Origin of the sequence: Bacteroides sp. NSJ-48 (assembly GCF_014287405.1) — a bacterium.
Classification (GTDB): Bacteria; Bacteroidota; Bacteroidia; order Bacteroidales; family Bacteroidaceae; genus Bacteroides; species Bacteroides stercoris.
Genome location: NZ_JACOOD010000009.1, coordinates 1 through 57,671 on the forward strand (window position 1 = coordinate 1; position 57,671 = coordinate 57,671).

Annotated in this window: 57 protein-coding genes, 2 tRNA genes and 1 pseudogene (1 of these 60 running past the window's edge); 37 read left to right on the forward strand and 23 right to left on the reverse strand. The window is 45.3% G+C overall.

Annotation, left to right across the window (positions count from 1 at the left end):
- The first annotated feature begins 243 nt into the window (after positions 1–243).
- The 12 genes from mobV (at position 244) to H8S52_RS06045 (ending at position 11,115) form a co-directional block, all read left to right on the forward strand.
- A complete protein-coding gene (gene mobV / locus H8S52_RS05990) occupies positions 244–1,551 on the forward strand; it encodes a MobV family relaxase (protein ID WP_118305434.1) in 1,308 nt (435 codons plus the stop codon).
- A gap of 311 nt (positions 1,552–1,862) precedes the next feature.
- Positions 1,863–2,360: a hypothetical protein gene (locus tag H8S52_RS05995; protein ID WP_005941195.1), complete on the forward strand. Its 498-nt coding sequence runs from the start codon at positions 1,863–1,865 to the stop codon at positions 2,358–2,360.
- Between the two features lie 19 nt (positions 2,361–2,379).
- Positions 2,380–3,039 carry a hypothetical protein gene (locus H8S52_RS06000; RefSeq protein WP_118305411.1) on the forward strand — a complete coding sequence of 220 codons (660 nt, stop codon included), beginning with the start codon at positions 2,380–2,382 and terminating at the stop codon, positions 3,037–3,039.
- A gap of 67 nt (positions 3,040–3,106) precedes the next feature.
- Positions 3,107–5,722: a UvrD-helicase domain-containing protein gene (locus H8S52_RS06005; protein WP_118305410.1), complete on the forward strand. Its 2,616-nt coding sequence runs from the start codon at positions 3,107–3,109 to the stop codon at positions 5,720–5,722.
- A 409-nt stretch (positions 5,723–6,131) separates the two neighbouring features.
- A complete protein-coding gene (locus H8S52_RS06010) occupies positions 6,132–6,452 on the forward strand; it encodes a hypothetical protein (RefSeq protein ID WP_186909470.1) in 321 nt (106 codons plus the stop codon).
- Between the two features lie 240 nt (positions 6,453–6,692).
- Entirely contained in the window at positions 6,693–6,977 is a 285-nt protein-coding gene (locus H8S52_RS06015) for a helix-turn-helix domain-containing protein (RefSeq protein WP_186909471.1), read from the forward strand.
- 3 nt (positions 6,978–6,980) lie between these two features.
- Positions 6,981–7,298 carry a hypothetical protein gene (locus H8S52_RS06020; protein WP_186909472.1) on the forward strand — a complete coding sequence of 106 codons (318 nt, stop codon included), beginning with the start codon at positions 6,981–6,983 and terminating at the stop codon, positions 7,296–7,298.
- A gap of 2 nt (positions 7,299–7,300) precedes the next feature.
- Positions 7,301–8,329 (forward strand): AAA family ATPase, encoded by a 1,029-nt coding sequence (locus tag H8S52_RS06025; protein ID WP_186909473.1) that lies wholly within the window; start codon positions 7,301–7,303, stop codon positions 8,327–8,329.
- A gap of 137 nt (positions 8,330–8,466) precedes the next feature.
- The gene (locus H8S52_RS06030; RefSeq protein WP_186909474.1) at positions 8,467–9,453 is read left to right on the forward strand and encodes a DUF6371 domain-containing protein; all 987 of its coding nucleotides are present in this window, start codon (positions 8,467–8,469) and stop codon (positions 9,451–9,453) included.
- Between the two features lie 4 nt (positions 9,454–9,457).
- Positions 9,458–9,844 carry a RusA family crossover junction endodeoxyribonuclease gene (locus tag H8S52_RS06035; RefSeq protein WP_186909475.1) on the forward strand — a complete coding sequence of 129 codons (387 nt, stop codon included), beginning with the start codon at positions 9,458–9,460 and terminating at the stop codon, positions 9,842–9,844.
- A gap of 4 nt (positions 9,845–9,848) precedes the next feature.
- Positions 9,849–10,142, forward strand: a complete 294-nt coding sequence (locus H8S52_RS06040; protein WP_186909476.1) for a hypothetical protein — start codon at positions 9,849–9,851, stop codon at positions 10,140–10,142.
- Positions 10,143–10,707: 565 nt separating this feature from the next.
- Positions 10,708–11,115, forward strand: a complete 408-nt coding sequence (locus tag H8S52_RS06045; RefSeq protein ID WP_186909477.1) for a hypothetical protein — start codon at positions 10,708–10,710, stop codon at positions 11,113–11,115.
- A 935-nt stretch (positions 11,116–12,050) separates the two neighbouring features.
- Here H8S52_RS06045 and H8S52_RS06050 read toward each other — a convergent pair.
- From H8S52_RS06050 to prmC, 7 genes are all read right to left on the reverse strand, one after another.
- Positions 12,051–12,135 (reverse strand) — tRNA-Leu (locus tag H8S52_RS06050).
- Positions 12,136–12,151: 16 nt separating this feature from the next.
- Positions 12,152–12,224 (reverse strand) — tRNA-Gly (locus tag H8S52_RS06055).
- A 176-nt stretch (positions 12,225–12,400) separates the two neighbouring features.
- Positions 12,401–13,741 carry an argininosuccinate lyase gene (argH, locus tag H8S52_RS06060; protein ID WP_005652845.1) on the reverse strand — a complete coding sequence of 447 codons (1,341 nt, stop codon included), beginning with the start codon at positions 13,739–13,741 and terminating at the stop codon, positions 12,401–12,403.
- A gap of 12 nt (positions 13,742–13,753) precedes the next feature.
- On the reverse strand, positions 13,754–14,164 hold the full coding sequence (locus H8S52_RS06065; RefSeq protein WP_005652846.1) for an SRPBCC family protein: 411 nt from the start codon (positions 14,162–14,164) through the stop codon (positions 13,754–13,756).
- A gap of 94 nt (positions 14,165–14,258) precedes the next feature.
- Positions 14,259–14,897, reverse strand: coding sequence for an orotate phosphoribosyltransferase (gene pyrE / locus H8S52_RS06070; RefSeq protein WP_117907992.1), 639 nt, complete (start codon positions 14,895–14,897; stop codon positions 14,259–14,261).
- A gap of 78 nt (positions 14,898–14,975) precedes the next feature.
- Complete coding sequence (locus H8S52_RS06075) at positions 14,976–15,455, reverse strand: regulatory protein RecX (protein ID WP_117907994.1); 480 nt, start codon at positions 15,453–15,455, stop codon at positions 14,976–14,978.
- A complete protein-coding gene (gene prmC / locus H8S52_RS06080) occupies positions 15,452–16,288 on the reverse strand; it encodes a peptide chain release factor N(5)-glutamine methyltransferase (RefSeq protein WP_117908000.1) in 837 nt (278 codons plus the stop codon). Before prmC ends, H8S52_RS06075 begins: the two co-directional genes overlap by 4 nt.
- Positions 16,289–16,343: 55 nt before the next feature.
- Between prmC and ribD the strand changes: the two genes are divergently transcribed.
- The 15 genes and pseudogenes from ribD to H8S52_RS06150 all read left to right on the forward strand — a co-directional run bounded on the left by ribD (position 16,344) and on the right by H8S52_RS06150 (position 31,746).
- The gene (gene ribD / locus H8S52_RS06085; protein ID WP_016661170.1) at positions 16,344–17,387 is read left to right on the forward strand and encodes a bifunctional diaminohydroxyphosphoribosylaminopyrimidine deaminase/5-amino-6-(5-phosphoribosylamino)uracil reductase RibD; all 1,044 of its coding nucleotides are present in this window, start codon (positions 16,344–16,346) and stop codon (positions 17,385–17,387) included.
- A gap of 136 nt (positions 17,388–17,523) precedes the next feature.
- A complete protein-coding gene (locus tag H8S52_RS06090) occupies positions 17,524–18,888 on the forward strand; it encodes a DUF6242 domain-containing protein (RefSeq protein ID WP_186909478.1) in 1,365 nt (454 codons plus the stop codon).
- An 82-nt stretch (positions 18,889–18,970) separates the two neighbouring features.
- On the forward strand, positions 18,971–19,705 hold the full coding sequence (locus H8S52_RS06095; protein ID WP_117742651.1) for an isoprenyl transferase: 735 nt from the start codon (positions 18,971–18,973) through the stop codon (positions 19,703–19,705).
- Between the two features lie 52 nt (positions 19,706–19,757).
- Positions 19,758–22,397: an outer membrane protein assembly factor BamA gene (gene bamA / locus H8S52_RS06100; RefSeq protein WP_005652859.1), complete on the forward strand. Its 2,640-nt coding sequence runs from the start codon at positions 19,758–19,760 to the stop codon at positions 22,395–22,397.
- Between the two features lie 25 nt (positions 22,398–22,422).
- Positions 22,423–22,938 carry an OmpH family outer membrane protein gene (locus tag H8S52_RS06105; RefSeq protein ID WP_186909479.1) on the forward strand — a complete coding sequence of 172 codons (516 nt, stop codon included), beginning with the start codon at positions 22,423–22,425 and terminating at the stop codon, positions 22,936–22,938.
- A 57-nt stretch (positions 22,939–22,995) separates the two neighbouring features.
- Complete coding sequence (locus H8S52_RS06110; protein ID WP_005652863.1) at positions 22,996–23,502, forward strand: OmpH family outer membrane protein; 507 nt, start codon at positions 22,996–22,998, stop codon at positions 23,500–23,502.
- 108 nt (positions 23,503–23,610) lie between these two features.
- Positions 23,611–23,784, forward strand: a pseudogene (glpT, locus tag H8S52_RS19920) (glycerol-3-phosphate transporter); the annotation flags it as partial.
- A gap of 31 nt (positions 23,785–23,815) precedes the next feature.
- Positions 23,816–24,793 (forward strand): HAD family phosphatase, encoded by a 978-nt coding sequence (locus tag H8S52_RS06115; protein WP_016661167.1) that lies wholly within the window; start codon positions 23,816–23,818, stop codon positions 24,791–24,793.
- A 33-nt stretch (positions 24,794–24,826) separates the two neighbouring features.
- The gene (locus tag H8S52_RS06120; protein WP_005656382.1) at positions 24,827–26,002 is read left to right on the forward strand and encodes a porin; all 1,176 of its coding nucleotides are present in this window, start codon (positions 24,827–24,829) and stop codon (positions 26,000–26,002) included.
- Between the two features lie 21 nt (positions 26,003–26,023).
- Complete coding sequence (locus tag H8S52_RS06125; protein WP_005656379.1) at positions 26,024–26,992, forward strand: YncE family protein; 969 nt, start codon at positions 26,024–26,026, stop codon at positions 26,990–26,992.
- A 140-nt stretch (positions 26,993–27,132) separates the two neighbouring features.
- Positions 27,133–27,972, forward strand: coding sequence for a glutamate racemase (murI, locus tag H8S52_RS06130; protein WP_016661166.1), 840 nt, complete (start codon positions 27,133–27,135; stop codon positions 27,970–27,972).
- 80 nt (positions 27,973–28,052) lie between these two features.
- Complete coding sequence (locus tag H8S52_RS06135) at positions 28,053–28,292, forward strand: DUF2007-related protein (RefSeq protein WP_016661165.1); 240 nt, start codon at positions 28,053–28,055, stop codon at positions 28,290–28,292.
- 28 nt (positions 28,293–28,320) lie between these two features.
- Entirely contained in the window at positions 28,321–29,442 is a 1,122-nt protein-coding gene (gene proB, locus H8S52_RS06140; RefSeq protein WP_118940221.1) for a glutamate 5-kinase, read from the forward strand.
- A gap of 63 nt (positions 29,443–29,505) precedes the next feature.
- Entirely contained in the window at positions 29,506–30,753 is a 1,248-nt protein-coding gene (locus tag H8S52_RS06145; protein ID WP_016661163.1) for a glutamate-5-semialdehyde dehydrogenase, read from the forward strand.
- Positions 30,754–30,792: 39 nt separating this feature from the next.
- Entirely contained in the window at positions 30,793–31,746 is a 954-nt protein-coding gene (locus H8S52_RS06150; protein WP_005656370.1) for an N-acetylornithine carbamoyltransferase, read from the forward strand.
- Positions 31,747–32,103: 357 nt separating this feature from the next.
- On the opposite strand, the gene H8S52_RS06155 is transcribed toward H8S52_RS06150, so the two are convergent.
- From H8S52_RS06155 to glpA, 7 genes are all read right to left on the reverse strand, one after another.
- Positions 32,104–32,490: a rhodanese-like domain-containing protein gene (locus H8S52_RS06155; RefSeq protein WP_117740967.1), complete on the reverse strand. Its 387-nt coding sequence runs from the start codon at positions 32,488–32,490 to the stop codon at positions 32,104–32,106.
- Positions 32,491–32,688: 198 nt separating this feature from the next.
- Complete coding sequence (locus H8S52_RS06160; RefSeq protein ID WP_005656365.1) at positions 32,689–34,032, reverse strand: porin; 1,344 nt, start codon at positions 34,030–34,032, stop codon at positions 32,689–32,691.
- Between the two features lie 33 nt (positions 34,033–34,065).
- Positions 34,066–35,478, reverse strand: coding sequence for a glycerophosphodiester phosphodiesterase family protein (locus H8S52_RS06165; protein ID WP_117908098.1), 1,413 nt, complete (start codon positions 35,476–35,478; stop codon positions 34,066–34,068).
- A 57-nt stretch (positions 35,479–35,535) separates the two neighbouring features.
- Positions 35,536–36,933 (reverse strand): phosphoglycerate transporter protein PgtP, encoded by a 1,398-nt coding sequence (gene pgtP, locus H8S52_RS06170; protein WP_005656362.1) that lies wholly within the window; start codon positions 36,931–36,933, stop codon positions 35,536–35,538.
- A gap of 24 nt (positions 36,934–36,957) precedes the next feature.
- Positions 36,958–38,211 carry an anaerobic glycerol-3-phosphate dehydrogenase subunit GlpC gene (gene glpC / locus H8S52_RS06175; protein ID WP_117955532.1) on the reverse strand — a complete coding sequence of 418 codons (1,254 nt, stop codon included), beginning with the start codon at positions 38,209–38,211 and terminating at the stop codon, positions 36,958–36,960.
- A gap of 4 nt (positions 38,212–38,215) precedes the next feature.
- Positions 38,216–39,460: a glycerol-3-phosphate dehydrogenase subunit GlpB gene (gene glpB / locus H8S52_RS06180; RefSeq protein ID WP_117907778.1), complete on the reverse strand. Its 1,245-nt coding sequence runs from the start codon at positions 39,458–39,460 to the stop codon at positions 38,216–38,218.
- Positions 39,461–39,471: 11 nt separating this feature from the next.
- Positions 39,472–41,076 carry an anaerobic glycerol-3-phosphate dehydrogenase subunit A gene (glpA, locus tag H8S52_RS06185; protein ID WP_016661154.1) on the reverse strand — a complete coding sequence of 535 codons (1,605 nt, stop codon included), beginning with the start codon at positions 41,074–41,076 and terminating at the stop codon, positions 39,472–39,474.
- Between the two features lie 326 nt (positions 41,077–41,402).
- On the opposite strand from glpA, the gene H8S52_RS06190 reads away from it, so the two are divergent.
- On the forward strand, positions 41,403–42,188 hold the full coding sequence (locus tag H8S52_RS06190) for a DeoR/GlpR family DNA-binding transcription regulator (protein WP_005656353.1): 786 nt from the start codon (positions 41,403–41,405) through the stop codon (positions 42,186–42,188).
- An 86-nt stretch (positions 42,189–42,274) separates the two neighbouring features.
- Here the strand turns inward: H8S52_RS06190 and H8S52_RS06195 are convergent, their stop codons facing one another.
- From H8S52_RS06195 to rpmH, 6 genes are all read right to left on the reverse strand, one after another.
- Complete coding sequence (locus H8S52_RS06195) at positions 42,275–42,961, reverse strand: NigD-like C-terminal domain-containing protein (protein WP_186909480.1); 687 nt, start codon at positions 42,959–42,961, stop codon at positions 42,275–42,277.
- Positions 42,962–43,014: 53 nt separating this feature from the next.
- A complete protein-coding gene (locus H8S52_RS06200; RefSeq protein WP_186909481.1) occupies positions 43,015–44,154 on the reverse strand; it encodes a 1-acyl-sn-glycerol-3-phosphate acyltransferase in 1,140 nt (379 codons plus the stop codon).
- A gap of 92 nt (positions 44,155–44,246) precedes the next feature.
- Complete coding sequence (locus H8S52_RS06205; RefSeq protein WP_117985819.1) at positions 44,247–45,221, reverse strand: D-alanine--D-alanine ligase; 975 nt, start codon at positions 45,219–45,221, stop codon at positions 44,247–44,249.
- Complete coding sequence (locus H8S52_RS06210) at positions 45,218–46,288, reverse strand: RluA family pseudouridine synthase (protein WP_016661151.1); 1,071 nt, start codon at positions 46,286–46,288, stop codon at positions 45,218–45,220. Before H8S52_RS06210 ends, H8S52_RS06205 begins: the two co-directional genes overlap by 4 nt.
- 53 nt (positions 46,289–46,341) lie before the next feature.
- Positions 46,342–46,995, reverse strand: coding sequence for a PASTA domain-containing protein (locus tag H8S52_RS06215; protein WP_016661150.1), 654 nt, complete (start codon positions 46,993–46,995; stop codon positions 46,342–46,344).
- Between the two features lie 138 nt (positions 46,996–47,133).
- Positions 47,134–47,295 (reverse strand): 50S ribosomal protein L34, encoded by a 162-nt coding sequence (gene rpmH / locus H8S52_RS06220; RefSeq protein WP_004292199.1) that lies wholly within the window; start codon positions 47,293–47,295, stop codon positions 47,134–47,136.
- Between the two features lie 189 nt (positions 47,296–47,484).
- Between rpmH and efp the strand changes: the two genes are divergently transcribed.
- From efp to H8S52_RS06250, 6 genes are all read left to right on the forward strand, one after another.
- The gene (efp, locus tag H8S52_RS06225) at positions 47,485–48,051 is read left to right on the forward strand and encodes an elongation factor P (RefSeq protein ID WP_005656303.1); all 567 of its coding nucleotides are present in this window, start codon (positions 47,485–47,487) and stop codon (positions 48,049–48,051) included.
- A 532-nt stretch (positions 48,052–48,583) separates the two neighbouring features.
- Complete coding sequence (locus H8S52_RS06230) at positions 48,584–49,573, forward strand: glycosyltransferase family 2 protein (protein WP_117985818.1); 990 nt, start codon at positions 48,584–48,586, stop codon at positions 49,571–49,573.
- Positions 49,574–49,610: 37 nt separating this feature from the next.
- A complete protein-coding gene (gene radC, locus H8S52_RS06235) occupies positions 49,611–50,297 on the forward strand; it encodes a DNA repair protein RadC (protein ID WP_040316059.1) in 687 nt (228 codons plus the stop codon).
- 75 nt (positions 50,298–50,372) lie between these two features.
- Complete coding sequence (locus H8S52_RS06240; protein WP_005656290.1) at positions 50,373–50,684, forward strand: metal-sulfur cluster assembly factor; 312 nt, start codon at positions 50,373–50,375, stop codon at positions 50,682–50,684.
- A 22-nt stretch (positions 50,685–50,706) separates the two neighbouring features.
- The gene (locus H8S52_RS06245; RefSeq protein WP_005656288.1) at positions 50,707–51,471 is read left to right on the forward strand and encodes a UDP-2,3-diacylglucosamine diphosphatase; all 765 of its coding nucleotides are present in this window, start codon (positions 50,707–50,709) and stop codon (positions 51,469–51,471) included.
- A 123-nt stretch (positions 51,472–51,594) separates the two neighbouring features.
- On the forward strand, positions 51,595–51,804 hold the full coding sequence (locus H8S52_RS06250) for a hypothetical protein (RefSeq protein WP_186909482.1): 210 nt from the start codon (positions 51,595–51,597) through the stop codon (positions 51,802–51,804).
- A 90-nt stretch (positions 51,805–51,894) separates the two neighbouring features.
- On the opposite strand, the gene H8S52_RS06255 is transcribed toward H8S52_RS06250, so the two are convergent.
- The 3 genes from H8S52_RS06255 to pta form a co-directional block, all read right to left on the reverse strand.
- The gene (locus H8S52_RS06255; protein WP_186909483.1) at positions 51,895–53,292 is read right to left on the reverse strand and encodes an alkaline phosphatase; all 1,398 of its coding nucleotides are present in this window, start codon (positions 53,290–53,292) and stop codon (positions 51,895–51,897) included.
- A 166-nt stretch (positions 53,293–53,458) separates the two neighbouring features.
- Positions 53,459–54,655, reverse strand: a complete 1,197-nt coding sequence (locus H8S52_RS06260; RefSeq protein WP_186909484.1) for an acetate kinase — start codon at positions 54,653–54,655, stop codon at positions 53,459–53,461.
- A 108-nt stretch (positions 54,656–54,763) separates the two neighbouring features.
- Positions 54,764–55,780 (reverse strand): phosphate acetyltransferase, encoded by a 1,017-nt coding sequence (pta, locus tag H8S52_RS06265; RefSeq protein ID WP_005656261.1) that lies wholly within the window; start codon positions 55,778–55,780, stop codon positions 54,764–54,766.
- 232 nt (positions 55,781–56,012) lie between these two features.
- Here pta and H8S52_RS06270 point away from each other — a divergent pair, with 232 nt between their 5' ends.
- The 3 genes in view from H8S52_RS06270 to H8S52_RS06280 are tightly spaced (at most 52 nt apart) and all read left to right on the forward strand, a layout consistent with a single transcriptional unit that may run on beyond the window.
- A complete protein-coding gene (locus tag H8S52_RS06270; protein ID WP_005656259.1) occupies positions 56,013–56,351 on the forward strand; it encodes a CidA/LrgA family protein in 339 nt (112 codons plus the stop codon).
- Complete coding sequence (locus tag H8S52_RS06275) at positions 56,348–57,043, forward strand: LrgB family protein (RefSeq protein ID WP_005656258.1); 696 nt, start codon at positions 56,348–56,350, stop codon at positions 57,041–57,043. The genes H8S52_RS06270 and H8S52_RS06275 overlap by 4 nt, the downstream gene beginning before the upstream one ends.
- A 52-nt stretch (positions 57,044–57,095) precedes the next feature.
- Positions 57,096–57,671: the 5' portion of a DUF2156 domain-containing protein gene (locus H8S52_RS06280; protein ID WP_186909485.1), read on the forward strand. It continues 339 nt past the right edge of the window; the window shows 576 of its 915 coding nt (coding positions 1–576); it begins with the start codon at positions 57,096–57,098; the stop codon falls past the right edge of the window.

Genomic DNA, 57,671 nt, shown 5'->3' on the forward strand with positions numbered 1-57,671 from the left:
GGTATTTAGACAGAAATACCATAGCTCAATAGGGCGTTTTCTTCACGCATTACTCCGTAACGCTAAAAACACCCTATCGAGCCAAAGGGAAATCCCTTTGGAAACCCTGTGCAAACGAGAGCAGAAGCCAAACTCGTTTGGATTATGCCGAGTGCTGCAATGGTTCATTTGCATAATAAGCCCTGTGAGCCAGCCATAGGCAGAGAGAAGAAGCATAACGATAACCGTAAAAATAGGAATAATATGGGATATTTTTCATTAGACATAAAGAAAGCAAAGGGTACATCGGACACCACGCAGTCCGACCATATAGAGAGAAAGATAATACCTAAAAACGCAGACCCGACAAGAACACATCTGAACAGGGTGCTTGTCAAGTACCCCGATGGCGTTCACGGCAGGGATGAAGCGATTGCCCACAGGCTGAACACGGCAGGCATCAGACGGAAAATCACGCACGACCAAGTCCGTGTTGTCCGGGTGGTCTTGTCGGGTACGCACGAGGACATGATGAACATACAGGAAAAAGGAAAGCTCGATGAATGGTGCAACGACAGCATCCAATGGCTGCAAGCCACATTCGGCAAAGACAATGTGGTTGCCGCCCATCTGCACATGGACGAGAAGACTCCGCACATCCACGCAGCCGTTGTTCCTATCGTGACGGGTGAAAGGCGCAAAGCCAAGAAAGAACAGACGGACGGCAAGCGCAAGTACCGCAAGAAAACAAATTCCGTCCGTTTGTGTGCCGATGACCTGTTCAACCGCCAGACCCTGATTGCCTACCACGACAATTACGCAAGGGTGATGACGAAATACGGATTGCAGCGTGGGGTACGGGGTTCGGAAGCACGGCACACCACCACCATGCAGTATTATAGGGACTTGAAAAAGAAGAATGAAGTCCTCGAAACTGAAACCAGACTGTTGCAAGAGAAGAAGACCGAAGCGCAGGAGGAACTAAAGCAGGTGAAAGCGGAAATCCGTACCGACAAGCTCAAAAGCGCAGCCGCCGATACGGCAACCGCCCTTGCAAGCAGTGTGGGTTCTCTTTTCGGAAGTGGAAAGATGAAATCGTTGGAACGCAGGAACGAGGACTTGCAAGACCGCATCCTTGAACTTGAAGACGAAGCCCGACAACGGGAACGGCAACAAGCCAAGCAGATACAGGAGATAAGAAACGCTTACGAGCAACAGCACCGCAAGCTGTCGGAGTTTGCGGATTTTGTCAGACGCTACTTTCCGTATGTGGAGAAGCTGATGCCCGTGATAAGTTTCCTGCGTGAACGTTTGGGCTTTAATGACGGGATAATCAGAAGACTGTGCGAGTTCAAGGAGGTCGGGATAAAAGGCGAACTCTATTCTTCCGAGTTTAACCGAAGTTTTGATACCCGACATTCCGTCTGCTCCATCAAACAGGATGAAAACGGTAAATTCGATTTCAAGATAGACGGGGTTTCTCACGTGAACTGGTTCAGAAAGAAGATGAATGAGTTTAGAGAAGCCATCGGAATACCGAAGCCAAGACAGAATAGAAGTATGAAACTGTAAATCAAAAAAAACCGTGATAGTAGAATGGTATATCACGGATTTTTCATACTTTTGTATTGGATTGAGGCAACTCTTTCCAAGACATACGAAAAAAAAGAAGCGTTATGCTTATCTTGTACTTGAAAACGTAGGAAATTTTCAATTAGATGCAAGGATAGCATAGTGGTTCTCACGCATATAGCGTGGGCTGCTATTGTTACATCTGCATCTATGGTTTCCTACGACCTTCAAGTAAAGAATGTGGCATACAGTTCCACGCTTCTTTAATAGGTTAAATTCCTTTGGGAACTGGAGATTAAAAAATGTAGTGTATGAGCGTAATAAAAAAATGGTTATTAGCTATTTGTGCCATTATATTAATGAATGGATGTGCACCACTTCGAATGCCTGTAATAGTAAGGAATGCTCCTATTGAAATGTATAAATACGCATACATTTCCCCAACAAAGGAATTGACATCAAGCACAGGAGGTACATATGGTGGGCAATACGGTATCTATGGTTCTTCAACCACCAAAAGTGTTAATCCAAGTGATGTAATAGCAGGAATACTAATAAAAGAAGGATATATCATATTACCCGAACTTAAACCCGAATTATCTAATGAAACTCTAATCGTCAATTATGGTGAGAGTGGCAGGCGTAATAGAGGTTTAGGTTACACAATAGAAGTAACTATACAGTTTAGCTCTGCAAAAACCAATGAAATGATATGTTCTTGTACAGCAGAAGGACAAGGCGAAACAGAAGCTGATGATATCCGTCAAGCCATTAGAAGAGCCTTAACAAGTTTATTCCCTGAGAAATAACCCAATAATACGACAGATTATGAAAAAGTTTTTAGTATTATCCGCTTTAGTTATAACTTCTTGTACACTCTCTAACGAGGAAAAAGCTGAGAAATTGGTTAAAGAGACGCTTAAAGACTATCTCTATCACCCTGATTCTTATGAGCCAATATCAACAAGAGTTGATAGTATGTTTATTGATGTAACTACTATCGAGCCTATTATGAAAATTAGCGATGAAATCAAGAATTTGATATCTAAAATAAATCGCTGTGAGAGAAAAATTGAATTAGCAGAATCTTCTATGGATATTTTTGCCCCCAATGGTTATTCTTCTCAATACTCTCGTGGAGAGTATTCACGAGCAAAAAAAGAAAAGGAAGAAGCCAAATCTGATTTGAACAAATACACCAAGAAACTTTCAGAACAACTTGCTTTTCTAAAAGAAAATGTCGCTAAATATCACAAAGGAGAATTTACAGGTTGGGCAGTAAGCCATAGATTTAGGAGTCTTAATGGAGCAGGCTCAATGACCATTCCGGGAGAAATGATTTTCTTTTGCGATGAAGAATTTACAACTTGTGGGGGTTATGAAACAGATAAGTTTGAGGACTTCGTAAAAATTTTAAACACAGTAGATGAAGCAACTTCGGATGAAGATGTAATAGATTATTTTAAAGAAAATAATTTTTTGCTATAAATTCCGTATTTCCGTAGTACGCTAATTTTTATGCAAAGCAAATATTATCAACTGCTATTTTTTTAATATGCAATGGGCGTTTATTTTGGTTATTTGTATAATTGCTATTTCGGTTATTGTAATAGCGATGGTACGAACACGCCTAAAAAACAAATCCAAAGAGCTTGCAGAAAAGCTAAACCATATATCTGCATATAGCGAGAAATCAAATTATGAGCAAGCAAGAGAGAGATTATCGGCTCTTAATGAGGGGGTGTTTATAGATATTCCCTCAGACTTGAATAATGGCTTTTATGGCAGGGTAATCTCCGCAACGCAAGAAAAAGATTTCATCAATCATTATAAGGTACATTTCCAAGAGGCATATTCACTTCTGAAGAAACTTGAAGCCTTTAACATCACTCCATCAGAAACCATATCCAAATTCATTAATGACTTTGGAAGAATCAACAAACTTGTAAAACAACATAATGATGGTGTTATAACCTTTCTACTTGACACGCACAGGGACTTTTTCGACCATTGCCTAAAATACCCATTAGACAAGCAACAAAGACGCTCAATTGTTTCAGAAGAGGATAATTGTTTAGTAGTCAGCAGTGCAGGTAGTGGTAAAACCTCTTCAATTGTCGGTAAGGTTAAATATCTCACCGAAATCAAGGGTATAGCACCTGAAAGAATTTTACTTATCAGTTATACCAACAAAGCAGCAGCCGAACTAACCGAAAGAATGGCGACCAATGGATTGAAAGGTTACACATTCCATAAGTTAGCCATTGATATTATAGGCAAAACAACAGGCACAAAACCATCGATTTGCGACAATACAGATTCATTGTTTGTTGATATATATCACAAATTATTAGATAAATCGTCTTTCAAGAAAAATATAGTGGAATACTTTATTGATTACCAAACGAATGAAGCCGATTGGGAACAACGCAAGAATGAAAGACGAGAGCAATTATCAGAGCAAAAGAATGTGCAGCTAAAGGCGATGTTCCCCGATATGGACGGCAGAGCCATATATGTGAGAAGTGAACAAGAACAAAAAATATGTTTTGCTTTGTCCTCGCTGGGAGTGAAATTCAGATATGAAGAACCATACGAACATCAATTAGCAGATGAGATGCACTCACAATATCGTCCCGACTTCTCAATATATTTTAAGCAAGGAGGAGTAACCAAACGCATCTATCTTGAACATTTCGGAGTTGATGAACACGGGCTTGTTCCTGCTTGGTTCGCAAAAGACAAGGGTATAACCTACGAAGAAGCCAATCAGAAATACAATGATGGTATAACTTGGAAAAAAGCGGCTCATGAGAAATTTGGTACACAACTTTTAGTGACATCAAGTGCAGATTTCCATTATTCTGATATTAGGGATAAACTCCGTAAACTATTAGCTGAAGCAGGTGTACCAATTCAAGAAAAGACCGATGAGGAGTTATACGATTTAGTACTACCCAAAGGCAGCAAGCAGGAAAAGGCGTTTATACGACTTGTTGTTACTTTCGTTACATTGGTAAAATCAAGTTGTAAATCAGTTAAAGAGGTTTTGAAACAAGCCAAAAATGCAGATGATGAACGAAGTGTGTTTATCATCAAGAATATATTTCAACCTGTATATGAACACTACATAAATGCGTTAAGCGATAGTAACCAAATTGATTTTACCGATGCTATTCTTCAAGCCACTGAAATATGTCGTACTTCACACCCTGTTGAATATGATTATATCATAGTGGATGAGTTTCAAGATATTTCTGTTGACCGTTACAACTTCTTGAAAGTATTGCGAGAGGGTAATCCTCCTGCAAAGTTGTATTGTGTGGGTGATGATTGGCAGTCTATTTATCGTTTTTCGGGAAGTGATATGGCTCTATTCAATCAATTCCCCGAATATTTTGGAGCAACGGAGATAAACAAGATTGAAACTACATACAGGTTTGGAGAGCCTTTGGTTTCTTTATCGTCGAACTTTATACAACGCAATAAAGCCCAAATACAAAAGAATATCCATTCGTTCAGCTCAGAAATGAGAACCGAGTTGGAATTCTATGCTTATGATAGACGAGATTACTGCAATACGATAGGGCAACTTGTGGCTTCTATTCCATCGGATAAATCAATATTCCTATTGGGGCGTTACTCTTTTGATGATTACTACCTCTCTTTTATGTACCAATCAATTAAAGAGGGTAATAGATTCTACTATGTGATAGGAGGACGAAAAATAGAGTTTTTAACCGTACATAAGTCAAAAGGTCTTGAAGCGGATTATGTAATACTCTTACAATGCAATAAAGATACATACGGTTTCCCATCACAGGTGAGTGACGACCCTGTGCTTAACTATGTGCTCACTAAGAGCGACCAATTCCCATACGGAGAAGAAAGAAGATTATTCTATGTTGCAATAACAAGGGCTAAGGTAAAAACGCTTGTATTATACGATAAGCGTTTCCCGTCTGTATTTGTGGATGAATTCTTGCACCCCGAAAAGGTGTCAGAAGAAAGCTATGTAAAGCACCCTAACGCCAATAAAAGATGGACAAGAAGTGCAGACCAATTTTTATTGAAACTGCACAATGAAGGTAAGAGTGTCAAATATATTGCAAACAAAATGGGTAGAAGTCAAACTTCGATTGTAATGCGATTAAACAAACTAAACAAATAGTCGAACTTTTTCTTTGATGTACCTTGTGTGCATCGGACTATTCTATTATTTTTGTACACAGAAACGAGTTACTTGAAAGCAATTCAAGGCAGAACGCAGCATACGGCACAGTTGCCAAGTCATTACCTCAAAATCGGGTAATTCTTCCAAAGTCCTTTGTATAAGGCACAAACGAAAGTTTTCCAGAATTAAAGAAAAACAGTGTTCATTACTTCCGGAACTGATAGCATATTATCAAACCGGAAACAATCCCTACTGGATTTTAAGCGATGGGAAAGCCTCACCACGATGGGACGGAGTAACCGGCTATTTTCGTTCTTTAGATTATAGCTGCAAAGCGTTATTAGAAATAGCAGATTATTATAGATGTAATAATAAACAAACAACATATCCTACTAAACAGACAAAATTGTTATCAATACAAAAATCTGATTTTAGAAATATTATTCAATATGAGGACAAAGAAAAGCTGTTAAATAGGCTTCATTTCTTGATAGGCGGAAAGCGTGGAGCAGATGTTGGTGCTATTCTTCTACAAGCCAAAGTTGAAGGATATTTAATGAGAACACCAAACAGAGCTGAATTTGAGAATGAGTTTGGAAAGTTGACGGATGATGAAAATAGCACAGCAAAAAGTAAGTGGGAGGCTATTAGGAAATACTTAGATAGTGAAAACAGCACAGCAATAAACAAATGCAGCAGTATGAATATTCGCATATTTGGGCCATAACACAACAAATAATTATTGTTTTTGGTTGGCATGAGTTGGAAGTAGTTGTATCCAACTTGTGCCAACCTTTCTTTTTTGTATACTGATTTATAGCGTCTTAATTTCGCAATGTCAAAACAAAAAGCAAGGAGGCTCCAACGCTATAAGCCCACCTGCTTTTTGCGAAACCCGTCCCTGAAGTTGGCAGATGGTAGGAGATTTTTCCGATGTAGCGACCAGTCAGAAGGGACACCGTAAATTATGAGTACAATCGCTCAACTAATGGCTATTGGTACAAATGTTCAGCTTGTAGTTACATTAGCAGACCTTAAAGAATTATTCCTTGAATGGCAAGCGGAAGTAGAAGCTAATAAGGTGAAAGAAAAAGAGGAAACGTACAAGACTGTGGAAGAAGCAGCGGCAATACTCCACCGTGACCGTAGTAGTCTATGGAGGTGGGCTAAATCCGGTTACCTTGTACCTATAAAAGTTGGTGCAAAATCATTCTACCGTATGTCTGACATTAAAAAATTGATGGAGGGCTAAGATATGGAAGAAAAGAAAAAAGGCGACCAAAGCCGCCCCAACGCCACCACAAATGTACACAATCCTAATGACTTGTGCAAAGTTCTTGAATACTTCCGCTATACGGTAGGTACAACACTTGATTGTTTCTTTGCGACCGGAGTTCTCCGTAATTGTATTACTTGGTATGTACGTGACTTGGAAAACATGGGATTGTTGCAGGCTATTTATATTGCACCTGATAAGCGTACCCACTTTATGGCAAAGCATTATTCCGCAGACCCTCAAAAGTGGCAAACTAAGCCGCATAATACGCAATTTAATCTATTCGAGGAGGGGTAGCTATGGGAGTAAATGTATTACAAGAACTATCCGCAGAACAAGCTAAGTTCAAAGCGGAAATGACAGAGGATAGATTTAGATATAAAAATCATGTTTTGGACTTATCGCAGCCAATCAATGAGCCAAAGTTTTTGTTTAGTATCGGCAATATTCCATCAATCCCGGCAGGTGAACTTATCGGGATTAAAGGGCGTGCCAAACAAGGTAAAAGCCAATGGGAATATATTCTTATTTCCGTAATGCTTTCCGGCATTTCCAAAGGTGATGTTATGCCTTTACAAGACCGCTACAAGGTTCTATTATTCGATACGGAGCAATCCCAAGCAAGTTTAAAGAAATGCTGCCAAAGAGCCTTAAAATTTGCCGGACTTCCTACCGATAAAAACGATACACACTTTCTCCCTTTTTTCATGCGTCCATTAACCATTGAAGAACGCAGAAAAACGATTGAAGATGCCATCAAAGAAGAAAAGCCCGATATTATTTTCATTGACGGTGTACGTGATTTGTTGCAGGACTTTAACAGCCTTGAACAAAGTAACGAACTTATCCAGTGGCTTCTCTCCTTGACGGCTGAATATGGCTGTACAATTGTTTCAGTGCTTCATCAAAATAAATCAAAAGAAGATGGCAACATGAGAGGGCATTTAGGAACGGAACTTCTCAACAAGCTAACCGATTGCTTTGAAGTATCAAAGAAGGACGGAAAGTTTCTTGTTACTTGTACCGATAGCCGAAATGTACCCGCTACCGACTTTGCTTTTTCCATTGATGCTAACGGTGACTTTTGCGTGGAAGAAGTAACAGATGCAACTGCGAACGCTACACGTGTGGCAGACATTCAGAGAGTTTTAAAACTTTGCTTTGATAAATTGCCTAATTATGGATTTCGTGAACTCGTTTCCGCTTATGCTTTGGAAGATGCGATAAGCGAAAGTACTGCCAAACGAAGAATATCAGAAGCGAAGAAAAACGGCTTTATAAAAGTGGGGTCAGACGGTAAATATACATTGAACCCAGGGCAGCCGTAGAAAGTGGGGCCAAGGGTCACGCCTTTATATTTAGGCGTGAACCCATGAACCCATCCACACTTTCGGGGTCAGTGAACCCAATTTGAACCCACTTGAACCCATGAACCCATTTTTAAACCCAAAAAGATTTTATTGATATGGAATATACATACAGCTTGCAGAAATACACCGGGCGAAACAGCCGCCATACGTGCCCGGCTTGTGGAAGAAAATTTTGTTTTACTCTTTATGTGGATGCGGCAGGAAATCCGCTTGCCGAAGATGTTGGAAGGTGTGAACATCGTAATTCATGTGGATATGAGAAAACCCCTAAGATGTACTTTGATGAGAACCCAACAGATTATAAGGGGGTCAGACCCACGCCAACGCCTCAACCGAAGAAAGAAGAAAAGACGGACTACATACCTTTTTCTTTGATACAACAAAGTGAAAGCACCAACAATACATTAATGGACTACCTACGGAAATACTTCACGGATGAGGCTCTAAACAAGATTACAGCCGATTATCATTTAGGAAGCACAAAAAAGCGTGAAATTATCTTTCCACAAATAGACAAGTTATCAATGTGTCACACTGGTAAAGTTATGAATTACGATACAGATGGGCACCGCGTTAAAGGGAAAATAGATGCCATAGACTGGCTGCACGCTCGTTTGATGAAGAAACAAGGGAAGCAAGCATCTGACTTTCATTTACGGCAATGTCTGTTTGGTGAGCACCTTCTACCAAAAAGGCCTAAAGATATTGTTTGCCTAACAGAAAGCGAAAAAGCCGCTATTATCGCCTCTATTGTATTCCCCGCCTTCGTTTGGGTGTCATGTGGTGGAAAACAAGGTCTTACACCGGAAAGATGTAAGGCGTTGGCTGGACGTGATGTGATTGTGTACGCGGATGCTGATGCGGTAGCAGAGTGGAACGAGAAAATAAAGAAACTCGATTATTGCCGAAACATAAGTTTGTCGGATTGGGCAAAAGATGAGGATATAGGTAGCAAACGAGACATTGCCGACCTTATTTTGCAGGAACGTAAGCCATTAGAAAAGCCCACTACAGTAGGCGATGTTTGCCAATGGTTAGCAGAACTGGAAATGCCGAAAGAACGTGCAACAATTAATCTTTGATGCTATGGAAGTAGAAGTAATACACGGTCAGATAGTCGCAAAGGCTAATCATTACCAAGCCGTACCGGGTAAATTCGGGAAAAAACGAATAATCAAAGATGAAGTAATCCGGGCTTATGAGCACTCTTTCGTAGAACAGTGCAAGGTGTACCGGAACAGGCGCATTGCAACCCGTTTTCGGCTGTTTGTCCGGGTGTGGCATAGCTCGGTCAAATTTGATTTGGATAACTCGCTAAAAACATTGCTTGACTGTCTGCAAATGGTAGGCGCAATAACAGATGATAATCTTTGCTTCCAAATAGAAGCGGAAAAGCATTTGGATAAGTATCACCCCCGTATAGAATTTGCCCTACTGGAGGTAAACGAACAGAAACAACTTTTTAATAATTAAAGATATGGAGTACAAAAAGATTATAGAACAGACAGACCGCTACGATATTGTGCAATGGGAGTTTCAAGGAATGCCTATTACTTTCCGCTTATGGAAAGACGGCAGCGGAATTATAGAGATTAAAGTAGATAAGTACTTTGCCATCGCCAACGGCTACAAGTCCGTTTCAGACATGGCAGAAAAGACTATCGGGCAAGCAAAGTTCAATGAAATGTTTGGAGGTGTCCCGGAATGGATAAGGGCAAGCCCTAATGGTGAATTTACATTTGTAGGTATAAATCCGATATTATTCAATTAAGCGTTTTATTTATAAACAGTCTAAATAACCCAAAGGAAACCCAAAGGGATAAATATAGAAAAACGTGTGAAGATGCACGTTACCCGATTTTGGACACTAAGAGTATCAGTTATTTGCTGACACCCTTTTATCGCTATTTATTTTACCTGTATCACAATTCTATTGTTGAGGCTTTTCAACCGTTTAATTTTTGGGGCTGTATTAAAGTTGTACGGCATGATTACGGCAAGGGTTTCAACTGTTAAATCAGGGCGAGATTACGGCGAAGGTAGAAATAAAACAACGGTAAGACTACGGTAAGGGTAAAAAGAGTTATGAAACATGTAACCTTAGTTTTTTTTTAGTATCTTTGCAGTGCTATCACATAAATCAAGTAGGTGGAACAATTCCACCGGACTTTTAACGGTGGACTTTTATCCATTGGTGAGTTTTTGTACTCTATAAATTCGGTGTGTACTTCCGTGTAAGTTCTGTAATAGACTTACAGCCTACTTGATAAGGTGATAGCAAACGGGATAGGCACACCGTTTTTGTGCCTTAAATGCTATCATAATATCAAGTAACAATGAAAGAGACATTTACACGTATTTGGTTTACCCTTTATCAAGAAGGAAGGCGTATAAAAGTGAGGCTGGCTGATATGACAACTTCGGAGTATATTTTTAGAGATAGTCAAGGACAACGTTATGTAATTCCCAAAATAAAAATTTCCGAATTTATTTCATACAAATACTTGAATAATGAAAATTTATTATCTCTCATTGACATTTTAAATACGGGTGATACAATAGTAGATGTAGAGAATGTAATCCAAAATTATAAAAAAAGGTATAGTTATAGTATAATAAATGGATATTACATCCGTTCTTTTAACACACAATCCGAAGTTCAAGGATATTTTTTGGGCATTCTTGATGAAAAAAGAAACAAACATTTTCAAAATATAATAAAGTCAATAAAAGATATAAAATAAATAGAAACCTATTAATGACATCTTTAGCAATGTTGAAACATCGCTTTTATAGTAACTCAACACTGTTTTAAAATTAAAGAATGAAACATGAATGAAGATAGAATTTTAACAATGGCAAAAGTGCACTAAAACAGGCGAACATTATCCGCTACGAGAACGGACATGAAATATTAGATGTAAGCCTATTACGCACAATCCCGGCAGGTGAACTTATGAGGTATCGCAATGTAGGTAAATCCACGATTGAGAAGATACAGGAAATAAGAAAGTCGCTTGAATGGGTATAATATGAAATAATGATTGCTTCTTTGGATAACTCGATAGCTGAAATGAAGAAGAGATTAAGAAATGTATTGCCACATAAACAAGCATAGATGCACGTTGAGGTTCGACCAGCGAAATCACGTTATGATGCCCCGCCAGTAATACGGCTGGCGGGCAGATGGCAGGAATAATGACTAAAACAAATATTCATCTTTTATGGAAATCAGCACAGCAATGATGTAACACATCCTCCGATTGACGGAAGGATATACGGATTTATTGAACGAACTTAAGGAAGTCAAGGCGGAACTTGCAGAACTCAAAGGAGAAAAGCCCAAGAAGCCGACAATTCATGAAACCAAATACCCACACATGAGTATAATAACCAGGAAATGATTGTATAAGGCGGGATAACTCCCACCTTTGTTCTGTTTTTGATATTTTTCAATATGTAAAGTTGTATGGGTGATTTAAAATTATTTACCTTTGCCACTGAAATGCCATAACGGTGTTTTAAAACGCAAATGAGAGGTTGCTTTCCAAGTGTGGGGAGCAGCCTTTTTTTTATTCCCAAAGACCACATTCAAAGAATATCACGCCAAAAACACGCCAAAAGCTATAAAAGAAAAACGCTAATCACTTAACAATAAAGTAATTAGCATTCCAATTTGTACTCGAAGCGGGACTTGAACCCGCACAGCCATTACTGGCCAAAGGATTTTAAGTCCTTCGTGTCTACCATTCCACCATTCGAGCATCCTCAAAAAAGGAGAGCGGAAAACGAGACTCGAACTCGCGACCCTAACCTTGGCAAGGTTATGCTCTACCAACTGAGCTATTTCCGCAGGTTTCTAGAGAACGGGTGCAAAGATAAACAGTTTCTACGTTACAGCCAAACTTTTCACCGGAAAAAAGTTAAATAAATAGGGATGTACGATATTAACCTGACTGTCATTAATACGTTTATAGCCTAAACAGAGAAAGCCAACATCGTACACCACAAGCAGTTAATTAACTATGATTACCGGCCGAGCAACGTTTTTTCGGCCTGTTCCATTACCTCAAAATTAAAGCCGTCCACAACTTTCTGCATCAAACCGGATATTTCATCATTGCAGAGGTTGCCGATACTGCCTTCGTGCGTATGATGCACTGTCTTGTCATGAGAGAAATTGCCAGCCTCAATGTCCAGACCGACCTTCTTATAAGCATCTCGGAACGGCATGCCTTCGCGCACCAGACGGTTTACCTCTTCCACGCTGAAAATAAGCAGGTACTTATCGTCATCCAGAATATGTTCGTTCACTTTGATTTCATTCATAATATAGGTCGTCATCTGCAAACAATCCTTCAACTCCCGGAAAGCAGGCAGGAATACTTCCTTAATAATCTGCAAATCGCGGAAATACCCGGAAGGCAGGTTATTGGCTATCATCATTATCTGCTGGGGCAATGATTGCAGTTTGTTGCATTTGGCACGTGTCAGCTCAAACACATCCGGATTCTTCTTATGCGGCATTATGCTCGAACCGGTAGTACAGTCATCGGGCAGTTTCACAAATCCGAAGTTCTGGCTGTTGAACATACAGGCATCGAACGCAAGTTTGGAAACGGTGCCCGCAATGCTTGCCAGCGCAAAAGCCACGTTACGCTCCATCTTACCACGCCCCATCTGGGCATACACCACATTATAATTCAATGAATCGAAGCCCAACAGCCGGGTAGTCATTGTACGGTTCAAAGGGAAAGACGAGCCATATCCGGCAGCAGAACCCAACGGATTGCGGTTGCACATTTTAAAGGCGGCTTGCAAAAACAGCATATCATCCACCAGACTCTCGGCATAAGCGCCAAACCACAGTCCGAACGACGACGGCATCGCTATCTGCAAGTGGGTATAACCCGGCATCAATACATCTTTATAACGTTCGCTCTGCATGACGAGCACATGGAAAAGCTGTTCTACAGCCTCGGCTATGTCCCTTATCTCCGCACGGGTAAAGAGCTTTAAGTCGAGCAGCACCTGGTCATTACGGGAACGTCCGCTATGAATTTTCTTTCCTACATCACCCAATTTACGGGTCAGCATCAATTCCACCTGGGAGTGAACATCCTCTACCCCCTCTTCTATCACAAATTCACCGCTCTCAGCAGTTGCGTAGATATTCTTCAACTCCGCAAGCAGCAGGGACAATTCTTCTTTTGTCAGCAAACCGATACTTTCCAGCATCGTGATATGTGCCATGGAACCCAACACATCATGCTTTGCCAGATAAAGATCCATCTCACGGTCACGTCCCACCGTAAAACGCTCTATATCCTTATTTACCTGAACGGACTTTTCCCAAAGTTTCTGAGCCATAAGATTTAGTAATTAATAATTAATCAGCGACAAAGTCTCCGCCATTTTCTCCAATCCTTCCTGCAAAGGTTTCTGCACCATGGTTTTCATAAACGGATTCAGCTCCATTCCGATGGTAAGCTTCATTTTACATTCCGTCTCCGTAACGGGCACTATCTGTATCCACAGGTTAAAGGGCAGAGGCGAGGTTGTTGTTGCAAACTTGATGCACTTGCAAGGTTCTTTCTCTACAATCTGTAATACTATTTTCCCAACCGGCGGTACTTCTATCGACAATGTTTCCGCATCGAAACTCAAATTCTTCACTTTGTCCTGCGGCAGGCGGTCTTTCACTTTCTCCAAATTGCTAAGGTCTGAAAGTTTCTCATAAACAGCCTTTTGCGAAGCAGGTATCACCTTTACCGCACTTTCAAATTTAGTCATAATACAATGGTCTTTAAAAGACAAAAAGAACTATCCGGACAGCAACTATCCGAATGGCTCTTTTGTCATAATCTATCATTATGTAAAATAAGTCTTATTTTCCGGCTTCCCAATGCGCGGGGTCTTTACGCCATTCGTTCAGCGTAAGCACATCTTCCTCTTCGATGTAACCGGTGCGAAGGGCAACTTCCATCACTGCTTCGTAATTGGTCAATGTCACCAAAGGAACTTTTGCATCCTTGAATGCTTTTTCTGCAATGGGGAATCCATATGTGTAAGCGGCAACCATACCGATTACTTCGCATCCGTCGCGACGGATGGCTTCAACAGCTTTCAGACTGCTTCCGCCGGTAGAAATCAAATCTTCTACCACCACCACTTTCATACCCGGACGAAGTTCGCCTTCTATCAGGTTCTCCAAACCGTGGTCTTTCGGGGTAGAGCGTACATATACAAACGGCAGGTTCAACGCATCCGCCACCAATGCACCCTGGGGAATAGCTCCCGTAGCAACACCGGCAATGGCATCAACCTGACCGAAACGTTCCAGAATCAGACGTGTAATTTCCACTTTCACGAAATTACGGAGAGAAGGATATGAAAGAGTCTTACGGTTATCACAGTAAAACGGGGATTTCCATCCTGACGCCCAGATAAACGGGTTAGCGGGTTGTAGTTTAATCGCCTTAATCTTCAGCAACTTCTCTGCAAACAATCTTTCTAAAGTTTTCATAGCCAAACTAACTATTATGATAAATATGCCGCAAAAATACAGAAAGCTGACGAGAATAAAAAAGAATACGGATAAATTTTATTCCAATTCGTCATTTTCATCAGAAAGCGTAATACAGTGGCGGATATCTTTCATTTCGAACCCCCGGCTCAAAGCAAAACGCACCAGTTTATTGTTCAGTTCGTACTCATTCTCCGCATGCACGCTCTTGCGCTTTACCGCCAGCAAATTATCCAATATGGCAAGATATTCATCCTCGTCGATTTCATTCAGGTAACGGTAAAATACACTTTGGGGAATTTTCTTCAGTTGAAGCGCCTGTCCTATCTTTATCTTCCCCCACTTGGCAAAGCGGTACTTATCATGAATGAAGGCACGGCAAAAACGTTCCTCGTCAATATATTTCTCCTGTTCCAAACGGTTGATTATGCGGTCTATGGCATCATAGGGAATACCCCAACGCTGCAACTTCTCCGTAACTTCCGCACGGCAATGCTCCGCAGTGGAGCAATAAGCAGCCACGCGGCTTAAAGCATCTGTTTCTGTAATTTCTATCATCGTTCTGCGATTACTATTCGGTCATTTCCGGAAATATCTTTCAACACCCGTAGATTGGTGTACCCCTGTGCGCGAAGCATCGTTGCCGTAGCTTCCCCGAACGCACGGTTTATCTCAAAATAAAGTCTGCCGCCGGACGCCAGCATAACCTTACCCAACTCTGCAATGCGCCGGTAAAAAAGCAGCGGATCATTATCCGGAACAAACAATGCCGAAAAAGGTTCCCAGTCCAAGACATTGCGCTCCATTTCCTGCTTTTCCGATTCAGTGACGTATGGCGGATTGCTGACAATCACATCATACCGTTCCCCGCTGCCGGGAACATACGCCAGCACATCCCGCTGTACAAAGCACACGGATGTCTGCAATGCCTCATTATTGCGGCGGGCTATGCGGAGGGCGGTGTCCGAAATGTCCCATGCCGTCACTTTGGCATCCGGCAGCATCTTGGAGAGAGAAATGGCAATGCAGCCGCTCCCCGTCCCGATGTCAAGAATACGGGCTCCGGACGGAACTTCCTTCAGCATCACCTCCACCAGCTCCTCCGTTTCCGGACGGGGAATCAGCACGCCGGGGGCCACATAGTAGGAGCGTTCCAGAAAACGGGCGGTGCCCTGCACATACTGTATCGGCTCGAAATTACGCAAGCGGGCAAGAATGGTGTCTAAATCCTGCATCTCTTTTGGGGATAAAATCATATCTTTGCCCAGGTAATAATCGACCGCAGTCTGCCCCAGCATTTCGCAACAGACAATGCGGGACAGATTGGCAGCTTCTTGCGCAGAGTAACTCTCCTGCAAAGCATGGCGGATATGAGAAACGGAAACAGTCATAACATTCGGCATTTCGGGCTGCAAAAATAGTGGAAGTTTAAGAGTAATACAAAGTATGGAAGAAGAAAAATACATGCGCCGCTGCATTCAGCTAGCCCAAAACGGGTTATGCAATGCAGCTCCCAACCCGATGGTGGGCGCAGTAATCGTATGCGACGGAAAAATTATCGGTGAGGGATACCATGTGCGTTGCGGCGAAGCGCACGCCGAAGTCAATGCAATCCGCTCCGTAAAAGACCCCTCGTTGCTGAAGCGTTCTACAATCTACGTCAGCCTGGAGCCTTGTGCCCACTACGGAAAAACACCACCCTGCGCCGACCTTATCATAGAGAAAAAGATTCCGCGCATCGTAATCGGCTGCCAGGACCCGTTTGCCAAAGTAGCAGGACGGGGAATCCGGAAGCTGAAAGATGCAGGGCGGGAAGTCATCACCGGGGTGCTGGAAGATGAATGCAGAAATCTAATCCGGCGTTTTATCACGTTTCATACCCTTCGTCGCCCCTACATTACCCTGAAATGGGCGGAGTCTGCCGACAAATACATCGATAAGAACCGTGAGGACGGGCAACCGGTCATTCTATCCACCCCCCTGACATCCATGCTTGTGCATAAGAAACGGGCAGAGCACAATGCCATCATGGTAGGTACACGTACGGCAGAGCTGGACAACCCCAGCCTGACTGTACGGAACTGGCAAGGCCGGTCGCCTGTACGAATCGTAACAGACAGACAGTTGCGGCTGTCTCCCAAGCTGCATGTATTCGATGGAAATGTCCGCACACTTGTGTTCACCGAGAAACCGTGCCAGCCACAGCCCAACGTTGAATACATCCCCATTGACTTCCAACGGAATATACTGCCGCAAATCATGGAACACCTGTACATGCAGGGACTACAATCTCTGTTAGTCGAAGGCGGAAACATCCTGTTACAGTCCTTTATCGATGCGGAATTATGGGACGAAGCCTTTGTCGAAGAAAGTCCTTTAACGCTATTATCCGGTATCAAGGCACCTGAAATTGGCAATAAAGCGCCCTGTACCAACGAAGTTTATTTCGGCAGGAATTTCCGGCATTACAGCGCCACAAGATTAGGCTAACAGCCTTATTCAAGGGCATTTTTATCGAGAAAAACAGCCATATTATCTATAATTTTATATAAAACTTGCCGATAAAGCTGTTTATAGAAAAAAATGTTCCTATTTTTGCAACTTGTAAATAAACACTATCTTTCAAATGAGAATAAAGTTTTTAGCTATAATCGCAAGTTTTCTTTTTGTATCAATCGCAATAAGCTCGTGCCTGGACTCTGACGACACGGTAGAACTAAGCTCCGATGCAACGGTACATGCTTTTGGCATTGATACGGTATACGGCAAACATTATAAATTCACGATAGACCAGTTAAGAAGAAAAATCTACAACCAGGATTCATTGCCTATAGGAGCAGATACGATTATCGACCGCATATTAATTGACACGTTCACCGTAAGCGGCTGGATTACTTCAAGAGATGAAATGAATAGTATCAGCGGTGATACGATATTCAACAGAGCCGACTCGGTAAATCTTACGAAAGCCATAAATACCGAAAACGGGATGAAATTCAAAATACATGCCCCGGACGGCTTTACCGTAAATGAATATTCCCTTGAAATCAGAGTACACAAGCAGGATCCGGACTCCTTAGTGTGGGATAAGATGGGAAGTGCACCGACACTTTCAGGTGAACAAAAGGCCATCCTATTCAACAACGAACTGTGGGTATTTACACAATCTGCGGCACAGAAGACACAGACAAGAGCAGGTGCATATTGGCTGGACACAGAAGAAACATACGGCTGGAATGCAGTGTCCGGAGCAAAACTTCCCGACAATGCAGAACTGGAATCCCTCGTCTGCCTGAAATACAAAGACGGAGAAGATGAGAAACAAAGACTTTACATCGTGACAGAAGACGGTATGGCACATTCTTCCGATGACGGAATAAATTGGACACCAGTCAATTGGGAAGGGAACAGCAATATCCGGACACTGATTGCCGGTTTTACCGATGTGCTGACTGTCGTTACCTCAAACGATGAGGTTTACACAGTTGACAATCAAGGCAACAAGATAGAAGGAAATATGGGTAAGGCAGAGTCTGACTTTCCTACATCACATATCTACTCCACCAATTTTGACAGCAACAATCAGTCACAGGCAATGGTAGTGGGTCGTACGGAAAAAGACGTTCAGCAAACCATTCCCTGGGTTTCTTCCAACGGCAAAGACTGGTATTCATTGGCAAACACCAGTTCCTATGATGTGTATTGTCCGAAATTTGCCAATCCTGCCGTAATGTACTATGGTGAGAACTTTTATATCTTCGGCAGCAAAGATGAAAACAAGCTTGATGCCATTTATTCTTCCGTTGACGGTATTTCCTGGCGTGAGCCTCAAAGAAAATTCTTGTTACATAAAGATATGACAGATATAACTGCTCCCTATTCCATTGTTGCAGACAGCCCTTATATATGGGTTATCTTCGGCGGAAACGGAACAGATGCTGCCGTTTGGCGCGGACATCTTAACAAGCTGATGCCAGTCAGAGTGCAATAAATTCATTATTTCTGTTTCCTTTATATATATAAAAGTATAAAACGAGAATAGTAACCAAGACAAGAGATGTAAGTATAAAAAGATGCTAAATAAAGAAGAACTTGATTTAAGCCGGATTCCACAACACGTGGCAATTATCATGGACGGCAACGGACGTTGGGCAAAGTTGCGCGGACAAGAGCGCAGCTATGGACACCAGGCCGGCGCCGAGACAGTACATGTCATTGCAGAAGAAGCGTCTAAATTAGGCATCAAATATCTGACTTTATATACGTTCTCCACCGAAAACTGGAATCGCCCCTCTAATGAAGTCGCTGCATTGATGGCGCTTCTGTTCGACTCTATCGAAGAGGAAACATTCATGAAAAACAACATCAGTTTCCGGGTTATCGGAGATCTGACCAAGCTGCCCGACAATGTGCGGGAACGTTTGGAAACCTGTATAGCACATACCGCAAATAATACTGGGATGTCTCTGGTACTGGCAATCAGCTACTCGTCCCGCTGGGAAATAACGGAAGCCGCCCGCCGCCTTGCAGCCTTAGTGCAAAAAGGCGAACTGACTCCCGAACAGATTGACAGCACCCTGTTGTCCCAATATCTTGCCACCGACTTCATGCCCGATCCGGATTTATTGATACGTACGGGCGGAGAAATCCGCTTGAGCAACTACCTGCTCTGGCAATGTGCTTACTCGGAACTTTATTTCTGCGACACCTACTGGCCTGACTTCCGTGAAGCGGAACTTCACAAAGCCATCCACGACTATCAGAAGCGTGAACGCAGGTTCGGAAAAACCAGCGAGCAAATCCGCTGACCGGACAAACACAAATTGTAAATAGTAAATCGTAAATATAGTAAATAAAAAAATGTACTATCGTATTTCCTCCATACTCGTAACGTTTATCTGCCTCTTTAGCTGTGTACTGACCAGCTCGGCACAGGACACCAGCAATACCGATGAAACCGAAAAACCGGTTATTCTTTATTCGGGAACACCCAAGAAATATGAAATAGCGGATATTAAGGTAGTTGGAGCCAAGAATTATGAAGACTATGTAATCATCGGTTTATCCGGATTATCAAAAGGCCAGACAATTACCGTGCCCGGCGATGAAATAACGCAAGCCTGCAAACGCTACTGGCGTCACGGATTGTTCTCCGACGTGCAAGTTACTGCGGATAAAATCGAGGGCGACCGGATTTGGCTTACAATCCACCTGACAATGCGCCCCCGCGTTTCCGATATTCGCTATCACGGTGTAAAGAAGTCGGAACGTGAAGATTTGGAAGCCCGGGTAGGTCTGATTAAAGGAAACCAAATTACCCCCAACCTGATAGACCGCGCCAAGACGTTGATTAAGCGCTACTTTGACGATAAGGGTTTCAAGAATGCCGACATCATCATCACGCAAAAGGATGATCCCAACAACGAGAACCAAGTCCTGGTAGATATCAATATCGACAAAAAGGAGAAGGTAAAGGTACATCAGATTACAATCACCGGTAATCAGGCCATCACAACCAAGAAGCTGAAACGTGTGATGAAGAAAACGAATGAAAAAGGCAAACTGCTCAACCTTTTCCGTACCAAAAAGTTCGTCGAAGAAAATTTTGAAGCCGACAAGCAACTGATTATAGACAAATACAACGAATTGGGTTATCGTGATGCCATGATTGTAAAAGACAGCATCAAGTCTTATGACGACCGTACGGTGGATATCTTCATGGAAATCGAAGAAGGACAGAAATACTACTTGCGCAATGTAACGTGGGTAGGTAACACCCTCTATCCTTCCGAGCAACTGAATTTCCTGCTCCGTATGAAGAAGGGCGACGTCTACAATCAGAAGCTGCTGGAAGAACGTACCAGTACAGATGAAGACGCTATCGGCAACCTCTACTACAACAACGGTTACCTCTTCTACTCGCTCGACCCCGTGGAAGTAAATATCGTAGGTGACTCCATCGACCTGGAAATGCGTATCTTCGAAGGCCGTCAGGCTACTATCAATAAAGTCAGCATCAACGGTAACGACCGTTTGTATGAAAACGTAGTCCGCCGTGAGCTTCGTACCCGTCCGGGACAGCTTTTCAGCCGTGAAGACCTGATGCGTTCCATGCGTGAAATCCAGCAAATGGGACACTTTGACCCCGAACAAATCCAACCGGATATCCAGCCCAAACCGGAAGACGGTACAGTGGATATAGGTTATGACCTCGTCTCCAAAGCCAACGACCAGGTAGAGTTCTCTGCCGGTTGGGGACAGACAGGTATTATCGGTAAACTGAGTCTGAAGTTCACCAACTTCTCCGTTGCCAACCTGTTGCATCCGGGTGAGAACTACCGCGGTATCCTGCCGCAGGGTGACGGCCAGACACTGACTATCAGCGGCCAGACCAATGCCAAATACTATCAGTCATACAGTGTATCGTTCTACGACCCGTGGTTCGGCGGCAAACGTCCGAATGCGTTCTCCGTATCTGCATTCTACTCCCGCCAGACAGATATCAGCAGCCGTTACTATAACGATGCGTACATGAACAGTTATTATAACAGCTACTATAGCGGCATGTACGGTTATGGTATGTACAACTATGGCAACTATAACAATTATGAAAACTATTACGACCCCGACAAGTCCATCCAGATGTGGGGATTGGCTGTAATGTTCGGTAAGCGTTTGAAATGGCCGGATGACTACTTCCAATTTACGGCAGAATTGTCCTACCAGCGTTATATTCTGAGCGACTGGCAATACTTCCCCGTTACCAACGGTAAGTGTAACAACCTGAGTATAAACCTCACCTTGTCGCGCAGTTCTATCGACAATCCTATCTATCCGCGCCAGGGTTCCGAATTCTCGCTGTCGGCACAATTGACGCCGCCCTACTCCCTGTTCGACGGTACAGATTACAGCAAGTACAGTACCAGCAATCAGGATGATATGAACAAGATGCACAAATGGATAGAATACCACAAGTGGAAATTCAAATCCAAAGTATACATCCCGTTGATGGACCCTATCGCCGTAAAACGCACTCCGGTGCTGATGGGACGCGTAGAATTCGGTCTGTTGGGACACTACAACAAATACAAGAAATCTCCGTTTGAAACCTTTGACGTAGGTGGCGACGGTATGACAGGATATTCCAGCTATGCAACCGAAAGTGTCGCCTTGCGTGGATATGAGAACAGCTCTCTTACTCCTTATGGCTACGAAGGTTATGCATACGCACGTCTCGGTTTGGAATTAAGATATCCGCTGATGTTGGAAACAAGTACCAGTATTTATGCGTTAACTTTTGTTGAAGCCGGTAACGCCTGGCACGACGTAAACAAGTTCAACCCGTTTGATTTGAAACGTTCTGCCGGTGTCGGTGTCCGCATCTTCCTGCCTATGATTGGTATGATGGGTATCGACTGGGCCTACGGTTTCGACAAGGTACTCGGTTCCAAGCAATACGGCGGCAGCCAGTTCCACTTCATCCTGGGACAAGAGTTCTAATTTGTTTAACTAAAACCAGAACATTATGAGAAAGAGTTTATTAATCATGTTTCTGCTATTTGCCGCAGGCATTACAGCCAATGCACAGAAGTTTGCCTTGATCGACATGGAATATATCCTAAAGAATATCCCTGCCTATCAAAGTGCGAGCAATGAATTGAACCAAGTGTCCAAACAGTGGCAAAACGAAGTCGAGAAGCTGGGCAAAGAAGCCAAGAGCTTGTACGACAGCTACCAGGCATCCGTTAAAACTCTTTCCGATGCACAAAAGACAAAGAAAGAAGAAGAGATTGTTGCCAAAGAGAAATCCGCAGCCGAACTGCGCCGTAAATACTTCGGTCCGGAAGGCGAACTTTTCAAAAAGCGTGAAGCGCTGATGCAGCCCATCCAAGATGAAATCTATGAAGCTGTAAAGGCAATCTCCACACAGAAAGGTTACGCTGTAGTAGTGGATCGCGCATCCGCATCAAGCATCATCTTTGCCTCTCCGAGTATTGACATAAGTAATGAAGTGCTTGCAAAATTAGGATATTCAAATTAATTTCATACATTTGCAGCCTATATAAAGAATTATCATTCAAAATAAATAGTAAATATTATGCTTAAAAAAATCGCACTGCTCGTAGTTATGTTTGCCCTCCCCCTGGGAGCTATGGCGCAAACTAAATTCGCTCACATGAACTCTCAAGAAGTAATTGTCACCATGCCGGAATACACAAAAGCACAAGCCGACCTGGATGCTATGTCTAAAGAGTACCAAACAGAAATGCAACGTACCCAGGAAGAGTTCAATAAGAAATATCAGGAATTCTTGGCACAAGCCGACTCACTTCCGAAAAACATTGCAGAAAGACGTCAGAAAGAACTGCAGGACATGGCACAACGCCAAGAACAGTTCCAGCAGGAAGCATATCAGTCTATGCAAAAGGCACAGCAGGATGCCATGACTCCTATCTATAAAAAGCTGGACGAAGCTATCCAGGCTGTAGGTAAGGCTGAGGGTGTAGTATATATCTTCGACCTGGCCCGTACTCCGATACCTTATGTAGGTGCACAGAGTGTAGATGTAACTGCCAAAGTTAAAACGCAACTCGGCATTAAATAACACCGGTATCAAACAAACCGCATACCTCTAAACGAGGAATTCATCGAAAAGGTTAAGCCATCAACGGCTTAACCTTTTTTTATATCCCCTCTGCTCCTCTTATTTTGTACCAAGTTCTTCGGGTACTTCTTCGGAACCGCCATTCTTGCCAACGTCGTTCTCGGTTACGTAGCCGAAATGGCAGGCTGGGATTGGACGTTCATACTGCTGATAATGGCCTGCGCCCTATCCATTGTTTTCACATCATTCACATACAAAGAAGAAAAAGCTGCAAGAAAGTAACAATACAGTACTACAAAATAAGAAAATAAAAATGAAAGAATTGAATTCCACCCCAAGTAAAAGAGATAAGAAAACATTTCTTATTCATCAATTTCTATTTATAATTCTGTTAGCGACCAGTTACCCTACATCTGTTTTTTCACAAACTTATCGTAAAATAGCAGGTTGGTCGGATGAGGTCAACAATAGAATTGAAAGTTTTTTGAATACAACACTTACAATGAATAACCGTAAAGTAGCCGTATTCGATGGTGACGGAACAGTTATCGGACAGGTTCCCTATTATCTTGCAGATGAAGCCTTGTATCGTTATGCCGATAAAAACTACAAGGATAGAAACGATCCGCAAGCAAAAAGCAAAATTGCTATACTGAACCGTATGGTAAAAGACGGTAATAACGTAGGCAAAGCCTATGTAGAAGACCGCGTTCATTTTTTGGCAGGTATGACTCCTGCTGAAATCATGGATATGGGCTATGAATGCTACCTTGATTCATACCAAGGAAAATTCTATCCCGAAATGAAACAACTGATTGCTAATCTGAAAGAATACGGTTTTGAAGTATGGATACTTACTGCATCTCCGGAATTCCTCTATCAGAAATTCCTTGCTGAAGAGTTAGGGTTGCCCGATACACAAATTCTCGGAGTCAAATCCGTTGTAGCAAACGGAAGATTGACAGATGAGATAATTATGCCTATTCCACAAGATGACGGCAAAGCGAATGTAATTCCCACATTTATTAAGGCACGGCCGCTTATAGTCGGCGGGAATAGCCGTGGAGACATGGACATGCTGAACCAATCGTGCGGATTGAAAATTGTTGTAAATCCGGATGACACGACCATACGAGGGAAAGAAGATGGCCCGATGAACGGATACACAGTCAAGCAATATTGGGAAAAAGAGGGAGCGGTCATCGTGAAATGTAACGACGTTCCAAATCCTGAAATAAAATTTCATACAGAAAGTTGGAAAATCAGAACAAACAAATCAAATCCTCAATAAGAGGGACATTATTCACATTAAATCTATTACGACATGAAACAGAAAATCATCAGTGCGCTCTTTTTGAGCGGTACCATGCTGGTATCAAATTTCGCATTTGCAGAGTCAGTTCCGGAAACTGCAACGACAACAACAGTGACTGAATCAGTAGCCGCAGCTACCGAAGAGTCTGAACCTACAAAATGGGAAAAAGTTTTGGAAAAACTGCCTAAGCTCTCCGGCTATCTTCAAACCGGCTGGAACTACAACTCAGTAGGTGACGGTTCATCATCATTCCAAGCAAAACGTCTCCGTTTGATTATGGATGGAAATGTAGTTAAAAACGTGTCTTTCCGTTTACAAATTGAGGCTTTTAACGGCATTGCGGGTTCTACCAATGGAAATGGACAGAAGAACTTACAAGTAATGGATGCTTTTGTCACTGCTAAAATTTCAAAAGCATTCCAAGTACGTGTCGGCCAGTACTATCTGCCACTCGGTTATGAGAATTACGATCTCTCCCCTTCAACATTGGAAACTGTCGACTTCTCAAACATCTGCTATCGCATGGTTTGCCGCAATGCTATAGGTTATGACTTTGTAGATTATGGACGTGACCTTGGTATAATGGCATTCGGCGACTTGTTTACAGATGAAGCAAGAGGATTCAGCCGTTTAAGTTATAACCTGTCATTATCCAACGGACATCTGCCTATGAAAGACGATAACAATAAGTCTAAAGACATCGTAGCTGCTCTGACTTTCCGTCCTACAAAATTCTTCAATATAAAAGCTTCCTACAATTGGGGAGAATACAAAGGAACAGTCAATGATGAATCATTTAATTACCAACCTATGAATCGTGTCATCGTAGGTGCTTGGTACAACGACCCCAAAGGGCTCGACCTGCGTGCGGAATACGGACACATAGGAAGTAGCAAAGACGGACGCGACATAATCAAAGAAGATGGTTTCTACGCTTTGGCAGGCTGGCATGCAGGTAAGTTCCTGCCGGTAGTACGTTATGATTTCTATCGTGATAAGGTAAACGACAGCAGCCTGAACAATTATGACCGTATTCTTTTGGGGCTCACTTACAATCCTTGCAATCATGTGAAGATACAAGCTAACTATTGTCACTCTTTCTATACCGACAAAGCAAAAGAAATAAGCAACAACGGTAAGCGAGGCTCCGATCAAATTCAACTAATGGGCGTTTTCTATTTTTAAACATATAAAAATCATACTATCATGAAAAAGTTATTTGTTTTATTGGCACTCGTTATGGGTGCAATGTCTGTAAATGCACAGCATTTAGGCAGTGAATACCGTTTGAAGAAAGTGATTCCTGTAGCCGGACGCCAAGGAATTGCCGTAGACAAGGACTACTATTACGTATCGGATACTAAAGTCCTTTACAAGTACGATAAAGAAGGCAATATGTTGATGAAGAATGACCAGCCGTTTCAGCACCCGGAAATAGCCAATCACTTCGGTGATATTGACGTCTATAATGGTGAAATCTACTGCGGTGTAGAAAAATTCGAATATGGCCGCGGTTACAATATTGCAGTATCGGTATACGATGCTGAAACATTGAAATGGAAAAGAGACCTACCCTGGTGTCCTGAATCAGGTCAGGTAGAAGTTTCCGGTCTGGCAGTAGACCGTGACAAGAACATGGTATGGATGTCCGACTGGGTAGACAGCCGCTATGTATATTGCTACAGCCTTGAAACCGGCAAGTACTACACCAAAATGCAATGTCGTCCCACTCCTTATTGGTGTCAGGGTATCTTCATTGCCGACGGTAAAATGCTTTTCACATCAGATGACGGTGAATCACTTTATCAGATACCCGATAATATTTATATCGCTGACATCACCGAAGTACCCTATACTGGACTGAAAGAAGGAGTAGAACCTGTACGAGACACTCCTTTCAGCGTAAAACTGGACAAAAGCGGAAAAGTAGTGACACGCAAGGGTAGTATTGCAGCCGGTGCTAAAGCCGGAAAGGTTGAACTGTTCCGGGAAATGAGCGACTTCCGTCGTGCCGGTGAGATAGAAGGTCTCTCCATTGACCCTGTGAACGACGACCTCGTTGTATTGAACAACCGCGGCACTCAAATTATTTTGGGTATGTCTCAAGGTCCATTCACCGAAGAAGGCTATAAGGGAGAAATTCACGAACTCTACATCTACGAAAAGATTAAATAAATATCCTAAGGGCACGAATTATACTGAATGACTTACAAAATCAATTCTTCTGTTCGTAAAATCCCGTACAATCCGTGCCCTATCCTCACAATTTACACTATCTTTGCTGCACACTATACTCTTAGCGTCAGAAAGATTGTATGAAACAAAAACTACCTTCCACTCCCGGCCCTATCGGTGTATTCGATTCAGGATACGGCGGACTTACTATTTTAAGTAAAATACGGGAAGCCTTACCGGAATACGACTATATCTATTTGGGCGATAATGCCCGTGCCCCTTACGGAACGCGTTCTTTTGAAGTCGTCTACGAGTTTACATTGCAGGCAGTTACCAAACTGTTCGAGATGGGTTGCCACCTTGTAATCCTTGCCTGCAATACAGCATCCGCCAAAGCTCTGCGCAGCATACAGATAAACGACCTGCCGCACCTTGACCCGGCACGCCGTGTATTAGGCGTTATCCGCCCTACCGTGGAATGCATCGGCAATATAACCCGCAGCCGCCACGTCGGAGTCCTTGCTACAGGCGGAACCATCAAGTCCGAATCCTATCCGTTGGAGATACATAAACTGTTCCCCGACATCAAAGTCAGCGGAGAAGCCTGTCCGCTATGGGTGTCACTTGTAGAGAACAATGAAGCACAAGGCGACGGAACGGATTACTTCGTCCGCAAATACATAAATGAACTACTTGCCAAAGACCGGGAGATAGACACCGCCATCTTGGGTTGTACGCACTATCCGATACTGCTACCCAAAATCCGGAAATATATGCCGGAGAGTATCACGATAGTATCACAAGGCAAATTAGTGGCGGACAGTTTGAAAGACTATCTCCACCGCCATCCCGAAATAGACGCCCAATGTACCCGAAACGGCAAATGCAGTTACTACACCACCGAAGCGGAAGACAAATTCACCGAGTCCGCCTCTATCTTCCTGAATGAAGCGGTAACGGTGCAGCGCATCGAGCTATAGGCATAAATTGTCCGGCATTAAACATTAAATCGAAAAAACTTGTTATATTTGTAGGACAAGAACTCTAAATTCATACCGCTATGAAAGAAGAAGATAAAAGCAAGCTCGTCGAAGTATTCAACGGATCGCTTTGGGAAGCCGAACTTGTAAAAAGTTTGCTGGAAAACAATGGCATCGAATCAACCTTGAAAGACGGGATGGTAGTAAACATTGTCCTGCCCGAGACAGCAGTCGATGTAGCAGTACTCGTCAATGAAGCGAATTATGAAGCAGCCATGGAAGTGGTTCGCTCATACGAAAAGAAAGAAGACGGAGATTAAACCTTCCCGCATCGGGAAACACACAAATATGGAACAACAACTAACGAGAATTGCTGTCAAAATAGGCAGTAATGTATTGACACGCCGTGACGGCACATTGGACGTAACCCGCATGTCCGCCCTTGTAGACCAAGTGGCGGAGCTGCATAAAGCAGGCGTGGAAATCATTCTCGTTTCTTCCGGAGCCGTTGCTTCGGGAAGAAGCGAGATACACCCCGCCAAGAAGCTGGATAGCGTAGACCAGCGCCAACTGTTCTCAGCCGTGGGGCAAGCCAAACTCATCAACCGTTATTACGAACTATTCCGTGAACACGGCATCCCTGTGGGGCAGGTGCTCACCATGAAAGAGAACTTCGCTACCCGCCGCCACTATCTCAACCAGAAAAACTGCATGACCGTAATGCTGGAAAACGGAGTGATTCCCATTGTCAACGAGAACGATACCATTTCCGTCAGCGAACTGATGTTCACCGATAATGACGAGCTCTCCGGACTGATAGCTTCCATGATGGATGCGCAAGTCCTGATTATCCTCAGCAACATCGACGGCATCTACAACGGCTCGCCTACCGACCCTGCATCGGAAGTCATCCGTAAGATAGAGCACGGCAAAGACCTGTCCTCTTATATACAGACTTCCAAATCCAGTTTCGGACGCGGAGGCATGCTCACCAAAACCAATATTGCCCGTAAAGTGGCCGATGAAGGAATTACCGTTATCATCGCCAACGGCAAGCGCGACAATATCCTGGTAGACCTGCTGCATCAGGAACTCCCCGCCCTGTTCCCCGATGTTCAGTCCCCTACTCTCGGTTCTCAACCTTACACCCGCTTCATTCCCGCTCCCCAGCCTGTATCCAGCGTAAAGAAGTGGATAGCCCACAGTGAAGGGTTTGCCAAAGGCGAACTGCACATCGACGATTGTGCCACAAAAGTACTTGCATCCGACAAGGCAGTCAGCATCCTTCCCATAGGCATCACCGATGTGCGGGGTGAGTTCGAGAAGGACGACATTGTGCGCATCATAGACTTTGAAGGAAATCCGATAGGCGTAGGCAAAGCCAATTGCAGTTCGGAGCAGGCTCGCGAGGCTATGGGAAAGCACGGCAAGAAACCTGTGGTGCACTATGACTATCTTTATATAGAATAAGTCCGGTTAATACCGATTATAATCATTACATTTGCAGAAGTATCAATTAATAAATCACTGAAAATGGATTTAAACAAGACCTTTTCCGCCGTACAGTATGCCAGTCGTAAGCTATTGGCGCTGAACGACGAAAAGATTAACCAGATATTACTGGCCGTTGCAGATGCAGCCGAGAAAAGGACAGACTTTATCCTTGCCGAGAACCGGAAAGACCTGGACCGCATGGACATCTCTAATCCGAAGTACGACCGTTTGAAGCTGACGGCAGACCGCCTGAAGGGAATTGCAGACGACATCCGCAAGGTAGCCAAGCTACCCTCACCGGTAGGGCGCGTACAAAAGCAGGCAGTAATGCCCAACGGACTGAAGATAAAACGTGTAAGCGTTCCTTTCGGAGTAATCGGCATCATCTACGAAGCACGTCCCAACGTCAGTTTCGATGTATTCTCGCTCTGCCTAAAGAGCGGTAACGCCTGCATACTAAAAGGCGGAAGTGACGCAGACGCTTCCAACCGCGCCATTATCAGCGTGATACACGACGTTCTGAAACAGTTTGAAGTAGACCTGCACGTTGTGGAGCTGCTTCCTTCCGACCGTGAAGCCACCGCAGCATTACTGCATGCCAACGGTTATGTCGATTTGATTATCCCGCGCGGCAGCAGCAATCTCATTAACTTTGTCCGTCAGAATGCCACCATCCCGGTGATAGAAACCGGTGCAGGCATATGCCACACCTTCTTCGACCGTTACGGAGATGTAAAGAAAGGAGCCGCCATCGTCAACAACGCCAAGACGCGCCGCGTCAGCGTATGCAATGCTTTGGACTGCCTGCTCGTAGACGGCGACCGCATGAAAGACCTGCCCACCCTCTGTGCACCGCTACAGGAAAGCAATGTGATTATCTACGCAGATACGTTTGCATATGCCTCTTTGCAAGGCCACTATCCGGCGGAACTGCTGAAAGAAGCCACGGAAGAGGATTTCGGTACGGAATTTCTGGACTACAAACTGGCTGTGAAAGTCGTTGAAGGCATGGACAGCGCCATAGCACACATACAACAGTATGGTTCCAAACACAGCGAATGTATCGTAACCGAAGACAAAGGACATGCCGACTGGTTCTGCCGCGAAGTAGATGCCGCCTGCGTCTACGTCAACGCCCCGACTTCCTTTACAGACGGTGCACAGTTCGGACTGGGTGCGGAAATCGGCATCAGCACACAGAAGTTGCATGCCCGCGGTCCTATGGCTTTAGAGGAAATCACCACGTACAAGTGGATTATTGAAGGAGAAGGACAGATAAGAAAGTAAATTAACGCTTAATCGCTAATCACTAATCGCTAAAAAAATATGAAGAACTTTACTTGTGTGCAGGATATCGGCAATCTGAAAACTGCACTGGACGAAGCATTCGAAATCAAAAAAGACCGTTTCAAATATGTAGAGCTGGGACGTAATAAGACACTGATGATGATATTCTTCAACTCAAGTCTACGTACCCGTCTCAGCACTCAAAAAGCCGCTCTGAACCTGGGCATGAATGTCATTGTATTGGACATCAACCAGGGAGCATGGAAGCTGGAAACCGAACGCGGCGTCATCATGGATGGCGACAAGCCTGAACATCTGCTGGAAGCTATCCCCGTAATGGGTTGCTACTGCGACGTAATCGGTGTGCGTTCCTTCGCCCGCTTCGAAGACCGCGAATACGATTACAACGAAGTAATACTGAACCAGTTTATCAAATACTCCGGCCGGCCGGTATTCTCCATGGAAGCCGCCACGCGCCATCCGCTGCAAAGTTTTGCAGACCTCATTACTATTGAGGAATATAAGAAAACGGCACGTCCCAAAGTCGTCATGACATGGGCTCCGCATCCCCGTCCGTTGCCGCAGGCTGTTCCCAATTCCTTCGCGGAATGGATGAACGCCACGGATTATGACTTTGTCATTACCCACCCTGAAGGTTATGAGCTCGACCCGAAATTCGTAGGCAATGCCCGTGTGGAATACGACCAGATGAAAGCCTTTGAAGGTGCGGACTTCGTATATGCCAAGAACTGGGCTGCCTATACCGGCGACAACTACGGACAAATACTGAGCAAAGACCGCGACTGGACCGTGAGCGACCGCCAAATGGCAGTAACCAACAATGCCTATTTCATGCACTGTCTGCCGGTACGACGCAACATGATTGTAACGGACGACGTGATTGAAAGCCCGCAATCCATCGTAATACCGGAAGCTGCCAACCGAGAGATTTCTGCGACAGTCGTGTTGAAACGCCTGATAGAAGGGTTATAAATACCATTTTATCGTAATCTCCGTATCTCTTCATAGATAATACGCTTATATACGATACAAAACCTTAGTATGCCTTATGTTTTTTTCGTCCCGCAATTGCGGGACGAATAGTTTCCAGCTGCGGGCTGTCGGGCCCGCAATTGGCAACCGGGCAGCCCGCAACTACAAAACGAAGTTTTACTATAAGCATAACGACATTTTACATGTGCCCGAAGAATAAAACACAGCATACCGGCCAAGGATTTGCCAGCACTGTTCTTTATATTTGCCAGCACTCACGCAAGCTCCTTTCTGCAAAACGACAGCTCGGTCAGTGCTATGTGTCGGCAAGGGGGACAGAATCAGAATTAAAAGAAACTATTTCTCCGTTTCCTTTCCGGTCTCTTTCCACCCGATAAAGCCCTTGTCGAGCTCATAAACCTTATACCCTTTCCGGCTCAAAATAGCGGCGGCTTTCTTACTACGCTTTCCGCTGCGGCAATAAAGAGCTATCGGTTTATCTTTTTGAAGTGTAGAATCCGCAATGGCAGCAAACTGTTCGTCCAGCACATTGATATTGATACTGCCCGGAATATGCTCTTCCGAATATTCGGCAACCGTACGTACATCCAATCGCTGAATGTCGGAATCTGCTATCAATGTGGCAAACTCGTCCGCCGAGACGGATTCGAAATCCTCTCCTTTCTGCTGACATGAGAAGAGAGTGGAGAAGAACAGGCAAATGCCCGCAAAGAATACTTTCATAAGTCTACTTATTTTAGTCTGAATTAAAAATGTAATCAAAGTTATAACTTTTTCGTTTATTATGCCGCCCATACCGGGAAATATCTGCACCTACACCTCTGTACAACAAAAAAGAGGATGCTTTTCACTGCATCCCCTTTCTTGTTTTTACCTCATTACAGAGGCTCACTAACCATTATTATAAACAAATGCACACAATCAGAATTGGAACATCAGACGGGCCTGGAGTACGTGGAAGTTCTTGTCATATTGGAACTTGTCACGGTCAAGACGATTGTAAGTGTAGCTCAACATTACTTGGGCAAACTTGTTGAAAGAGTAGTTTACACCCAAAGTAGCGGAGTGCATGTTACCGCCACCGACACTTAATGATGTAGCCGGATAGTCTGCCAATATACCGTTGGGATAGTATTGGTCGCGTCCGGGAATATATTTCTCGCCTTCAACGAGGTCATTCAGACCGGTATAACTATAACGGGCAACCACTTCAAGTGCTCTTCCGTTCAAGCCTTTCAACAAAGCATCGGAATTGCTGTATTGATACGGATCACCGAAGATTTTGTAACCGGCTTCGATATAAGCTCCGTGGAAAGAGTTCTCACCAAGCGGATTACCTTTCTGCCATGCTTCGAGTGAACCCCAAGAGTCGATAGAACCCAGATTAGCTTCGAACAATGCCTGGTCGTCACGTTCTTTGGTAACATGTTTGTACATATATTCACCACGGGTAAAGAAGTTATCTGTCTTGTATAAGAATTCAGCACCTACATCAAATACATTCTTCGCCCACGGCAGTTTGGCAGACAGGAAGTCCTGAGTAGCATCTACGTAGGTTTCCAATGAAGAACCGAGATCCAGTTCTGTTTTCAGCACGTTGTTCTCCACCACACCCGTAGCGATATTGGCATAACGGAAAGCTGCTCCTACGTGGAATGTTCTGTCTTCGTTATTAATGGGACGCCATACCCAACGGCCGCCGAATGACATGCCCTGATATCCCGACGGCTGGTCGTTGTACTTGTTCTCGGCAAATACACCCTGATTGGCGAAGAAGTGGTTGTTGTAGAAAATATAACTCAAACCCAGCTCACGTGACGGTGAGAAAGCATTGGCTGCCGCCGAGCGGGAAATGAAGTGCAGGCTTCCGCGGCTGGTATTGTTTGCCATGGATGCCGGATTGTTGTAATAACCGGCTTTAAAGCGATGAGTACCTTTTACACCTTCCAGCGAGTATTGCAGGAAGATATTCTTCTGTGAGAACTTGCCTTTGGAAAAGTCGAAATCGGCATAGAAGTACCAGTCTTCATAGCTCATAGAGGTACGGATGCGCGCATCGGTAATAGCAGCTCCCGATTTCACCGGAGTGAAATCCGAATGATAGTATGCACCGTCCATCATAAAACGTGCGCCAATCGTAAAGTTCAGATTCTCCTTGGAGTTGCTTACATTAACAACCGGCTTATTATCAAAGTCCTGGGCTTGGGCAACCGATCCTGACAGTGACAATGCAGCCAATACCGGCATTAAAATATACTTTTTCATATAATATAATCTGTATTAGTGTTAATAAATTAATTAGTAACCAAGTCTCTTAAGTGTTTCAACAGCATCCGGCACTGTCTGAGGAGCCGGAGCCTTACGCAGACCGTTGTCAATTAAGTATTTCAAGCTCATTTCAGAACGGTTGGTAAACAGACCGTCGCCATAGATGCCATGCAGGAGCTCATCATATTGTACGGTATTTCCCCAGTTGTACTGACCGAAATATTTTCCCATTTGCGCATAAGAATCGAATGAGTACGGATGGTTGAGCATACCGGATTTCTTGATAAGATAGGCCTGCCACGGAGCATTCATTTCCGGATAGTCGTTGGGAGCGCCTGCGATGCAAGGACCGATGATATGAGCCTTATATTCCAAACCGAGATTAATGAAAGAAGCATAACCCTGAGGAGTATCGTGTTTCAGGTCGGTAGCACCGTTACCCTCCCACAACAGGAAGCACATAGGAATTTTGCCTTTGAATTCTTCTGCCGTACGGCGAAGGCTTTCGAGAGAGAATGTCTGGAGAATGACCTTACCGTTGGTATTACCGACATTTACTTTATTATTCTTATAGAACGGTTCGCCGTCGCAAGGTTTGGTAATGATGTTCCAACCAAGTTCGTCAAGTTTATTGTAAACGCGCTTTTCAAAGTCCGAAGGGTTCAGCCAAGACTCTTTGAATTCAATATAGACACCCGGACGGTGGCCTGTATCCTGCGGATCATCCACATATTCAAATTTATATGTCAGACAGTCGCGGGGTTTATCCGGATTCCAAGTACCGGTAACAGTGTATATGCGTTCACCGTTAACATCACGCTTCAGCATTTTTCCTTCGGCGTAACGGATTTGGTCTTCAAGAGCCGAGATATACTGGTGTTGTTCGGAAAACGCCTCACGAGCCTGCTCAATGCTTGTTTCGTTAAACCAACTGCCGGCATCGAGTGCAAGCAACTCCTCATACATGTAAGACATTGCATAGTAAGGGCGGAAACTTGCTTTATCCGCTTCTACAAGTTTTTCGGCTTCCGCCTCACTCATTCCATGACGCATATAGAACGCCTTACGGGTTGCCGGAACCAGTTCGCTATATACATTTTCAATATTAGTGGTACGCTTCAGGTTGTCATCGTGATTGGCAAGGATAACACCGTCCTTCGTACACTGAAGGTCGGATTCGAGGTAGTCCACACCCATTTCGCGTGCCCAGCGCCAGGCCGATTCCGTTTCTTCCGGAGCCCAGAAAGTAGAACCGCGGTGAGCCATTACGGCATAAGGGGGTACGTAGTCGCGCACTTTTGCCATTTCGGCAGAGATTGTGTTTACTTCAACACGTGTTGCATCGTTATTCACATCTGTAAAATCTTGATCTTCACAGGAAGTGAAAGCTACTAAGGCCATACCTAACAAGGTTGCACTTAATTTGATTGGATTCTTCGACATAGTTCAATTTTTAAGGTAAATACTGGTTTAATGTCATTCTATATTATCTTAAAAAGATTATTTTTTATTTCTTTCTGCAAGCAATGCCTTTTCGTCCTTATAGGTAAAAGACATCAGAATAATTGACAGGGCGCAAGCTATAAGCAGCAGTATGAACGTCCAGTCCCAGCCTGCCATTTCGGCTACGTAACCGAGAACGACGTTGGCAAGAATGGCGGTTCCGAAGAAGTACCCGAAGAACCCGGTAAGTCCGGCAGCCGTACCTGCGGCATTCTTGGGAGCAAGATCGAGCGCCTGAACACCGATCAGCATTACCGGTCCGTAGATAAAGAAACCGATAGCAATCAGAGACAAGGTTACGACTATATAGTTATCGGAGAACTGCCAATAAAGGAAGATGAACAAGGCAACGATAGCCATAAAGATGATAGTAGTCATTGCGCGTCCGCCTTTAAATACTTTGTCACTCAACCAGCCGCAAACCAATGTTCCGGGTATTGCAGCAAATTCATAGGCAAAGTATGCCCAGCCGGCTTGCTTGATATCATATCCCTGAGCTTCTTTCAGGAAAGTAGGAGCCCAGTCGAGACATCCGTAACGTACCATGTAGACAAAAGCATTGGCAATAGCAATGTACCAAAGCATCTTGTTGTTGAATACGTGTTTGAAGAAAATCTCCTTTGCGGTAAGCACTTCTTCCTGCTTCTCGCTATAGTTTTTAGGATAGTCGTTACGGTATTTCTCAATAGTGGGAAGCCCGCAAGACTGAGGGGTATCGCGAATCAGGCAATATGCCACCAACGCTACAAGAATAGCCACCGCTGCCGGGAATACATACGTACCGATGAGGAAGTAACGGGATGCGTCGGCACCATAGAACCAGGAACCGAACCATAACGCACCGTAAACTGCCATCGGGCCGACCAATGCACCGCCCACATTATGGGCACAGTTCCAGATGGACATCATCGTTCCGCGTTCGGTCACCGAAAACCAGTGGGTCATGACACGGCCGCAAGGAGGCCATCCCATACCGTTGAACCAACCTACCAGGAAGTTTAAAACAGCCATTACGATAATGGCCAGTGATTTCTGTTCCGGACCGAAGAACTGTACCGGCACAATCATAAACATCATGGACACGGCAGCCAAAACCAATCCTAACGGAAGAAATACACGTGCGTTACTGCGGTCGGACACGCTTCCCATCAGGAACTTGGACAAAGCATAAGCTACGGCATTCATAGAGAGAACGATACTCAGCTCGCCCTTTTCAAAACCAAACTGGGCAAGTTCCGGAATGGCCATCGAGAAGTTCTTACGCACGATATAAAAACCTGCGTAACCGATAAATATACCCAGGAAGACTTGCCAACGGTAACTCTTATACGCCGAATCAATCTTCTCTGCCGGTAATTCCTGCTTATGAGCAGGTGGTGCTAAAAAATTCCACATAGTACTACGATTTTAAGAATAATATTATTTATCACTGTTTAATTTACGGGTTGCTTCCAGGTCGAGCGCCTCTGCCAGTATCGAAATGGGATGCTTCACCTTTGCCGGAGTGGACATTTCAATCTGCCATTTGCAAGTTTCGCAATCGGTAGCGACAAAGTCGGCAGCCACTTCTTCTATCTGCCGAAACAGCGAAGCGCCGATTCCCTGCGATGTTTCATAATTCTCCTTTTTAAAGCCGTATGTACCCGCAATTCCGCAACATTGAGAATTGAGCACAGTAAGGTTTATATTGGGAATACTGCGCAACAAAGCGATGGAATAGTACGCCCAACCGAGCTTTTCCATGTGGCAAGGAGTATGATAGGCAATCTTCATCTTCACGTCATCACGGAATTTCAGTTTTACGTTTCCCTCTTCGAGCAGACGGAATATGAACCGGGTAGCCAGTTCTATGCTGTCGCGTACGTCCGCATTGTCAATGCCAAGCAGATGCGGGTATTCGTCGCGCATCGTGAAAATACAAGTCGATGAAGCTCCGATGACCGGACGCTTATCCTCAAAGATCGACTTACGGACTGAACGGAGATTTGCCTCAGCCTGCTTACGTGCCTGATTGATCAAGCCGTTGGAAATCAAAGCCACTCCGCAGCACTTCTCCTTTTCAAGCAAATGCACTCCATAGCCTATTGCATTAAGCACGCTTACCATATCTTTGCCCAACTGAGGGAAATTATAGTTGATGTAACAGCCGTGGAAAAAACTTACATGCTTCTTGTAATTATCCTGCGAAGCCATCGCATTCTTTTTGAACCAGCTCTCGAATGTCTGGGAAGAATACTTCGGGAACACACGATGATGGTCTATCTTCAGGACTCCGTCCATTACCATTTTCACCGGCTTCAGAGACAATGTGGTATTCACAATGGGAGCAAAGGCAGATGCCATGGTTCCTACGAAATCCGTATTTGCCAGCATAATATCGCGCAATGCCGGTTTCTTCTTGCTGTATTTGATACGCGCCAACTGGATAATGTCGCCAATCTTCACATTCGACGGGCAGGCCACTTCACAGCGTTTACAGTTCAGACAATATTTCAACGCCTCATCAAAGTATTCGCCTCTCTTCAAGCGAAGACGCTCCTCATCCGGACCGGCCTGCTTCGGACCGGGATACTCGGGATTCACCGGAATAACCGGACAATATACCGTACAGACCGTACACTTGATACATTGCTCAAAATTGTTTTCGCTTATATTATTCTGCTGCATATTCATGACGTCATCCTTTTATTAAGTTATCCGCTACAAACAATGCCGTAAGCATGGAAACACCGGCACCGCAACCTTCATGTATCGTATTAGAGCCGCTCAGTACCGAACCTGCTGCAAACAGGTTCTGCTGCACTTCACCCTTAATCTTTATCCGCAACTTGTCGTCGGTGGCCACACCGAACGTCATATAATTCTGCTTGTTGAAGAACGATTTGTCATACCAACTGTCGCGGCCCGCCGTAAAATCCACATCACTGCCAAAAACCGGTTCGATAACACTGTCCGGCCGCGCCACCAATCCATTGCTGAAATAGCTGCCGGAAGCAAGCACGAAGTTTTCCGCCATAAACGAGATATCTCCATGATTGACGGAATATACCGCCTGCACTCTATTGCCTTTGAAGTCGGCTTTCACTACCGTATCGCCCAGCATATAGACTCCGCCCAGCGCTTCAAAAGAACGGCGTAGCTGTTGCTGTGCACGGATGCCCGGCACAGAGGGCGGCATTGTCGGAATCAGCCATACCGGAATGTCCAACGCTTCTTTCAGCTTTCTTACCGGTGCGGCAGACGACAGTCCGAATACAGCCGGCAAAGCAACGCTGTCGAAGCCGGATACCCTTCCGGCCAACTCCCTGATTAAAGTCTCAAGCGTTTTGTCATTCTCCAAAACCCTGGCAATATTGGTGGAACGCATTTCCGTCGGACTAATCCGCAATCTTTCCAGTTCGGGAAGATTGATAGAAGATATACGGCATTCAGCACCGCACTTCTCAAAACTGTCGGCTACAAACTTCGTATTGAAGTCAAGAAATCCGGCTATATTGACCACCAGCACTTTCTTGCCTGTTATATCATGGGGCGATGAAAGTTGCGTGAAGTCGGAGAACGTCAGCCACGTCGGCTTCAACGTGCCCATCGGAGTTATACGCAAATGATTACGTTCCGCATCACCGTTCACTTCAATACCGCAATCAAGGAACAACTGTTTCGCCTCACGGACATAATATGCAAACTTACCGTCCAGCTTGGCGTAGGGGTGATTTGCGCCAACCCTGCCGGCAGCCGCAAGCGGATTATCCACCTTTGTCCCGTCGGCCAGTTCGTTGAGCAAATCGAATGAACCGGAAGAAAAATGCAACGCACTTTGCCCGGTGGAAATGATAGCACACTTCACGCCATTCTTCTGCAAACGGATGCCACACGTCAGACCGGCAAGCCCCCCACCTACTATTAAAGTATCAAATTTCATCTTTATTCATTTTATTCCATTCCACAAACTCCACCATATATCCACTGGGTATATTCGCTTTCGCGCAGCGCCTCGCCCCATGCCACAGGATACAATCCTTTCCAGCGTTCGTTCAGGAACGAAGCCAAATCCTCTTTCGCCTTTTGGGAGCAATTATGCGCCTCGCCCAGCAATCCTGCCGCACGACAGGCACAGAGTTCCCCCTGACACGTACCCATGCCGACACGTGTGCGGCGGCGCAAGTCTATCAGGTTGTGCACATCAAGTTCGTTCACGGCATAGTTCACTTCACCTACGGTCACATCCTCACATTCGCAAACCAGGCTGTTATCGTACTTGCTTTCCGATGCAATCCTGGCAGCCATTTCACCGTGACGGCCTACCGAAGAACGTTTAGGCTGTTCCGCCACCACCTGCTTGCCCCCCGAACGGTCCTCTTCCATGCGCGAACCGGGAAGGGGTTCGTTCATTGTAATGCAAGGCTTGTCGATGCCAAGCTTCTTGCAAGCCAGGTCTGTGGCCCACTCCGCCATCAGCCGGTATGTCATCAGCTTTCCGCCCGTGATAGTTACGAATCCCGGAACACCGTCGCGCACTTCGTGATCCAACAACACAATGCCGCGGCTGATGTTACGGCCGGAAGGGTCATTATCGGCAGCCACCAGCGGGCGAACGCCGGCGTATGCACGCAAAATACGGGTTGTAGCCAGAGCAGGAGCCAACTTCTCGCCCTCCGACAACAGCAAATCCACCTCTTCCGGTGTAACCCTCACATCATCCACCTCGTCAAAACCCACGCGGCTGGAAGTCGTTCCAATCAAGCAGATTGTATCTCCAGGAACAAGAATATCTGCATTGGCCGGTTTACGACAACGGTTAAGCACTACATTATTGATTCGATGCCCAAAAATCAATAACGAGCCTTTTGCCGGGAACATGTCCACCCTTATGCCTGCTTTTGCAGCAATGCCATGTCCCCAAATACCACCCGCGTTTATAGTCAGAGGTGCGTAATAATTATGTTCGGTTTTTGTTTTATGATTAAGTACCGTGACTCCTACAACTCTTCCCTGCTCTTGAATCAATGCGGTCACTTCGTGATACACCAGCACTTTCGCACCGTGAGCCTTGGCGTCGATGACATTTGCCAGCGTCAGCCTGAAAGGGTCTATCGAACCATCGGGCACTTTCACTGCACCTATTATCGCAGGATTCACCGAAGGTTCTATCAACCTGGCCTCTGCAGGGTCGATTACCTGTGCATCGATACCCGCTGCCCGGCACGATTCTACAAATAAGTTTTGATATGAAAGGTCGTCTTCCGGAAGAGAGATAAACAGACCTCCGTTTTCCTCTACGCAATGGCGTGCTATCTTCCGGAGAATCATATTCTCTTTAATACATTCGGCTGCCGATTCTCTATCGGTCACTGCATAACGGGCGCCGCTGTGAAGCAAACCGTGGTTTCGTCCGGTGGCGCCGGCAGCAAAATCAAAGCGTTCAACAAGCAAAACGCGCATTCCGCGCAAAGCGCAATCTCTTGCCGTACCTGCTCCGGTTGCGCCTCCGCCAACAATGATGACGTCAAATTCGTTAATCTCGCTATTAAGTATCATGTCTCTTATAATATTAGTTAACGCAGTTTGATTTTCAAGATTAGTATAACAGCACCGCTGCTTTCTTATCAAAACAAACAAGGTTTCATTTCGCAACAAATATAAAAGCTATTTTTATAACTACGAAACTTTTTCGCTGCTTTTTCACTGAATAACAGAAAAAAAATCTTCAGGCAAGAAGTTTAATACCTGTAAGCATAGATTATACTTACGTTTCAAAAGGGAATATTATCGGACAAACATTTTATCATTTCTTAGCATTCTGAGTTTCTTTATACTGTTTTTTTCAGCTATATTAGCGCATTGAATACTATTTAAAGCCTATTATGACAAAAGAAGAGAGACAATCTATCATACTGGAGTTGTTGATACAGCATAATTCTATTTTGGTAACAGATTTAGCCACACACCTCAATGTTTCGTCAGTTACGATACGTAAGGATTTAACAGACCTCGAAAGAGAAAAGAAACTGTACCGAAACCACGGAAAGGCTATTTTGATAGACCCTTACATCGACAACCGGAACGTCAGTGAGAAAGAAAAGCTGTATGTCGAAGAAAAGAGACTGATTGGAATGAAAGCCGCCAGCCTCATCACTCCCAAAGATTCCATATTGATAGCATCGGGAACAACCATGCACGCACTTGCCCGCAGCATCGTTCCGGCAGATGAACTGACCGTTATTACCGCTTCCATGGAAGTATCGAATATCCTGGCAAGCGAAAAGAACATCTATATTATTCAACTCGGCGGCATATTGCGGCACAGCAGTCTGTCCGTGGTAGGGAAATATGCAGAAAACATATTGGCAGACTTTTCGTGCAGCAAACTGTTTATCGGCGTAGACGGCATCGACCTCGACTTCGGCATCACCACTACCAATATGATGGAAGCGAGCCTCAACCGCGTAATGATGCAGACCGCCCAGAAAACGATAGTGCTTGCGGATTCCTCCAAGTTCGGACGGAGAGGCTTCAGCAAGATTGCCGATATGGAAGATGTAGACCACATCATTACCGACTCACGCATCCCGCCTTCCACCGCTTTACGCCTGGAAGAAATGGGCATTGAAGTGACAATTGCCGACAGTGTTCATCACAACAGCATCTGAATACAGACAAGAAAGTGTATCAAAGACCGGCATATAAATCCCGCCTCACTTTGATACACTTTCTTATCTATATATAATGTATAAAATCAGCCTTCCTCTACACGAAGTCCCGCTTCGTCCAAAACATAAGTCTTAAAACAGCCGGAATAAGTATAAATCCTAAACCGGACATCCACCCCCCGCACGCCTTCGGTCATATATTGCCTTAAAGGGACGGACAGATAAGCACGCTTGCCATAATCCTGCGCACTGCTGCTTACCTCGTGATACAAAGTCAGTCGCACCTTGACACATCCGCTGTTTTCATCCACAACAGCCTCATCCTCCACAAAATGGAAAAGATGCTTGCCCTGCTGTTTTACCTTTACTATAATATTCAGATAATCATACCCCCGCCAGATACTCTGTATCTCCGAAGGTTCTGTTTTCACGCCCTCCTCAAACTCCGCGGCAACCAGTGGCACGGGAGAAACCGTTTGCAGCAAAGCATACAGCTTTGCGCCCGCAACATCGCCGCCCCCGATTGCCAATGTCTCGTAATTGGCAACGATGCGAACGGCTGTGTCCGCACTTACACGCAGCCCCGATGCGCCTTCAACGATACGAAGCCGCTCACCTTCATCGGTCAGCACCGATTCCAGCCGTCCGTCCGTTCCGGAAAATGCAGTCAGGAAATCCTGCTTTACGGAAGGATAGCGGTAATCATCGTCTCCACACGATGCCAGCAGACACGACAGCAGGACGACAAGCAGACTACAGCAATGTTTTTTCATACTTACTTACCACGCAAACTGTTACAATTCCACTCCGGTGCACGGAAAAAGCATCATTTGGTTGCAGCCAGATAATTCGTCAACGGATTGGCATACATCAGCAGCAGCTTCTCACGCAGGAAGTCCACATCCTTATTGGGAAGGGTGATACGTTCCAACTGTCCGTCGATATAACTTATAAAACGCTTCTTATCCTCTGCGGTATAATGCTCTACGAAGCGTTCTTCCTTATACAGCAAATCGTGAGCCACGTAATTGGTGGCAAAAATACGGTAGTTGGCATGGATACGCTTGTCAATCAAAGCAGATATGGCTACGAACAGCTCCGGTTTCGGCAATGTCCGCTCCAGTTCACCCAAATCCTCATTGATACAGGATGCCATACGGAAACAGACGCGGCCCTTATATCCCAAAAGTCCGGTCTGCATGTTCAGCAGGTCATCATCCGTGGTTTTCTTATAGTCGGGTATGTCGCGTTTCAGTTGAAACTCCTGCGCTTTCAGATAGTCGCAGGGGTCGTATTCGTACGAAATGGAGAGCGGAACGATATTCAATTCCTGAAGATTGGTGATAATGTCTCCGTCACCCCCCATTGCCAGCATCTTCAGAACGCTGTCCTGCGTAACGTCATTGGAATCTTTTGCACGCCCTTCGCGCTGGGCAATCCAGATAGACTGTTTTTTCTCCGCAATGGTGTAGTGCATATAGCGGGACATCCGTATGGACGATTCCAGCATCTGGCGCATGGTCAGCGCGCGCTGCACGGTGAAACATTTGTTGATACGCACCAGTTTCTTGATCCAGGGGTAAATCAGCAGATTGTCACCGATAGCGATTTCCACGGTGTCCAATCCCTGCTCCACCAGGAGAACAGACAAAAAACCGGAGTCGAGAATAATGTCCCGATGATTGGAGACATAGGTATAGGCCGACTGTTTGTTCAGCACAGCCATGCTCTCCAATATCAGTCCGTCTGTAGTATCTTTGGCCAATTTATGCAAGATGCCGTAGCAAAGATTTTCCTGAAACTCCTGCTTGGTCTTGCTTGCACGCATCTTTTGCGCGATAGCTTCAAAAGGGACACCCGGCATAACGGCGCAAGCCACTTGTTGGAACGCCGGGTCAGCAATCAATCCCTCAAAAACCTGAGGTAATTCTTCGTCATGATAAGGGCGGATTTCTTCAAATTCCATGATATGCAATTTTAAATTTTAAACAATAAGTATTTGGTTTCAAGACTAACAAGCGGGCATCTGATAGCCGGTTGATACCTAATAGTTAATATCTAAAATTGGTTTTCTATTATATCTGTCATCACATCTTTAATATCCAGGTTCGCCGCGCGCACCTGCTGCGGGATAAAACTGGTGGCAGTCATACCCGGAGTGGTGTTCACTTCCAGCAGATTTATCTTTTCTCCTTCGGTAATGATATAGTCGACGCGGATAATTCCGGAAGCACCGAGAATGTCGTAAATGGCGGAAGTGAGTTTCTGTACGCGGTCGCGCAGTTCATCGGGGATGCGCGCCGGAGTTATCTCGTCCGACTCACCGTTATATTTGGCTTTATAGTCAAAATACTCGTTATGCGACACCACCTCCGTAATAGGAAATACCACCGACTTCTCTTTGATTTTGTAGCAGCCGCAGGTAATCTCCATACCGTCCATAAAAGCCTCTACCAAAACTTCTTTGGCTTCAGCAAAAGCCTTTGCAATGGCGGGTTGTATCTGTTCCTTCACATTCACCTTCGTCACACCGAAGCTGGAACCGCCCAGGCTGGGTTTGATAAAACAAGGCAAGCCTATCTTCCCGATTACATCTTCATCGGAAACCGACTGTCCCTGACGAAGCAGCAAGGAATCGGCAATGCGCACGCCGAACGCCTTCAGATACTGGTTGCAGGCAAACTTGTCATACGTCAGTGCGGCGGCAAGTACCCCGCAACAGGAATAAGGGATGTGAAGCATATCGAAATACCCTTGCAGGCGTCCGTCTTCTCCCGGAGTGCCGTGGATAGTGATATAGGCGAAGTCGAACACTACCTTCGCACCGTCCAGCCGGAAGCTGAAGTCGTTGCGGTCTACCAGAGTCTTCGTTCCGTCGGGGAGCTGCACGTGCCAGTCGGTCCCGCGCATCTCCACAATATATAATGTGTATCTCTCCTTGTCGATGAAGGAGTAGATTCCTTGTGCACTGCGTAAGGAGACCTCAAATTCGGAAGTGTCTCCTCCGCATACAATAGCGATTGTGCGTTTCATTCTAATTCTCTATTACTAATATAGCCTCTCCACTTATCGAGCAGCCGGTTCATGTCGTCCGGCAGCTCCGAGGTAAAGTACATTTCTTCTCCGGTAACGGGATGTACAAACCCCAGCGTCATAGCGTGCAACGCCTGCCGCGGACAAATATCGAAGCAATTGTTTACAAACTGTTTGTATTTGGCAAAATGAGTTCCTTTCAGAATCTCATGACCGCCGTAGCGTTCATCGTTAAAGAGAATATGCCCGATGTGTTTCATGTGTACACGGATCTGGTGGGTACGGCCCGTTTCGAGCACACACTCCACAAGTGTCACATACCCCAGGCGCTCCAGCACACGGTAGTGGGTAACGGCATGCTTGCCCTGGTCGTCCGGAAGGACGGTCATCTGCATACGGTCTTTGGGATTACGGCCTACGTTACCGACGATTGTGCCTTCGTCCTGTTCCACATTTCCCCAGACAAGGGCGCGGTAACGGCGTTTGGTGGTCTTGTTGAAAAACTGAAGACCGAGATTGGTCTTGGCATCCGGTGTCTTGGCAATTACCAGCAGGCCGGATGTATCTTTGTCGATACGATGCACAAGCCCCACATGAGGGTCATTGGCATCATAATCGGGAATATCTTTCATGTGCCAGGCAATGGCATTGACAAGCGTGCCGCGGTAGTTCCCATGTCCGGGGTGCACCACCAGCCCTGCCGGTTTGTTGACTACCATCAGGTACTTGTCCTCATACACTATATCCAGGGGAATATCTTCGGGAATAACCTCGTTCTCATAGCGGGGACGGTCCATCATCACCGTTATCACATCCAGAGGCTTCACCTTGTAACTGCTCTTCACCGGTTTGCCGTTCGCCATCACAAATCCGGCATCGGCAGCTTTCTGTATACGGTTGCGCGAGGCATTGGTCAGGCGGTCGAACAGATACTTGTCCACACGCACCATCTCCTGCCCCTTGTCCACTACTACGCGGAAGTGCTCGTAAAGCTGCGACTCGTCACCTACAGGTTCTATATCGTCCAGTACATCATTCTCTATGTCGTCCGGTAACTCTTCGATCATCGTTTGTCCTTTTTACGGATTAAAGACACTTTCACTCTCGCACACCTTTAACATCAAAACCAGGATTCGTCGGCAGCAGAACCTTCGGAAACGGCTTCGTCCGGGTTCCCCATGCTTTCGTCCGCAGACAAAGAATCGCCTTCCAGCACTTCCCTGTTGCCATCGCCTACCATTAAAGTCAGCGTTGCACCCATAGGCACTTTATCGCCGATAGCGAGCATACGCTCACGGTACTTCACGCCGTACACCCAATCCTTTTCGCCGGGCACATATTGGATGTCGTTCAACTTGAAGCCCGAAGCCAGGATACGCGCCTCCGCCTGACGCAGGGAACTGTTGTCCGCCACATCGGGAACGACTTGCAAAGGTATATTGATAGCATTGATTGTCAGATAAATGATACGTCCCTCCTTCACCTTCTGCCCGGCAGCCGGATTATAGTCCAGGATGCAGCCGGCAGGTTTATCCTTGACATACGTGGAGTCGGAAACGATACAAGCCAGTCCCCGGCTGTCAAACACCGCTCCGGCTTCCGCCACCGTCATGCCTTTCACATCGGGCACTACCACAGCCTCGCCGTGATGGGTATATATATCGATTCCTTTTAATGTTCCGAACATCAACAACACTACCACGGCAATCATTGCCAGGATGTTTATCCAGAAGTATTTGTTCTGCCGGAAAGAAAAAAATTCCTTTATAGTCATAATCACTACAATTTGATGCAAAGATAATGCAATTTAGGCGCATTGCAATGATGTTTTCTTGAAAGTTTCACAAAAGAAAAGCCACAAAACACTGTTACCAGTCCTTTGCGGCTCTCTTATCTCTATTAAAAGGAATGATTATGCCTTCACTCCGTTGTATTCGTCAGAAACAGTCAGTTTCTTTCTGCCTTTGGCACGACGTGCGGCTAATACTCTACGACCATTAGCTGTAGCCATTCTCTCACGGAATCCGTGTTTGTTTTTTCTCTTTCTGTTAGAAGGTTGAAATGTTCTTTTCATTACTGTATCTTGTTTTATGTTATTATTCTACGTAATCGGGCTGCAAAAATAGAGACTTTTTCTAAAATAACCAAGAGATAACTCTTTTTATCTCAAAACTTTTTGTGTTTTTTACCGATTTCCATTACTTTTGCACTCGCAAATTGAGCGAAACATCTTAATAAATAACAATAATAAAGACTATAAAGTATGATTAATGCCCAAGACATTAAAATCGGAACTTGCATCCGCATGGACGGCAAGCTTTATTTCTGCATCGACTTCCTGCATGTGAAGCCGGGAAAAGGTAATACTTTCATGCGTACCAAGCTGAAAGATGTAGTCAACGGCTATGTGCTGGAACGCCGCTTCAACATCGGTGAAAAGCTGGAAGACGTACGCGTAGAACGCCGTCCGCACCAATATCTCTATCACGACGGTGACAACTACCAGTTTATGAACCAGGAAACTTTCGACCAGATTCCCATCGCCCACGACCTGATTAACGGTGTGGACTTCCTGCTCGAAGGAATGGTTGTAGACGTTGTGTCCGATGCTTCTACCGAAACCGTGCTGTATGCTGACGTACCCGTGAAGGTTCAGATGAAGATTACTTACACCGAACCGGGTCTGAAAGGCGATACGGCTACCAACACGCTGAAACCTGCAACCGTAGAATCCGGCGCAACCGTACGTGTACCGTTGTTCATCAACGAAGGCGAGACTATCGAAATTGACACTCGCGACGGTTCTTACGTAAGCCGCGTAAAAGCATAAGGGAAATCATTTCCTCTAAGGATATTAGAAGCCGTCTGAATGAACGCTCATTCAGACGGCTTTTTCTTGCTACAAAGTTCATACACAGCCACTCTAATATGCCAAAGGCGTAGGCATCGTCAAGAAAAAAAGAGATAAATGACTGCATGGAGCTGCAAGTTTCAAAAAGGAAGACCAGTAGTTTATCCTAATTAAACCAAGAGTTTACCCTAATGAAACTAAAAGTTTCACGAGGATAAACTCTTGGTTTAACCGCATAAAACAATTAGTTTTTCCCCGTAACACCAAAAACCTTGCACTGAGAGCCTAGAGATTAATCACCCTATCGAATATAAATAGAAATACGCATACGGCACAGTTCATTCTCAAGGCCATGCGGAGCATGACAGATGATTTTCACTTTCAAACTTTGTAGAAAGAGAATGAACCGAAAATAACAATCCGAATGCACGGCAAAATAACCGTCTATCACCAAATAAAAACGTATCTTTGCAACATCAACTCCCGTAACCCGATAAAAAGAGACAGAGACATGCGATATTCCGTTATCATTCCCGTATACAACCGCCCCGACGAAGCGGACGAGCTTTTGCAAAGCCTCACGCGACAGAGCTTCAAGGATTTCGAAGTCATTATCGTAGAGGACGGTTCTTCGGTTCCCTGCAAGGACGTTGCAGAACGTTATCAGAACATTCTGGACATCCATTACTACGCCAAGCCCAACTCCGGTCCCGGACAAACGCGCAATTACGGCGCCGAACGCAGCCGGGGAGAATACCTGATTATACTGGATTCCGACTGCATCCTTCCCGAAGGCTATTTTGCAGCAGTGGAAGAGGAACTGCAAAAAGCCCCTGCCGATGCATTCGGCGGACCGGACCGTGCGCACGTCTCCTTTACCGATATACAGAAAGCCATCAACTACTCCATGACTTCGTTCTTCACCACCGGCGGCATTCGCGGCGGAAAAAAGAAAATGGACAAATTCTATCCGCGGAGTTTCAATATGGGAGTGCGTCGCGAGGTTTATGAAACGCTCGGCGGCTTCTCCCGGATGCGTTTCGGAGAGGACATCGACTTCAGTATCCGCATCTTCAAGGGCGGGTACGCATGCAGGCTTTTTCCTGGAGCATGGGTGTATCATAAGCGGCGGACGGACTTGAAGAAATTCTTCAAGCAAGTGCACAACTCCGGCATCGCCCGCATCAACCTCTACAAAAAACATCCCGAATCCCTGAAGACGGTGCATCTGCTGCCGGCAGCATTTACACTGGGCGTAGCCGTGCTGTTGGCGGGAGCGCCTTTCTGCCTGTACAGCCTGCTGCCGATTGCGTTGTACGCACTGCTTGTATGCACGGACTCCACGCTACGGAACAAGAGCCTGCGCATCGGTGTCTATTCCATTGCCGCCGCCTTCATCCAGCTCATCGGATACGGAACCGGTTTCTGGCGTGCCTGGTGGAACCGTTGCATATGTGGCAAGGATGAGTTTGAGGCATTCAAGAAGAATTTCTATAAATAACAGGCTATAAGTGCCGGCAACCGGTAATGAAAAAAAGATGAAAAAACTGACAATCAACCGGTGGGCGGCAGAAGACCGGCCACGGGAAAAAATGATGCTGAAAGGAGCGGAAGCCCTCAGCGACGCCGAATTGCTGGCAATCCTTATCGGCTCGGGAAACACTGAAGAAAGTGCCGTGGCACTGATGCAACGGACACTTGCCTGCTGCAACAACGACCTGAACCGGCTGGGCAAATGGGAAGTCCACGATTTCTCCCGCTTCAAAGGCATCGGGCCAGCCAAGAGCGTCACCATCATGGCAGCCCTCGAACTGGGCAAACGCAGAAACCGGCAAGAGCGTTCGGAACGGGTCGCTATACACTCGTCCGATGACATCTACGGAATCTTTCATCCGCTCCTGTGCGACCTCACCGTAGAGGAGTTCTGGGTACTCCTGCTCAACCAGGCATCCCGCGTCATAGACAAAGTACGCATCAGCCGGGGCGGCATCGACCAAACCAGCGCCGACGTAAGGAGCATCCTACGCGAAGCCCTGCTGCAACGCGCCACACAGATTGCCCTGATACACAACCACCCCTCCGGAAATCCGCAGCCCAGCACTAACGACCGCCAACTGACACAGCTCATACTGAAAGGCGCACAGACCATGAACATCCGCCTCATCGACCACGTTATAGTCACAGACGGCAGATATTACAGTTTTACCGACGAAGGAGTGCTGTAATGTAGCCTGCACATTCTTTGTAGTTTCAATTAAAATCTTTAGATTTGCTTCGCTAAACCAACAAACCGTACGAATATGACCAAATTTGAAATAGAAGAGAAAATCGTAGCCATGCTGAAAACCGTATTCGACCCGGAGATTCCGGTAAACGTGTACGACCTGGGACTCATCTACAAGATAGATGTTGCCGACAGCGGCGAGGCGACTATCGACATGACCCTGACAGCTCCCAACTGCCCCGCCGCCGACTTCATCATGGAAGATGTCCGCCAGAAGATAGAATCGATAGACGGCGTGACCTCCGCCACCATCAACCTGGTGTTTGAGCCCGAATGGGACAAGGACATGATGAGCGAAGAGGCCAAGCTGGAACTGGGCTTTCTCTAACTGACAACGTAACAAAGCATATATGAAGAACGTATATTTCCTTTCAGACGCACACTTGGGTTCGCGGGCCATCGAGCACGGACGTACACAGGAACGACGGTTGGTGAACTTTCTCGACAGTATCAAACACAAAGCAGCCGCTGTATATCTGCTGGGCGACATGTTCGACTTCTGGTACGAGTTCCGCACGGTTGTGCCCAAAGGCTACACCCGCTTTCTCGGCAAGCTGTCCGAACTGACGGATATGGGCGTGGAAGTGCACTTCTTCACCGGCAACCATGACATCTGGTGCGGGGATTACCTTACGCGGGAGTGCGGGGTAGTCATTCACCGCGAACCCCTCACCACGGAAATCTACGGAAAAGAGTTTTACCTTGCCCACGGCGACGGATTGGGCGACCCGGACAAAAAATTCAAACTGCTGCGTACCATGTTTCACAGCCGTACCCTCCAAACGCTGTTCTCCACCCTCCACCCCCGCTGGAGCGTAGAGTTCGGACTGAGGTGGGCAAAGCACAGCCGCCTGAAAAGAATAGACGGGAAAGAGCCCGACTACATGGGCGAAAACAACGAGCATCTTGTACTGTATACCAAAGAGTATCTGAAGAACCATCCGAATATAAACTTCTTCATCTACGGCCATCGGCACATCGAACTGGATTTGATGTTGAGTGCCACCGCCCGCGTCCTTATCCTCGGCGACTGGATAAACTATTTCTCCTATGCCGTATTCGACGGCGAGAACCTGTTTCTGGAAGAGTTTATCGAAGGGGAAACCAAATTGTAAACCACTTGCCCCGCCTTTCAAGAATCGTTTATTCTTATAAACGATTACGAAAAAGAACGAAAACCCGGAACTTTTTGTCCGGTTGCTTGTAGTATCGTCATAACCATTAAAAACAAAAGCGTTATGGATGATATGATTTACAGAAACGATTCCATTGCCGAAGAGAACATCGACCCCAACGGCCGCCCGGCAGAGAATAAATTTGAAGAATGGAGCGAAGAGGTTTCAGAACGTACAGACCCCGGCTGCAAAGACAAGAAAGTGAAATCCGCCAAAAAGCGGAAAAAACTTATCAGGGAAATGGATGAAGTAATCAAAGAAGATTTGAAATAACCAGTCACCTCAGGCGATACAGAGCCTTTTCAACCCAAACTTGAAAGGGCGTCAATCCGTACCGCCTGAGGTGACCGACTTTAAAGGAGATTATTTATACCCCGCCGCTTTCGCAATGCGTTTCGGAATTTCCGTATTATCCATCTTGCCGACAAACAAATCGGAACCCGCACCTATTGCAAAGACAGGTACATATCCGGCCGTATGGCCCGAACCGGTCCATCCTACCATTGCTATCTGGCTCATCACTTTCCGGGCAGCAGCAGCCAAAGGTTCGGTCTTAGCGTACAGGCTCTCTTCAAAGACAACCTTATTCTTCACAAAAGACGTCTCGTATTCATCACGGAGCATCTTTTCCTGCTCCCAAGTCAAAGGCAACTCTTCCCAAAATCCCATCTTATCGGCAAGCAGCGCCTTCACTTCCTCCCAGGAAGCCTTGTCGGAATCTTTCCGCAAATCGGTAATTGCCTTGGAAAGAAGGTCTTGCGACTGTTCCTGATTCGTCAATGCTTTCAGGCGCAACTCATATCTTCCGATACCCAGGCTCATGCCACCGGTTTCGTGGTCGGCAGTCACAACAATCAAAGTCTCTTTCGGGTGCTTCTTGTAGAACTCATAAGCCACTTTTACCGCATTATCCAAATCGATGACTTCCTCAAAAACGGTGGCAGGGTCATTGCCGTGGCAAGCCCAGTCTATCTTACCTCCTTCCACCATAAGGAAGAATCCTTTATTGTTTCCCTTTGTCAGGAACGAAATAGCACTTTCGGTAATCTCCGGCAAGGTAAGGTCACCTTCCTTGCGGTCGATGGCATAAGGCAGGCAGGAAGGTACGGCACCCTCTTTCTGAATAAGCACCATTTTCCCTGCATCCGCAGCCTTTGCTTTGTATTCGTCCAATCCCCTGGCAATGGTATATCCCGCTTCCTCTATAATGGGGAAGATACTCGGCGCATCTTTCTTATCGGCTGTCGTAGCGGGTTTCAGGAAACCGCCGCCTGCGTAAAAGTCGAAACCGGCCTTCGGCAGGTCAAGAGCAATTTCGTAATACATGCTACGGTTGGGCTGGTGGGCATAGAATGCCGCCGGGGTAGCGTGGTCTACACTGACACTGGTGGTGACACCGACTTTCCTGCCTGCTTTCTTGGCTTTCTCGGCAACTGTCTGCAAGGCGTTTTTATCATCGTCCATACCAATAGCCCCATTGTATGTCTTTGCACCGGTGGCAAGCGCCGTACCGGCTGCTGAAGAATCGGTCACGGAATTAGTGGCGGAGAAAGTTGTAGCCACAGTACCTGCCGGAAATGTGGTAAACAAAAGCGGCTTCACGCCGATACGTCCCTCCTGCTCGGCAAGGTACATCTCCGTACCGTTCACCTGATTCACTCCCATTCCATCGCCGATGAAATAGAATACATACTTTGCCCGCTGTGCATACGATGTGCCTGCCAGCAGTACAAAGAACAACACATAAATCAATCGTTTCATAAACTTGTTCTATTTAAATTATCTGTCATACTGATATTTCCCTTTACCGGGAAACAAAGATAGATATTTTAAATCATTCATATATAACGATATTATTAAAAAGAAAGTGCCGGATACAGTATTAACTGTTTCCGACACTTTTATCAGGACTGTTATTACAAACCTGTTATTTATTCAAGATAGCCATTGTATCCGAAGCAATCATCAGCTCTTCATCGGTCGGGATAACCACTACCTTCACCTTGGAATCGTCTGTAGAGATTACAGCCTCTTCACCACGGACCTTGTTCTTTTCCAGGTCGACCTTGACACCCATGAATTCAAGACCTTCGCATACTTCACTACGGCAGTTGCACTGGTTCTCGCCGACACCGCCCGTAAACACGATGATGTCCACACCGCCCAAAGCGGCAGCATAAGCGCCTACATACTTCTTGATGCGGTAGAAGTACATCTTTTCTGCCAGAATAGCTCTCGGGTTACCGGCAGCCACGGCATTCTCCAAATCGCGCATATCGCTCGACTCACCGAAGATACCCATTACACCGCTCTTCTTGTTCAGAAGATTGGATACTCCGTTTGCATCCAGCCCTTCTTTCTCCATGATGAAAGTTACGGCTCCCGCATCGATGTCGCCGCTGCGGGTACCCATCATCAGACCTTCCAGCGGAGTCAGACCCATGCTGGTGTCGATACACTTGCCGTCTTTAATGGCAGAGATGGAACCACCATTACCGATGTGGCAGGTAATGATTCTCTTTCCTTCCGGCTGTACGCCCAGAAATTCGCACACACGCTTTGATACATAACGGTGAGAAGTTCCGTGGAAGCCATAACGGCGAACCCCGTATTTCTTATACAGTTCGTAAGGAACGGCATACAGATAGGCATAATCGGGCATCGTCTGATGGAAAGCGGTATCAAACACACCAATCTGCGGCACATCGGGCAGAATGGCGGAAATAGCGTTTACACCCTTCAAGTTGGCAGGATTATGAAGCGGAGCCAAATCATTGCAGGCAATAAAGGCGTCCAGCACCTCCTGAGTCAGCAAAACGGATTCGCTGAACTTCTCGCCGCCGTGCACCATACGGTGACCTACCGCATTGATTTCGTCCAAAGACTTGATTGCACCGTATTCAGGGCTGATCAATGTATTGAGGATGAACTCCACACCCACAGTATGCTCCGGTATGTCTTTTTCCAGAATTTTCTTCCCGCCATCAGGCAAGGTCAGTTTCAGGAAAGAGCCTTTCAAACCGATTTTTTCAATGCCACCTTGAGCGATAACCTCTTTATGGTCCATATCAAACAACTTGTATTTGATGGACGAGCTACCGCAGTTCAATACTAAAACTTTCATGATACTAATGTTAAATTATAAATTATGAATTTCGAATTATGAACCGCGAACCATGAACCATGAACAGGAAGAAATCCCCAATCATAATTCATAATTCAAAATCCATAATTATTTATTGTGTTTAGCTGCAATAGCCTGATTTGCCGTAATGGCAATCATACGATATACATCTTCGATGGAGCAACCGCGTGACAAATCGTTCACCGGACGTGCGATACCTTGCAGAATCGGACCTACCGCATCGGCATGTCCCAAACGCTGTACCAGTTTGTAGGAGATATTGCCTACTTCAAGGCTCGGAACAACCAGCACATTTGCATTACCTGCAATGGCAGAACCCGGAGCTTTGCTGGCACCGACTTCAGGAACCAATGCTGCATCAGCCTGCAGTTCACCGTCGATAGCAATATCAGGAGCCATTTCTTTAGCAATCTTCAAGGCTTCTACCACTTTGTCTACCACTTCGTGTTTTGCAGAACCTTTTGTAGAGAAACTCAACAGCGCCACTTTCGGATCAATACCTGCGACAGCCTGAGCCGTACGTGCAGTACAAACAGCGATTTGCGCCAATTGAGAAGCATCGGGAACCGGAGTAACGGCAACGTCACCCATTACCAGAATACCATTCTTACCATATTCGGGAGCATGCGTCAGCAACAACATTGCACCGGAAACGCAGGTAATGCCCGGAGCAGTCTTGATAATCTGCAAAGCCGGACGAAGCACATCACCGGTAGTATTGCGTGCACCTGCCAACTGGCCGTCGGCATCGCCATTCTTGATAATCAGACAGCCCAAATAAAGCGGATTGGTTACCAGTTTACGGGCTTCTTCAATAGTCATGCCTTTTTTCTTACGCAACTCGAACAGCAGTTGTGCATACTCTTCCTGCTTGGGATTGTTTTCCGGGTCGATAATGGTTGCCTTGGAAATGTTACCAAGTCCCCACTCCGTTGCACAAGCGTTGATTTCAGCAGGATTGCCCAAAAGAATCAGGTCTGCAATACCATCTGTCAGAATTTGATTGGCAGCTTTCAAAGTGCGTTCTTCCGTACCTTCAGGAAGAACAATGCGTTGACGATCGGCTTTCGCACGCTCTAAAATTTCATTAATTAATCTTTGCATGATATTTTAATTGTGTATAAGAATCAGTAGTTCGTGTTATTCACGCAGCAAAAGTACACAATTTTGCAATATACACATTGCAATTTCGGGGCTTTTTCCACACCAAATGAGAATTATTATAATATTTAACACTAACAGTGGATTTACGAGACGGTTCCTCACTTCAAATAGCTAACTTTGCAACGTTTTCAATATTTTCAATAGGTTAGGTATTATTTAATAATCAGGTATTATGATCCGTCAATGCGCCATCCTTTTCGGATGTCTGGCTTTGGGTGAATTGATTGTATTCTTAACGGGTATCAAACTTCCGTCCAGCATCATCGGTATGCTGCTGCTCACCCTTTTCTTAAAATTGGGTTGGATAAAACTGCACTGGGTGCAGGGAATGTCCGACTTCTTGGTTGCTAATCTGGGATTCTTCTTTATCCCGCCCGGCGTAGCCCTTATGCTCTATTTCGACATTATCGCCGCCGAATTCTGGCCTATCGCCATCGCTTCATTAGTCAGCACCCTGCTGGTACTCGTGGTTACCGGATGGGTTCACCAATTAACACGTAAAATCAAATGAACTTTTTAGAAAACGAATTCTTCCTGCTGGCTATTACTTTCGGGATATTCTTCTTAGCCAAACTTCTTCAAAAGAAGACAGGAATCATGCTGCTGAATCCCATCTTACTGACTATTGCCCTGCTTATCATTTTCCTGAAGATGACAAATATCAGTTATGATACTTACAACAAAGGCGGGCATCTGATTGAATTCTGGTTAAAACCTGCCGTCGTTGCGTTGGGGGTTCCTTTGTATCTGCAATTGGAGACTATCAAGAAACAATTGCTGCCTATCCTGCTTTCACAATTGGCAGGATGTATTGTAGGGGTTATTTCCGTAGTCCTGATAGCAAAACTGATGGGAGCCTCCGACGAGATTATCTACTCGCTGGCTCCAAAATCCGTTACTACCCCGATAGCCATGGAAGTTACGAAATCAATAGGCGGCATTCCCGCGCTGACTGCCGCCGTAGTGGTTTGCGTAGGCCTGTTGGGAGGAATCCTCGGTTTCAAGACAATGAAACTCACCCATATCGGAAGCCCCATGGCTCAAGGGCTTTCCTTAGGGGCAGCAGCCCATGCTGTCGGCACATCCACAGCAATGGACATCAGCAGCAAATACGGTGCGTTTGCCAGCCTCGGCCTGACGCTTAACGGAATATTTACAGCCTTGCTAACCCCTACTATTTTACGATTATTAGGGTTACTCTAACAAAATCTTCTTATCTTTGTTATTATATTCTTATAACCAATAGAAATTATTTATGATTCCATTTAAAGATATCGAACTACAAGATAAAGAGCTGATTACTTCCTTTACTTTAAACAGTCCGCGACGCAACTGCGACCTTTCATTCTCCAACCTATGCAGTTGGCGTTTCTTATACAACACCAAGTTTGCCATTATGGACGGTTTCCTATTATTGAAATTCTGGGCAGACGGAGAGCTTGTATATATGATGCCTATCGGCAACGGCGATTTAAATAAGGTACTGGATGCGCTGATAGAAGATGCCAACCGGGAAGGAGAGCCTTTTTGCTTGTTGGGTATCTGCGCCGAAATGTGCTCCGAACTGGAAACCTTTATGCCCGGCAGATTTCAGTTTACAGCAGACAGGGATTACGCCGACTACGTATATCTGCGCTCCGACCTCGCCACCTTATCCGGCAAAAAGTTTCAGGCAAAGCGGAATCATATCAACAAATTCAAAAAGACTTATAACTACGAATACACTCCGATTACAGCCGACCGTATCCGGGAGTGCCTCGATTTGGAAGCGGAATGGTGCAAAGTCAACAACTGCGACCAGCATGAAGGTACCGGCAACGAACGCCGTGCA

Excerpts from the sequence above, each read along its gene's own strand:
- mobV (WP_118305434.1), top strand. The coding sequence starts at position 244 with ATGGGATATTTTTCATTAGACATAAAGAAAGCAAAGGGTACATCGGAC.
- H8S52_RS05995 (WP_005941195.1), top strand. The coding sequence starts at position 1,863 with ATGAGCGTAATAAAAAAATGGTTATTAGCTATTTGTGCCATTATATTA.
- H8S52_RS06000 (WP_118305411.1), top strand. The coding sequence starts at position 2,380 with ATGAAAAAGTTTTTAGTATTATCCGCTTTAGTTATAACTTCTTGTACA.
- H8S52_RS06005 (WP_118305410.1), top strand. The coding sequence starts at position 3,107 with ATGCAATGGGCGTTTATTTTGGTTATTTGTATAATTGCTATTTCGGTT.
- H8S52_RS06015 (WP_186909471.1), top strand. The coding sequence starts at position 6,693 with ATGAGTACAATCGCTCAACTAATGGCTATTGGTACAAATGTTCAGCTT.
- H8S52_RS06020 (WP_186909472.1), top strand. The coding sequence starts at position 6,981 with ATGGAAGAAAAGAAAAAAGGCGACCAAAGCCGCCCCAACGCCACCACA.
- H8S52_RS06025 (WP_186909473.1), top strand. The coding sequence starts at position 7,301 with ATGGGAGTAAATGTATTACAAGAACTATCCGCAGAACAAGCTAAGTTC.
- H8S52_RS06030 (WP_186909474.1), top strand. The coding sequence starts at position 8,467 with ATGGAATATACATACAGCTTGCAGAAATACACCGGGCGAAACAGCCGC.
- H8S52_RS06035 (WP_186909475.1), top strand. The coding sequence starts at position 9,458 with ATGGAAGTAGAAGTAATACACGGTCAGATAGTCGCAAAGGCTAATCAT.
- H8S52_RS06040 (WP_186909476.1), top strand. The coding sequence starts at position 9,849 with ATGGAGTACAAAAAGATTATAGAACAGACAGACCGCTACGATATTGTG.
- H8S52_RS06045 (WP_186909477.1), top strand. The coding sequence starts at position 10,708 with ATGAAAGAGACATTTACACGTATTTGGTTTACCCTTTATCAAGAAGGA.
- argH (WP_005652845.1), bottom strand. The coding sequence starts at position 13,741 with ATGGCTCAGAAACTTTGGGAAAAGTCCGTTCAGGTAAATAAGGATATA.
- H8S52_RS06065 (WP_005652846.1), bottom strand. The coding sequence starts at position 14,164 with ATGACTAAATTTGAAAGTGCGGTAAAGGTGATACCTGCTTCGCAAAAG.
- pyrE (WP_117907992.1), bottom strand. The coding sequence starts at position 14,897 with ATGAAAACTTTAGAAAGATTGTTTGCAGAGAAGTTGCTGAAGATTAAG.
- H8S52_RS06075 (WP_117907994.1), bottom strand. The coding sequence starts at position 15,455 with ATGATAGAAATTACAGAAACAGATGCTTTAAGCCGCGTGGCTGCTTAT.
- prmC (WP_117908000.1), bottom strand. The coding sequence starts at position 16,288 with ATGACTGTTTCCGTTTCTCATATCCGCCATGCTTTGCAGGAGAGTTAC.
- ribD (WP_016661170.1), top strand. The coding sequence starts at position 16,344 with ATGGAAGAAGAAAAATACATGCGCCGCTGCATTCAGCTAGCCCAAAAC.
- H8S52_RS06090 (WP_186909478.1), top strand. The coding sequence starts at position 17,524 with ATGAGAATAAAGTTTTTAGCTATAATCGCAAGTTTTCTTTTTGTATCA.
- H8S52_RS06095 (WP_117742651.1), top strand. The coding sequence starts at position 18,971 with ATGCTAAATAAAGAAGAACTTGATTTAAGCCGGATTCCACAACACGTG.
- bamA (WP_005652859.1), top strand. The coding sequence starts at position 19,758 with ATGTACTATCGTATTTCCTCCATACTCGTAACGTTTATCTGCCTCTTT.
- H8S52_RS06105 (WP_186909479.1), top strand. The coding sequence starts at position 22,423 with ATGAGAAAGAGTTTATTAATCATGTTTCTGCTATTTGCCGCAGGCATT.
- H8S52_RS06110 (WP_005652863.1), top strand. The coding sequence starts at position 22,996 with ATGCTTAAAAAAATCGCACTGCTCGTAGTTATGTTTGCCCTCCCCCTG.
- H8S52_RS06115 (WP_016661167.1), top strand. The coding sequence starts at position 23,816 with ATGAAAGAATTGAATTCCACCCCAAGTAAAAGAGATAAGAAAACATTT.
- H8S52_RS06120 (WP_005656382.1), top strand. The coding sequence starts at position 24,827 with ATGAAACAGAAAATCATCAGTGCGCTCTTTTTGAGCGGTACCATGCTG.
- H8S52_RS06125 (WP_005656379.1), top strand. The coding sequence starts at position 26,024 with ATGAAAAAGTTATTTGTTTTATTGGCACTCGTTATGGGTGCAATGTCT.
- murI (WP_016661166.1), top strand. The coding sequence starts at position 27,133 with ATGAAACAAAAACTACCTTCCACTCCCGGCCCTATCGGTGTATTCGAT.
- H8S52_RS06135 (WP_016661165.1), top strand. The coding sequence starts at position 28,053 with ATGAAAGAAGAAGATAAAAGCAAGCTCGTCGAAGTATTCAACGGATCG.
- proB (WP_118940221.1), top strand. The coding sequence starts at position 28,321 with ATGGAACAACAACTAACGAGAATTGCTGTCAAAATAGGCAGTAATGTA.
- H8S52_RS06145 (WP_016661163.1), top strand. The coding sequence starts at position 29,506 with ATGGATTTAAACAAGACCTTTTCCGCCGTACAGTATGCCAGTCGTAAG.
- H8S52_RS06150 (WP_005656370.1), top strand. The coding sequence starts at position 30,793 with ATGAAGAACTTTACTTGTGTGCAGGATATCGGCAATCTGAAAACTGCA.
- H8S52_RS06155 (WP_117740967.1), bottom strand. The coding sequence starts at position 32,490 with ATGAAAGTATTCTTTGCGGGCATTTGCCTGTTCTTCTCCACTCTCTTC.
- H8S52_RS06160 (WP_005656365.1), bottom strand. The coding sequence starts at position 34,032 with ATGAAAAAGTATATTTTAATGCCGGTATTGGCTGCATTGTCACTGTCA.
- H8S52_RS06165 (WP_117908098.1), bottom strand. The coding sequence starts at position 35,478 with ATGTCGAAGAATCCAATCAAATTAAGTGCAACCTTGTTAGGTATGGCC.
- pgtP (WP_005656362.1), bottom strand. The coding sequence starts at position 36,933 with ATGTGGAATTTTTTAGCACCACCTGCTCATAAGCAGGAATTACCGGCA.
- glpC (WP_117955532.1), bottom strand. The coding sequence starts at position 38,211 with ATGAATATGCAGCAGAATAATATAAGCGAAAACAATTTTGAGCAATGT.
- glpB (WP_117907778.1), bottom strand. The coding sequence starts at position 39,460 with ATGAAATTTGATACTTTAATAGTAGGTGGGGGGCTTGCCGGTCTGACG.
- glpA (WP_016661154.1), bottom strand. The coding sequence starts at position 41,076 with ATGATACTTAATAGCGAGATTAACGAATTTGACGTCATCATTGTTGGC.
- H8S52_RS06190 (WP_005656353.1), top strand. The coding sequence starts at position 41,403 with ATGACAAAAGAAGAGAGACAATCTATCATACTGGAGTTGTTGATACAG.
- H8S52_RS06195 (WP_186909480.1), bottom strand. The coding sequence starts at position 42,961 with ATGAAAAAACATTGCTGTAGTCTGCTTGTCGTCCTGCTGTCGTGTCTG.
- H8S52_RS06200 (WP_186909481.1), bottom strand. The coding sequence starts at position 44,154 with ATGGAATTTGAAGAAATCCGCCCTTATCATGACGAAGAATTACCTCAG.
- H8S52_RS06205 (WP_117985819.1), bottom strand. The coding sequence starts at position 45,221 with ATGAAACGCACAATCGCTATTGTATGCGGAGGAGACACTTCCGAATTT.
- H8S52_RS06210 (WP_016661151.1), bottom strand. The coding sequence starts at position 46,288 with ATGATCGAAGAGTTACCGGACGACATAGAGAATGATGTACTGGACGAT.
- H8S52_RS06215 (WP_016661150.1), bottom strand. The coding sequence starts at position 46,995 with ATGACTATAAAGGAATTTTTTTCTTTCCGGCAGAACAAATACTTCTGG.
- rpmH (WP_004292199.1), bottom strand. The coding sequence starts at position 47,295 with ATGAAAAGAACATTTCAACCTTCTAACAGAAAGAGAAAAAACAAACAC.
- efp (WP_005656303.1), top strand. The coding sequence starts at position 47,485 with ATGATTAATGCCCAAGACATTAAAATCGGAACTTGCATCCGCATGGAC.
- H8S52_RS06230 (WP_117985818.1), top strand. The coding sequence starts at position 48,584 with ATGCGATATTCCGTTATCATTCCCGTATACAACCGCCCCGACGAAGCG.
- radC (WP_040316059.1), top strand. The coding sequence starts at position 49,611 with ATGAAAAAACTGACAATCAACCGGTGGGCGGCAGAAGACCGGCCACGG.
- H8S52_RS06240 (WP_005656290.1), top strand. The coding sequence starts at position 50,373 with ATGACCAAATTTGAAATAGAAGAGAAAATCGTAGCCATGCTGAAAACC.
- H8S52_RS06245 (WP_005656288.1), top strand. The coding sequence starts at position 50,707 with ATGAAGAACGTATATTTCCTTTCAGACGCACACTTGGGTTCGCGGGCC.
- H8S52_RS06250 (WP_186909482.1), top strand. The coding sequence starts at position 51,595 with ATGGATGATATGATTTACAGAAACGATTCCATTGCCGAAGAGAACATC.
- H8S52_RS06255 (WP_186909483.1), bottom strand. The coding sequence starts at position 53,292 with ATGAAACGATTGATTTATGTGTTGTTCTTTGTACTGCTGGCAGGCACA.
- H8S52_RS06260 (WP_186909484.1), bottom strand. The coding sequence starts at position 54,655 with ATGAAAGTTTTAGTATTGAACTGCGGTAGCTCGTCCATCAAATACAAG.
- pta (WP_005656261.1), bottom strand. The coding sequence starts at position 55,780 with ATGCAAAGATTAATTAATGAAATTTTAGAGCGTGCGAAAGCCGATCGT.
- H8S52_RS06270 (WP_005656259.1), top strand. The coding sequence starts at position 56,013 with ATGATCCGTCAATGCGCCATCCTTTTCGGATGTCTGGCTTTGGGTGAA.
- H8S52_RS06275 (WP_005656258.1), top strand. The coding sequence starts at position 56,348 with ATGAACTTTTTAGAAAACGAATTCTTCCTGCTGGCTATTACTTTCGGG.